Raw genomic sequence first — 50,729 nt, forward strand, 5'->3', positions numbered from 1 at the left:
GGCAGAGCTTGGCCAGATCGCGGCTGGCACTTCATTCATCTCGGCGGCCAGGCGATGCCCCGGTGCGTCCAACCGGGGCATCGCTTGGCCGCAATGCTCTTGACGGACGCCGTCCGCTAGCCGGCCAAGCTCTGCCCCAGCCACCGCTTTTCCTCGCGGCAAAACCTGTCACGCCAGTTCCACCCTACGGCGCGATCGTCACTTTCAGCGGTTCGCTGGCGTAGGTGTACTTCATCACGAAGTTGATCGAGACGTTGGCCATGATCGCGAACTGCTGGCTCTCCACCGGCTTGGCGTCGGCCGCGGCGACGAGCGTGATGTGGCCCTGCGATTGCTCGCCCGATAACAGCGTCTGACTCTGCTTGTCGTCGATCTTCACGCCCGGCGGCAGGCTGTCGCCGTAGATCGAACCCAGGTGCTGGTAGAGCACGTCGAGCGTCACGTTGCCTTTGAATCCCTCGCGGCGCTCGATCGTGACGTCGATCTTCTGCGAGCCGCCCGGCTTGAGATTCACCGTGTTCGTGCTGATCTTCACGCTCTTCAGGTCCATCACGTCGCCCACCGAAACCGTGTGCATGTCGACCGGATAGTGATGCCTTCCGCCGCCCGGCATGTAAATCTCTTGCAGCGGCTGGGCGACCGCCACAAGCTGGCGCGGTGGCTGCGCGGGATCGGCCGAGGCCAGCGACGCCGTGCCGGTGATCTTGATGTTGGCGGCGCCGCGCGCGGCGTCGGCCGCCGCTTGCAGAACGATACAGCCGTCTTTGCCGGCTTCGAGAATGCGGCCACAGCTTGCCGTCACGCCGGGCGGCAGGCCCTCTACGCCCAACTGCACTTCGCCCGTGAAGCCGTTCTTGCGGTAGGCACGCACGAAGATCGCGGCGGACGTGCCGGGGGCCAGCAGCGTTTTGTCGGTGTCGGTGTCGAGCACGAAGAACGGCCCGCTACGGGTCGCGCTCAGGAAGTAAACGAACTGCGGCCCGCCGCGCAAGTGCAGGTCGCGCACCTCAACTACGTATTTGCCGTCGGCCGGAGCGGTCCAGTTTTCCAAGAGCGAGTCGGCGTGGGTGAAGCGGCCCGTGTTCAGGTCGTCGTTCTCCAACAAGGCGCCGCCTTGGGCGTTGAGCACGCGCAGCACGGGGTCGAGCATCGACTGGTTGCGGCGGGCCACGATCTCGAACGAGAAGCGGTCGCCCTTCTTGCACTCGAACTGATAGCAGTCGATGTCTCCCTCCTGCGATATGCGGCCGCTCACGCCGAGAGGCACGGCGATTGGCTGGGCCTCCGCCGCCGTGTTGTTCTCGGCGTCCGACTCGACCGCTTCGGGCAGGCGGCTGACGACCACCGGGGCCGCGTTGGCCGCCGTGCCCGCCAACGGCAGGTTGACCGAGTCGAGACCATCCGGCGTGTCGGGCGGCAGCGTGACCAGCGCCGTCGGGTCGGCCGGCAGATTGAAGCCGATAAGCTGCAAGCGCATGGCTGTACCCGGCGTGACGCGCGAAGGGAAGACGTTGGTCACGAACGGCCGATTGTTCGCTTCGATGACGTATTGCCAGTCGCCGTTTCCCTGATAGCGAACGTCGCGGATTTCGAGAAAGTATTCACCGGCCGCCGCGAAATGGTAATGAAGCAGCGGGTCGGCGAAGAAGTAGTTGTCGCTGGCGGCCAGCACGGTGCCGCTGGCGTTGCGCAGCATGACGATTGGGTCGGAGTGAGTTTGCAGGTCGTGAATCTTGTTCTCGCAGCGCGACGACCAGACGTGGAACGTCCAGTCGCTGTTATCGGGCACCGTGAACTTATAGTAATCGACGTCTTCGGCCTTTTCGAACGCCCCGCACAGCGTGGCTGGCAACGTCACGGCCTGGGCGGCCGATTGCACGTCGTTGGCGGCTTGTTCATAGACGATGGTATCGCGGACCAGCACCAGCGTGCCGACGGTCGAGGCGCCTTGCGGAGTGGCCAGCCGGAAGGTGCGCATGCCCGGCACCGCGTCGGCTGCCGCCGTGAAGCGGACCTTGATCTTCGGCATCTCCGGCTTCTTTTCCATCGGCTTATCATCGGGCTTGGCCTCCGGCGGGACGACTTCGCCCGTCACGCCCGAACCGCTGATAAACACCTGGTAGGCGCCGAACAAGTTGTAGCGTGCCGCGACTTCGCACTCGGTCATGGCCCCGACCTGCACCGCCAGCGGCTTCAGGCCCATCAGCATCGGGTAGGACGTTTGGGCGACGGCGCGCGAGGGAACGAGAGAGACGAAAAGGAGAAGGAGTAGGGTGGGACCAGCGAGCTTGCGAGCGCCGGCCCACCAAAGGCGACGTTGTTTACGGTGGGCCGGCGCTCGCAAGCTCGCTTTTTCCACCCTACACGCCGATGCATAACCGCCAATACCTTTGCTCATCCCTTCACCTCACATACAAAAACTGTTTCGAGTTCAGCAGCGTCCAGAGCAGGTCTTCATAAAATGTCTTGGCGTCGGGACTCTGATCCAAAAACGACTTGCAGGTCGCCAACTCTTCCGGCGTCGGCCGCCGCGAAAACGTCGCCAGATACAACTCGGCGACGTTCTCTTCGAACGGCTTGTTCTCCTTCAACAGCTTCGCCAACCGGCCGTTGCCGTCGGCGATTTTTTGCGAAAGCGTGTCGCCGTTGAGCGTGTGCAACGCCTGCGCGAGATTGGCCTCGCTCGACCGCTCGCACTCGCAAATGCTCACCCGTCGCGGCTTGCCGAACGTCTTGAGAAAATAATCAGGATAGTCGCCGTCGGGCAACTCGATCGCCCGTGAACCGAGCGGCATGTTCTTGAACTTCGTGGTGGTGCCGGTGGCGGCGTTGATGGCGTCCAACATCGGCTCGGCCGCCAAATGCTTCACGTGGAAGTGGCTGTAGAAGCGGTGATCGCTGGCGTTGGCAGGCAACGGCTGCGAATCGAGTTGATACAGCCGCGAGGTCATGATCGTGCGCAGCAATCGCTTGACGTCGAAGCAGCTCTTGGCGAACTCCGCGGCCAAAGCGTCGAGCAGCTCGGCGTTGCTGGCCGGGTTCGTGGCCCGCATGTCGTCGATCGGCTCGACCAGCCCGCGGCCCAAGAGATAGGCCACGTAGCGGTTGACGATATTGCGGCTGAAGAACGGGTTGTCGGGGCTGGTGAGCCATTGGGCCAGCGGCTGGCGGCGATCGGGCGCTTCGGGCACCGGCTGGCCTTCCAGCGGCGTGGGCTTCATGATTTGTCCGGTGCGCGGGTGGCCGATCTCGCCGCCCGAACTGACCAGCACCACCTGCTCGCCGCCGAACAGGCCGAACTCCTGGCTCCCCTTCACGCCCACGCGGGCAAAGAACGCCGCGAAGCTGTAGTAGTCTTCCTGGCCGTACTTCTCGAACGGGTGATGATGGCACTTGGCACACGCCAGCCGCACGCCGAGAAAGAGCTGGCTGGCGGCTTCGGCCCGGTCTTGCGGATTGTTGGCCACGCGAAAGAAATTGGCCGGGCCGCTGGAGTAAACCGAACCCTTGGCCGTGATAATCTCGCGCACGAACAGGTCGAAGGGCTTGTTCTGCCGCAACGAATCGGCGATCCAGTTGTGCAAGGCCCACATGCCCTGCTCGCCGATGCTGGCCGAGTTGCACCGCAGCAGGTCGGCCCACTTCAGCGTCCAGAACGCGGCGTACTGATTGTTGTAAATGTCCTGGGCCGGGTCGCCGGTCAGTCCCAGCAAGCGATCGACCAGCCGCGTGCGCTTATCGGCATCGGTCGCGTCGAGAAACGCCTTGGCTTCTTCGGGCGTGGGCAGCGTGCCGATGGCGTCAAGAAAGGCCCGGCGCAAGAACGCGGCATCGTCGCACAAAGGCGACGGCGGAATGCCCAACTCGCGGAATTTTTGGGCGGCCAGCGCGTCGATGAAGTTATTCTCCGTCCAACCGGCCAGCTCGATGTTCTCGGCGAAAGGCACGATGACCGTACACAAGCCGGCCTGTCCGGCGAACCGCACCATGACGTGCGACTGGCCCTTGCCGCCCGCCGTAAAAAAGCCTTCGGGCGTGACCTTGACCACGCTGTCGTCGAGGCTGTCGAAGCGGCTCCAGCAGGTGACGTCGCGGGTCCTGCCGTCGCTGTAGTCGGCCAGCACTCGAAGCTGCTGGGTCATGCCCGGCTGGCCGAGGCGGCGGGGCGGATAAACCCGCAGCGACTTGACCTGCGGTTCATCCGCCCGCGGCGCGGGCGCTCCGGTCGCCAGCCAGGTTTTCAGCAGTTCATAATCGACGCTGCCGACCGCGAGCCGCTGTCCGCCGCCATGCGGCACGGCCAGTGTCGGCTTCAGCAGAAACAGGCTTCGTTCGGGGTTGAGCATATCGACGCGGCGGGCCTGCCGGTCGCGAGTGATGGCCACGTGGTCTTCGTTCGGGGCGAAGCTGAACACCGAGAGCTTGAAGCCGCCTTTGCCGTATTGGCTGGCGTGGCAGGCCCCGGCATTGCAGCCCGCCTTGTTCAACACCGCCAACACCTGCGACGTGAAGCCGAGCTGCGGTTGGGCCGAAACGCCGCTCACTTTGACGGGCACGGCCACCGTTTCGCCGCCGATGGACACCTGGATGGCCGCCTCGCCGTCGCCCACGGCCAGCAGAAAGCCGGGCCGAAGCACCGAGACCACTTGCGGATTGGTAGACGTATAGCTGGCCTGCGGCGTCACATCGGCGGAGCGTTCGCTCTTGGTGCCGTCGGAATTTCGGGCGGTAAGCACGAGCTGGGCACGGGCGAAGTTGCCTTCGAGCTGGATGCTGGCCGGTTCGACGTCAAACGTAGCGGCCGCGGCGACCTGAGCGGCGGTGATCGGCCCCAACATCAGGCAAGCCAGCAACGCTGGGCCGCGAAGCGGCCGGACTCCATGCGGCAGCACGTGTTCGATTCTCCTTGCTCGGAATGTTCGGCGGCCGTCAGGTGGGAACAGGCGCGGCCGCCAGGCGGGAACGCATCAAGGAGTCATTATGTACTTTGGGCGCCGCTTTGCCAAGCGATTCTTGGCATGCCGGCGCCGACACCTACACTCGCCACCGCGCAGCCAAGTCGGCCACGAAACGCTCATGCTCGGCGGACCGCAAGCCATCCTGCAAGCGGTCGAGAACCTGTCGCAGATTGCCGGCGAGAAGTGCTTTGCCGTCCAGCCAGAGGCCGGGAAATACCCGCGAGCGCCATAGCCCGTCGGCGTCGGGCGGAAAAACGCGGTAGCGGCCGTCAACCAACTCGTGCCAGCGAATCTCTTCCTCGAACAACAGCACGACGAGCTACTCCTGAACGCCCGCAGACTGGTACAGGTCGTATTTGTCGTGCAGGTCATTCGACGCGCTGCTGGCGGAAACCTCGGCCAGAAATTCCAAAGCACCCTGGAAGTAAAGACCTTCGACCCGCGAGCTCCCACCATATTCAGGCAGAATGAGCAGGCTCAGGTCCGGCTGCGGCGCGTCTTCCAGCATCAGCGACGTCGCGTTATTCGCCCCGTCAACGCCCGGCGTCGCCGCTTGATAGACGGCCAGCCAGCCACCGATTCGGCGGTCCATCTTGCCATGATCACCCGACACCGGCGAAGGTATGTAGACTCTCCCGGCTATCAACTCGGCGCGCTTGACCTCGGGTTGGGCTTCCCAACGGCGCAGGAATTCGTCACGCGTCAGATGATCACCGGCCGCCAGGGGGGGGGAACACGCTGTTCGGTTACAATCGCCATAGTGCCATCTCAGATATCATTCTAGTCGCCGGTCCGTGGCCCGACAACGTACACCGATCACCTCAGCCGGTTTCACGCGGCGCGCAAACTCTTGACAGTTTTCGGCGTCGGCCTATAACCCAGTCAGGCGCGCTTCCGGCCACGCTGGCCACGCTTTTTGGTGACGATCGGCATTCAGTTCGCGCGCCCGATACTCACGTTTGCTGGCCGAATCGTTGCCGCTGTACTCACCCACTGGAACCGCTGGTATGCTCCCGCCGGGCCTCAAGCTCGAACAACTTCTTGCGCCCATCGACACCGACTGCTTCTTCCGCGACCGCTGGGAGAAGGAGCCGCTCGTCGTCCGCCGCGGGGATCAGGCCTACTATCGACGACTTTTTTCCCGGCAAGACCTCGATGCCATGATCTACTTCAGCCGTCCGCACTTTGCCGACCTGAGCGCGCTGGAGCCGGTCGCGCCGCGGCCGGCCACCTACCTGCGCGGCGGTCTTGACGATCGACCCACTCCGTCCTTCCACGAGCAGCCCGGCCTGGCCGAGCTGCGGCAGCTCTACGAGCAAGGCAAGAGCGTGGTGATTATGGCCATGCAGCACCGCTGGCCGGCGGTGGCCGAGTTGTGCCGCCAACTCGAAGCGGTGTTTCACTGTCCGGTGCATGCCAACCTTTACCTGACGCCGCCCGGCTCGCAAGGCTTTGCCGCGCATTTCGACACGCACGAGGTGTTCGTCTTGCAACTCGATGGCACGAAGCAATGGCGATTGTTCGGCGCCGCCGAAGAGTTGCCGCTGGCTTCGGACAGCGTCCCGCTCTCGCGCAGGCCGACGAAGCCGACGCAGGAAGTCACGCTCATTGCCGGGGATTTGCTGTATCTTCCGCGCGGTCACATCCACGAGGCCTCGACCTCGGAGGTGGCGAGCTTGCACTTGACGGTGGGCGTCAACGTCTACCGCTGGGCCGATTTGTTGCGGCACGCCCTGCTGTGCCTCAGCCGGCAGGACGTGGAGTTTCGCCGATCGATTCCCGGCGGCGCATTGCCGGACGATCGCAATGAGTTCCAGCGGCAGTTTCGAGCGCTTGTCGAGCGGCTGGCGAGCGAGGCCACGGCCGACGGCCTGTTCGAGCAGGCCAGCGACTCGCTCGCCGATCAGTTCTTCAGACAATTGAAAATGCTCCCTGGCGGTCAACTCGGCGGCCCAGGCGAAGGCGATGAAATCGGTCTCGATACGGTCGTGGAACGAGATGTGCTGGCGATCTGCCGCGTCGTCGAAAATGGCCAGGGAGTCGCCATCGAGTTTCCGGGCAACCGCGTAGGCGGGCCATCTCGCATTGCGTCGGCCCTGAAATTTATGGCCGGCGCCACGCAATTTGCTGTGCGTGAGCTTCCCGACGATCTGGGCGGCGAAGGCAAGCTGGTGCTGGTCCGCCGCCTTGTTCGTGAGGGGCTACTGAAAGTTGTGGGGCGACCTATTTCACCGTCTTTCTTGTCAGGGGCCACTTTTTCGGAGGAGATCCATGCAAGCGACGCTGCAACAAGGAAACTGGCAGAAACAGTGGGGCATGCTCGTGGCCCGGGCCTGGTCTGACGATGAGTTCAAACAACGACTTAAGGACGACCCGGCCGCCGTCTTGGAGCAAGAGGGCATCGACGTCCCGCTTGGCGTGCGGTTGAATGTGGTCGAAGACACCGACGAAGTTTGCCACTTGGTTCTGCCGCCCAGTCCCGCGGGCGATTTGATCGACGAAGAGCTGACCGCGTCGATCGGATTCGATTCTTTCTCGGGCGGGTGCGGATTGTGCGGCTGCGGCGGTTGTGGGTGTGGTTGCCGCCGTTGCGGTTGCTTCGGTGACGACTCGTAACATGCTTACTCGACCGAGCTTCAAGCCCCACTTGCGCGTCGCGGTTGTGCCGGAGGAAGGCGTGTTCGTCTTGTCCGGCGCCAACGAGACACTGCTGCGCGGGCGGCTCTATGAGCTCGTCGCGCCGCATCTCGACGGCCGCTCGGCGGACGAAATCTGCGATCGGGTCGCGCCGCGCGCGTCGGCCGCGCAGGTCTATTTCACCGTCGCGCAATTGGAGAAGAAGGGATTCCTGGCAGAAGCCTGCGACGAGTTGCCGCGCGAAGAGGCCGCCTGGTGGTCGATGCAGCAGATCGACCCGCTTGCGGCCTCGCGCCGGCTGGCGGCGGTCGGCGTGAGCATCGAAGGGGCCGGCACGGAGGTCGGCCCGCTCGCAAGCGCGCTTGCGGCGGCAGGCGTGCGGGTGCAAGAGGGAGGCGATTTGGACGTAGTGCTGGCCGATCATTATATGCAGCCGCAACTCGCGGCGCGCAACGAAGCGGCTTTGGCCAGCGGCCGGCCGTGGCTGCTGGTCAAACCCGTCGGCCGGCAACTCTGGCTTGGTCCGCTCATTCGGCCTGGCGTCACCGGCTGTTGGAAGTGCCTGGCCGAACGATTGCGCTCCAACCGGGCGGTGGAAAGTTACGTTTTCCAACGGTTCGCTGACGAGCAAGCGGCACCAGCAGCGGGCGATGCGAACTTGATCGAGCAGGCCGGCACAGCGGGCAGCCGGCAGGTGGCTTGCGCGCTGGTGGCCGAAACCATCGCCTCGTGGGTTGTGCGGGGCGAGCTGCCGGAGTGCGAGGGGAAAATCCGCACGTTCGATCTGGTTTCGTGGCAAGTCGAGACGCACACGCTGACGCGCTTGCCCTACTGCCCGGCCTGCGGCAAGCCGGCCAACGGCGACGTGAGCCACTTTCAACCACCGCGGCTTGAAAGCCGCCAAAAGCGGTTCGTGCGCGACGGCGGACATCGCGCCGTCGGTCCCGACGTCACGCTTGAGCGCTTTCGGCATCACATCAGCCCGATCACCGGGGCGGTGTCGATGCTCGAGCGGAGCAGTCCCAGCGACGATGGAGTGATGCACGTGTATCTCTCGGGGCACAATCTGGCCCGCCGGCACCACAGCCTGGGGCAGCTTCGCGGCGACCTGCGCAACATGAGTGCGGGCAAAGGGACGACCGACGTCCAAGCCAAGGCCAGCGGACTTTGCGAGGGGCTGGAGCGCCATTCGGGCGTCTTTCGCGGCGACGAGCCGCGCCGACTTGCCCGGTTGAGCGACTTGGGCGAATCGGGCATCGACCCGCGCACGTGCCTGCTGTTCAGCCCGCGGCAATATGGCCGGCGCGACGAGTGGAACCGGAACAGCACGCCGTACAACTTCGTGCCGCTGCCGTTTGATGCCGAGGCCGAATGGGAATGGTCGCCCGTCTGGTCGCTGAGCCGCCAAGAGGTGTGCTGGCTGCCGACGGCCTTCTGTTATTACGACTACCCGCTGCCGAAAGACAAGCAATTCTGCCTGGCCTGCTCCAACGGCAATGCCGCCGGCAACACGCTGGAAGAAGCGGTGCTGCAAGGTTTTTTGGAGCTGGTCGAGCGCGACAGTGTGGCCTTGTGGTGGTACAGCCGTGTCCAGCGGCCCGGCGTCGATCTGGCAAGCTTCCACGAGCCCTATCTCAGCGAGCTCGGCGACTACCTCGCCACGCGCGGCCGGGAGATGGCGGCGCTCGATCTGACGGCGGACTTGCAGATACCGGTCTTCGCGGCCTGGTCGCGGCGGACCGACGGCCCGCCTGAAGAGATCGTGATCGGCTTCGGCGCTCATCTCGATGCGCGGATCGCCTTGCTCCGCGCGGTGACGGAGATGAACCAGATGCTGAGTTACGTTTTGCAGGTCCCGCGGGAGCAAGTCTACAACGAACGCCTCACCGACGAAGAGACGGTGCGCTGGCTGAAGACGGCGACGATGGAGAACCAGCCGTATTTGATGCCGGCCGAGCAGTCTCGGCCGCGGAGGCTCGACGATTACCGGGCGGTGACGAACGACGATCTTCTGGACGACGTTCGCCATTGCCAGTCGCTGGTCGAGCGGCGGGGACTGCAAATGCTGGTGCTGGACCAGACCCGGCCGGAGATTGGCCTGCCGGTGGTCAAGGTGGTCGTACCGGGGCTGCGCCACTTTTGGGCCCGTTTTGCGCCCGGCCGGCTGTTCGAGGTTCCCGTGGAGCTTGGTTGGCTGGAGCGCCGGCTGGGCGAAGAAGAGCTGAATCCGGTCCCCATGTTCTTGTGATCGATCGAGGCGCGCCTTGCCTGCAACTATGAAATTATCGTGGCACGAGCGGGTTTCGCTCTCGGCGAACGACGGAGAGGTCGTCGTGTCGGGTCCGCGATCGCGGCTGGCGTTGCGACGCCTCAGTGCGGAAGTGGTCGATGCCATGCGGCGATTGACGCCGCCGGGCGAAGACGCCGACCTGTTGAGCGAGACCGTGATGACGAGCGGTGGTTCCGGCTCATTGGCGCACTGGCTGTATTGCCTCGAAGAGTTGGACCAACGAGGCCTGGTGCGGAAGACGCTTTTTGCCGGCGATCGGCCGTTGGCGACCGTCGTTCCGCTCGGCCGGCCGGTGACGGTTCCGAATGGACGTGCCACATCGCATGGCTTACACACACGCTACCACCTTTCCCGCTTCGCCTATCTTCGCCGCGACGAAGACCAAATGGTGCTCGAATCGCCATTGGCGCACGCCAAAATCGTGATGCACGATGCGCGGGGCGTGGCGCTGGTTGCGGCTCTGGCGGCGAAATCGTCGCTTGCCGATTTAGAGCATCTGGAACTGCTGCCCTCGGACGCCCTGCGGCGACTTGTTGCGCTGCTGGCAGAGACACAAATCATCGACCGGGCCGACGAGGATCCCAATCGCACGGACAGCTCGCCGCTGGACACATGGGAGTTCCACGACCTGCTGTTCCACAGCCGCAGCCGTCGAGGCCGCAGCGACGCGCCGTTTGGCGCCACCTTTCGCTTCGCGCAGCGACCACCGCCGCCAGCGATAAAGAGCGTTGTCGGGCCGCCCTTACGCCAGCCTTCTCCCGGAGGGAGCGGCAGATCAGACGCGCTGTTCCGTCCCGACCTGCGGCAGCTCGAGCGCGACGACCCGCCGCTGGCCCTGGTGCAAGAGCGGCGACGCTCGGTCCGCGAATATGCGACGCAGCCCGTCACCGACCGGCAACTTGGCGAGTTCCTGTATCGCGTGGCGCGAGTCAAGGAGCGGCGGCAGGTGCAGATGCCGACGGCGTCGGGCAACGTCGCCGTCGAGTTGGCCACGCGTCCCTATCCTGCCGGCGGCGCTCTCTATGAGTTGGAGTTTTACGTGGCGGTCCGAAATTGCCGCGGACTGGAAAGCGGGCTGCACTACTACGACCCACTCGAACATCGCCTGCTGGCGATGGATGCGGACCGCCGCGCCACCCACGCGTTGCTGGACGAAGCCGCCGCCTCGGCCGGCATCGAACCGGCGACGGTGCAGGTGCTGATCGTCTTGGCGGCGCGCTTCGAGCGCCTGGCCTGGAAATATCAGTCGATCGCCTACGCCTTGACGCTCAAGCACGTGGGCGTGGTTTATCAAACGATGTACCTGGCCGCCACGGCCATGGGGCTTGCGCCGTGTGCTCTGGGCTGCGGCGACTCGGAGGTCTTTGCCCGCGCGTCGGGCAATGCTTACTGCACGGAGACGTCGGTGGGCGAGTTTCTTTTAGGGAGCAGAGCGAGTTGATTTCAAAAACCCCTGTTTCAAAGTGAGGAGGTATCGAATGCGGTGGTTCATTACTTCGTTGGCGAGTGTGATGTTGTTTGCCGCCTGGGTGGCTGCCGCGCCGGCCGCCGACAAACTGGTGCCCGAAGAGGGCGCCACTGAAGTCATGCTGCTCTTGCAGCCGGCGGTCTGCGACGACTTGAAGCTCTCGAAAGACGAGCGTGACAAGATCCACAAGTTCGCCTCGGCGCAATGGGAGAAGGCCCAGAAAGTAAGCAAGCTGGGCGAAAACGAGCGCGATCGTGAATTCAAGGAAATGACGAAAGACAACGAGCGGTTTTTGAAAGACACGCTGACCGCGGACCAGCGCAAGCGGTTCGATCAGATTCTGTTGCAGGTGGCGGGCCTGCTCTGGGTGACGCGGCCCGAAATCGCCTCGAAGCTCAACCTTTCGGCCGACCAGAAGAAACGGGCCAAAGAGCTGCAACAGGAGGCCCGCCACGAAATGGAAGAGCTGATCCATTCGACCAGCGACGAAAAAAAGGAGCAAGAGCTGCAAGAGCTGCGAGCGACGAGCCGCAAGCGGCTGATGTCGCTGCTTTCCGACGAGCAGAAGTCGAAGTGGAAAGAAATGCGCGGCGAGCCGCTGAAGGGCGAGATTTACTTCGCCGCGGGCGGCCGGTAGCCGCAGTAGATGCAAAGGGTGGGAGCGAGCCAGTCTGCCATGACTGACGGCACCGGTGTATCCTTTAGGTGAAGGAAACCTACATGCCTGCTCTCCGAATGGCACTGCGAAAGCACTCCTGGAAACATCGGCTGGCGGCGCTGGCCCTGGGTTGCTGCCTGGCCTTGCTGTTGGCCGAGGTGGTGGGCATCAACGACGTCGGCAACCTGGAAGCGAACCACTGGGACCAGGACCTGCTCGCTCACGGGGGTGCCGACGACGCCTGGCCGACGCGAATCGTGCGAAAGTTGGCCGATTACAGCGCGGTCGTCGCCTTGGGAGTGAACCTTCGCCGGCATCGCGCCGCACGAACGTTGGGGCTCGTACACGCCACCATGCTGCACGATCCGATTTCGTCGGAAACCGCCCAGCCGCCCAGCGACGAAGAGCGGCGCAAGGAGCTCGACCGGCATCGCTCCGAGTTTCTGCCGGGCTACGAATCGCGGCTGCGCCAGCTCGTGAACATGACGCGCGAGTTTGGCAGCGAGCCGGTGCTGTTGACGCAACCGCTGCTCTGCGGGACCGGTCGCGATGACGTGACCGGCGCCGATTTAGCGACGATCCAGGCAGGCGATTTCGACGGGGCGACCAAGTGGGATGTGCTCGAACTCTATAATGACGTTACGCGACAGGTCGCCGAGCAGGAATCCGTCCTGATGATCGACCTGGCGGGGCGGTTGCCGAAAAGTTCCCGCTATTTCTACGACTGGCTGCACTACACCAACGCCGGCGCCGAGGCGGTGGCGGCGTTGATCGACGACGAGCTTGCGCCCTGGCTGGCCGAGCGGTATTCCAAAAAATAACGATCACCCCCGGTTGACAGACGGCGGCTGAAATTCTAGGATCATCGGTTCGCCCATAAACTGGGCGAATTAGTGATGGTTTGAAGTCGAGGGTCTCAAGGAGTCAGCGTGGCCGGGCATTCGAACGAGGTAATTCGCATCCGCATGGAAGCCTACGACCATTCCGTGCTGGACCAAAGCGCCGCCGAAATCGTCGATACGGCCAAGCGAACCGGTTCGGAAGTCCACGGTCCGATTCCCTTGCCGACCCGCATCGAACGCTACACCGTGCTTTCCAGTCCCCACGTCGACAAGAAAGCCCGGCAGCAGTTCGAGATTCGCACGCACAAACGGCTGATCGACATCGTGCAGTCGACGGCCAAGACAATCGAGGCTTTGAACAAGCTGAGCTTGCCGGCGGGCGTCGACATCAAGATCAAGGCTTCCAGCCGTCACTAAGTGTTGTCCGGACAACGGACCACAGACCACGGACCAACGAATGAAACGGACGCCGCACGGGTAACTTGCGGTTTTGACTGCAAACTCCCGGTTGGGCAACGAGATCACAGGCATAGCGATGGCAATTGGATTACTCGGCCGCAAGGTCGGGATGACGCAGATATTTGATGATTCGGGAGCCATGATTCCCGTCACGGTCATCCAGGCTGGCCCCTGCCATGTGTTGCAGCTTCGTACCGCCGACCGCGACGGCTATGAAGCGATCCAGTTGGGCTTAGGCGACAAGCCGCGCCGACTCGCCAGTCGCAGCCAACGTGGTCATGTTGCCAAGCTCGACAGCAAGCGTGCCCGCCGCCGCACCACAGGCGGAGTCGAGTTGCCCGAACGGGCCAATTGCGAGCCGAAACGTTTTGTCCGCGAGTTGCTCGAGCCGGCCACGGCCTACACGGTCGGCCAGGAATTGTCGGTGGCCGTGTTCGAGGGCGTGGGCGCCGTCGACGTGACCGGCATCTCCAAGGGACGCGGAACGTCGGGCGTCATCAAGCGGCACAAGTTTCGCGGCCAGCGCGCCACTCACGGCGTGAAGAAGGTGCATCGCCATTCCGGCTCGACCGGCTGCAACACCTTTCCGCACCGCGTGTTCAAGGGCCGCCGCATGGCCGGCCGCTACGGCAACGAACAGAGCACGATGCGGAATTTGAAGGTCGTGCGCCTGGAGGCCGAGAATCACCTGTTGCTGGTCCGCGGCGCGGTGCCGGGTCCGAACGGCGGATATGTCGTGATCCGGCAAACCAATAGCATTTAACGACGGGGTCGTAACCAATGGCTACTTTGCCCATTTACAATCGCAGCGGTGAGCAGGTCGGAAGCTACGAGCTCGACCCGGCGGTGCTTGCGCCGCACATCAACAAGCAGTTGCTGCACGACGTGGTGGTGATGTACCAGTCGAACCTTCGCCTCGGCACCGCCAAGTCGAAGAGCCGTGGCGAAGTGGCCGGCACGACGAAGAAGATGTACCGGCAGAAAGGGACCGGCAACGCTCGTGCCGGCTCTCGGCGCAGCGGCATCCGCCGTGGCGGAGGGCACATTTTCGCCAAGCGGCCGCGAGATTGGACCTATCGGCTTCCGCGCAAGGCGCTGCAAGTTGCCACGCGCATGGCCTTGGCCGCCAAAATTCGCGATGACGAGCTGGTGGTGATCGACGACCTGGCCTTCACGGCGCCCAAGACCAAGGAGATGGCGGGCATCTTGAAGGCCCTGAATTGCCATAACACGAGCCTGTTGGTGGCCACCGCCGCCTACGACGCCAATGTTTACAAGAGTGCCCGAAACATCGATCGAGTGTCGGTGTCGCCGGTCTCCGACTTGAACGCTCTGGCGCTGTTGACGCCGCGCAAAGTGCTGGTCACCAAGGCGGCCCTCGATGCCATCCGGCGAAAGGCCGAAGGTCAAGGCGGTGCCGAAGGTCGAGGGGGGGCCGAAGGTCGAGGGGGGGCCGAAACCGCCAGCAACCAGCCGGTCGAGAGTCCATGAGGTGTGAATCATGAGTACCGCAGCAGACAATCAGACCGCCGGGCAAACGACCGGCGAGGGAATACTTCTCGATCCGCACCAGGTGATTCTACGGCCGCTGGTGACGGAAAAGGGAATGCACCGTTCCACGCGCTACAACGCTTATTCATTCGAGGTGAATCGCCTGGCGACGAAGGACGACATTCGCCATGCGGTGGAATCGCTGTTCAACGTGAAAGTGATCCACGTGCGCACGATCAACCGCAAAGGCAAGCCGCGACGCACGCGGTATCGCAACGCTCACACGAAGGACTGGAAGAAGGCCATCGTGAAGCTCGACCCCGAACACCGGATTGACTTCTTCTAATCACCCTGCGACTGGCCTGCAAACAACGATCAAATGGGAATTCGCCGATACAAGCCGACCACGCCGGGACGCCGCGGAGCGAGCGTGAGCGATTTTGCCGAGTTGACGCCGGGCGTCAAGCCGGAAAAAACGTTGCTCGTGCCGAAGAGGCGCAAAGGCGGCCGCAACAACCAGGGCTGCATTACCGCCCGGCATCGGGGCGGCGGCCACAAGCGGGCCTACCGACTGATCGACTTCCGCCGCAACAAGGACGGCGTGCCCGCACGGGTCCATTCGATCGAATACGATCCCAACCGCAGCGCGCGGATTGCGCTGTTGCACTATGTCGACGGTGAGAAGCGATACATCCTCGCCCCCAACGGCCTGAAGCCGGGGGCGGAAGTGATGAGCGGCCCCGAAGCGCCGCCGGCCGTCGGCAACTGCTTGCCGCTGAGGAACATTCCGATGGGCATGACGATCCACAACATCGAATTGCAACCTGGGCGGGGCGGCGTGCTTTGCCGGTCGGCGGGCACGGCGGCCGTGCTGGCCGCCCGCGACGCCAATTGGGCGCAGATCACGTTGCCCAGTGGGGAGATTCGCCGCGTGCCGGCGGCCTGCCGGGCGACCGTGGGCAGCACCGGCAACTCCGACCACATGAACATTGTGTTGGGCAAAGCGGGGCGCAAGCGGTGGATGGGGCGGCGGCCTCACGTGCGCGGCACGTGCATGAACCCCATCGACCACCCGCACGGCGGAGGCGAGGGGCGCACCAAGGGCGGACGCCATCCCGTCAGCCCGACGGGCAAACTCGCGAAGGGCGGCCGCACGCGAAAGCGACGCAAGCCATCCAACTCGGCAATCGTCCGCCGCCGTCGCTCGCGTCGTTATGGACAACTAAAGATATAAGAGGGTTCAGGGTTCAGGGTTCAGAGTCCCTGGCCCCGCTGAACCCTGAACCCTGAACCCTGAACCCTGAACCCTGCCTAAATGGGACGCTCACTAAAAAAAGGCCCCTTCATCAACCCCAAATTGTTCTTGAAGGTGCAAAAGCTCAACGATGCGGGAAATAAGCTGCCGGTGAAGACCTGGGCGCGTGCGTGTACGATCGTGCCTGAATTCGTCGGACACACGTTCATGGTTCACAACGGCAAGATACACATGAAGGTGTTTGTGACCGAAGACATGGTGGGTCACAAGCTGGGCGAGTTTGCCCCCACGCGCACGTTTCGCGGACACGGCGGCAAGGGACAAAAGAAGTAATTGGTCAGTTGTCCGTGGTGCGTGGCATGCGGACCGCGAATTACGAACCAACTGGCAACGGACGACGGACCACGGACAACGGACAACATGGCATACGAAGCAACACACCGGTTCGCTCGGATCAGTGCCCGAAAGGTGCGCCCGCTGGCCGATTTGATTCGCGGAAAGCACGCCGACGAAGCACTTGAGATTTTGCGCTATCAGCCGCAGCGCGGCGCGCGGCTGTTGGAAAAGGTGCTCAAGAGCGCCTTGGGGAACGCGGAGGACCGCCGGGCACAGAACCTTCAGAACCTGGTTGTCGTCGACGTGCGGATCGACGGTGGCCCGATGTTCAAGCGCATCCGGCCGCGGGCGCGCGGCATGGCGTTTATGATCAAAAAGCGAATGAGCCACATCCGCGTGGCCGTGGACGACGTCAAATGGTGAGTCACTGTGGCCGGCGCGAACTCCTGAACCCTGAACCCCGAACCCCGAACCCCGAACCCTCACATGGGCCAAAAAGTACATCCCACCGGCTTTCGCGTCGGCATCATGACCGGCTGGAAGAGCCGCTGGTACGCCTCCAAGCAGGAGTTCAGCGAGCTGTTGCTCGAAGACTTCAAGCTGCGGAAATTCATCAAAGAGAAATACCGGTTTGCGGGCATTCCGCGGATCGATATCGAGCGGACGCGCGACGAAGTGAAGGTGGTGCTGCACGCCGCCCGGCCCGGCATCATCATCGGCCGCAAAGGGCAGGAGGTCGAACGCCTGCAGGGCGAGATGCAGAACCTGGTGGGGCGGCGGATCAACATCAAGATCGAGGAGATCAACCGGCCGGAAATTATGGCCCAGCTTGTGGCCGAAGACATTGCCGAGCAGCTTTCCAAGCGGGCCAGCTTCCGGCGCACCATGAAGCGGGCCATCGAGCAGACGATGGAAGCGGGCGCCAAGGGAATCAAGATTCAATTGGCCGGCCGCCTGGGCGGTTCGGAAATGGCCCGCCGCGAAAAGCAAATCTCCGGCGCGATGCCGCTTTCGACATTGCGGGCGAAAATCGACTACGGGTTTACCGAAGCCAAGACCGCGCAGGGGCACATCGGAGTGCAGGTCTGGGTCAATCAAGGCATGTATCAAGAGGAAGATATCCATGGCGCTGATGCCCAAGAGGGTCAAGCACCGAAAAAGCCAAAGAGGACGTATAAGAGGTGAGGCCACGCGCGGCAACCGCGTCGTGTTCGGCGATTTCGGCCTGCAAGCCATGCAGGCCGGCTGGATCAGCGCCAACACGATCGAGGCCGGCCGCATCAGCGCGCAGCAATATCTGCGCACCGAGGGCCGACTCTATATCCGCATCTTTCCCCATAAGCCCATCACCTCCATTCCCTTGGAAACCCGCATGGGCAAGGGAAAAGGCGAGCCGGAGTATTGGGCCGCGGTGGTCAAGCCGGGCACGGTGCTGTATGAAATCGCGGGCGTATCGGAAGAGGCCGCGCGGATTTGCTTCCGCCGCCTGGCCCACAAGATGCCCGTGAAGGTGCGGTTTATTCGAAGAAGGACAATGTAGGAGACTAGGCGTCAGGCATCAGGTGTCAGGCGTCAGGAATAATCTGCTTTCCTGACGCCCGACGCCCGACGCCTGACGCCTGCAAAACCATGACCAAGGCCACTGAACTACGCGAAATGAGCGACGAACAGTTGCGGCTCACGCTCAATGAAACCGCCGAGAACCTGTTCCGGCTGCGCATCAGGTCGCAGACCGAACGGCTCGATGCGCCGAGCGAGCTGCGCAAGCAACGCCGGTTGATCGCCCGGATCAAGACGATTCAGACCGAGCGCGCTCGAAAAGGGACCCTCTGATGCCCAAGCGAATCGAAACCGGAATTGTGACCAGCGACAAGGCGCGCAAAAGCCGCCGCGTGGAGATTCCACGCCTGGTGAAACATAAGAAGTACGGCAAATATCTCCGTCGCCGCACGGTGTGCCACGTTCACGACGACAAGGAAGAGTCGCACGCCGGCGACACCGTCGAAATCGTCGAATGCGCGCCGAAGTCGAAGCTCAAACGTTGGGAGTTGGTACGGGTGGTGAAAAAGAGCCAGGCCGTCGACGTGGCGGCCCTGCGGGCTGCCAGCCGCCGCAAAGCAGCCGAAGAGCTTCTGGCCGAAGAGAGCGCGGTCAAGCCCGCTTCGGAAGCTCAGCCAAGGCCGGAAGGCCAACCCCCATCAGAAAGCACGTAAAGCCATGATTCAAATGCAAACTCGACTGACCGTCGCCGATAACACCGGCGCCAAGGAAGTCATGTGTATCAAAGTGCTCGGCGGCAGCCGGCGGCGCACGGCCGGCCTGGGCGACGTGATCATTTGCAGCGTGAAGACCGTCATACCGGGCAGCGACATCAAGAAGAAGGCCATCGTGCGGGGCGTGATCGTGCGTTGCAAGCAGCCCACGCGCCGCACCGATGGAAGCTATGTGCGGTTCGACAGCAATGCCTTGGTGCTCGTCGACAACGACGGCAATCCTCGCGGCACTCGCATCTTCGGCGCCGTTGCCCGTGAGTTGCGCGAGAAGAATTTCATGAAGATCGTCAGTCTGGCGTCGGAGGTGGTGTGATGCACATTCGAGGTGGTGACACGGTAAAGGTGATTTGCGGCGACGACAAGGGCGTCACCGGCAAGGTGCTCAAGATCGACCGCGGCGCCGGCAAGCTGGTGGTGGAAGGCGTCAACCGCGTGTACAAGCACGTGCGCCGCAGCCAGCGGAATCCGCAGGGCGGACGGCTGTCGAAGGAGATGCCGGTGCGGATTTCGAACGTGTTGTTGGTTTGCCCGTCGTGCAATCAGGCGGTGCGCACCGGCAGCCGCGTGGCGGCCGACGGCAGCAAAGAGCGCGTTTGCCGCAAGTGCAACAAGGCGATCGGCGCGCTCGGTCCGGCCAGGTCGCGGGCCGGGGCTGGAGCGAACAAACAGTAAAACAACGGATGAATTGACGCACAACCATGGCTCCACGTTTACTCGAACGCTACGAACAGCAGGTCTTGCCGTCGCTCAAGGAGCGACTGGGGCGCAAGAACCTGCTCTCCTTGCCGCGATTGGATAAGATCGTCGTCAACATGGGTGTCGGCAGCGCCATTTCGGAGAAGAAGCACCTGGAAGAGGCGGTCGGCGCTTTGACGCAGATTTCCGGACAAAAGCCGGCGATCACACGCAGTCGCAAGTCGATCGCCAACTTCAAGCTTCGCGAGGGAATGGAGATCGGGGTCAAGGTCACGCTCCGTGGAACGCGGATGTATGAGTTTCTGGACCGCCTGATTGCCATTGCCCTGCCGCGGGTGCGCGACTTCCGCGGACTTAGTCCCACGGCGTTCGACGGTCACGGCAATTACAGCCTGGGATTGTCGGAGCAATTGGTGTTTCCGGAGATCAATCCCGACAAGTACAGCCGCGTGCAAGGCATGAACATCACCTTTGTGACTTCGACCGACAGCAACGATGAAGCGCGCGAGTTGCTTCGCGGGCTGGGTCTGCCGTTCAAGGTGGAAGAAGTGAAAACAGCGAAAGGGAAAGTAACCGGTTAAAGGTCTATGGCAAGTAAATCAAAAATAGCCAAGGCGAGCCGCACGCCGAAGTTTTCGAGCCGGCGCGAGTCGCGCTGCAAGTTGTGCGGCCGGCCTCGCGCCGTGTATCGGAAGTTTCGCATCTGCCGCATCTGTCTGCGCAAGCTGGCCGACAACGGCCTGATACCGGGCATGAAGAAGGCGAGTTGGTAAAGGGAACTATAAGAAGATGATGACCGACCCCATCGCCGACATGTTGACCCGCATTCGCAATGCGGTGCGTGTCGAGCGCGCCAGTGTGGAAATGCCGTTGTCGAAGGTCAAGCGCGGCATGGCCGAAGTCCTCAAGCGCGAGGGCTACATCTGGGACTTCGAAGAGGTCGACGCCAAGCCAAGTCCGCAGCTTCGCATCCACCTGAAGTACGGCCCCAACGGCGAGCGCGTGATCCGGCACATCAAACGCGTGAGCAAGCCGGGCCGCCGCATTTACAGCGGCGCCGACAACCTGCGGCCCGTGCTCAACGGACTGGGAATTTCCATCATCAGTACCAGCCGCGGCGTGATCAGCGACCGCGAAGCGCGACAGCGGCATCTCGGCGGCGAGGTGCTGTGCGAGTTGTGGTAAAGGGAGGATGGCCTTCCTGGGCCGTCCGGTAACAAGCGCATGATACAGAAGTCATTTGCGATGCTGAAAGAACGAAAAGCACAATGTCACGCATAGGAAAAAAACCGGTCTTGATTCCCAAGGGCGCCAAAGTGGCCGTCAGCGGCAACACCGTGGCGGTCGAGGGACCGCTGGGCAAGCTCGAATGGGGCTTTCGGCGCGAGGTGCGCGTGGCGGTCGACGACGAGGCCAAGCAGGTCAAAATCGATCGCGAGGGCGAGTCGCGCTCGGCCCGCGCCCTGCAAGGGCTGACGCGCGCCCTGATTCAGAACATGCTCAAGGGGGTCACCGACGGCTACGAGAAAAAGCTGGAGATCGTGGGCGTCGGCTATCTGGCGGCCGTGCAAGGCACCACGCTGCAGCTTCGCGTCGGTTTCGCCAACGAAGTTCAGATGCCGATTCCCAGTGGACTGAAAGTGACCTGCCCCGACCAGACGCACATCGTCGTCAAGGGGACCGATAAGCAACAAGTCGGCCAGTTTGCCGCCGAGGTGCGCTCCGTCCGCAAGCCCGAACCGTACAAGGGGAAGGGCATTCGCTACGACGGCGAGCAAGTGCGGCGCAAGGCCGGCAAGGCGATGACGAAGTAAAGCCGGCAGAAAGTAACGAAGTATGAATCACGAACGAACCATTGCCCGACAGAGGCAGCGACGAGGCTTTCGCGTCCGCAATCGCGTCAAGCGCGATTCGAGGCGTCCGCGGCTGAGCATCTTTCGCAGCCACAAGCACATGTACGCGCAGATCATCGACGACGACGCGGGCAAGACGCTGGTCTACGCCAGCACGCGCGACAAAGACCTTTCGGGCAGCTACGGCGGCAACAAGGCCGCGGCCCAAACGGTCGGTCGCGTGCTTGCCGAGCGGGCGCTGGCGGCCGGAATCAAAGCGGTGGCCTTTGACCGCCGCGAATACAAGTATCATGGCCGGGTGGCGGCGTTGGCCGAAGCCGCCCGCGAAGCCGGTCTGAGTCTCTGAGTGAAAAGTGATGAGGTAAAACCCGTAGGGTGGGACCAGCGAGCTTGCGAGCGCCGGCCCACCATTGAGTCGCCCCGCTGGTGGGCCGGCGCTCGCAAGCTCGCTGGTCCCACCCTACACCCCAACCCTGAACCCTGAACCCAATGTCAACCGGCACGAGCAGTAATCGCGGAGAGTTAATCGACAAAGTCGTCAAGATTCGGCGTTGCGCCGCCGTCGTCAAAGGCGGCCGCCGCTTCAGCTTTTCGGCCATGGTGGTGGTCGGCAACGGCAAGGGCAAGGTCGGCTGGGGGCATGGCAAAGCCAACGAAGTGCCGCCGGCGGTCGAGAAGGCAGTCAAAGAGGGCACGCGGAACATGGTCGAGTTGGCGCTCGATGGCCCGACCATCCCCCACACGGTCCACGGCCATTTTGGTGCGGCCCAAGTGGTGCTGGTGCCCGCGACGCCCGGCACCGGCGTCAAGGCCGGCGCCAGCGTGCGCGCCGTCTGTGAGGCGGCGGGCATCCATGATATTCTCACCAAGAGCTTCGGCTCGACGAATCCGGCCAACCTGGTGAAGGCCACGATTGAAGCCCTGTTGAGTCTCCGCACGAAACCAGAGGTTGAACGACTGAGGGGAGTGACACTGTAATGAATCTGCACGACATCCATCGCGGCATCAAAAAGAACACCAAGCGGCTGCGCATCGGTCGCGGACTCGGTTCGGGCCGCGGCAAAACAGCCGGACGCGGCCACAAGGGCCAGGGTCAGTTGGCCGGTTGGACCGCCCATCCCGCGTTCGAAGGCGGGCAGATGCCGCTGGTGCGCCGCGTGCCCAAGCGCGGTTTCAACAATCGCTGGGCCCTGACGGTCAAGGCCGTCAACGTCGGCGATCTCGACCGCTGGTTTGAGGATGGCGCCGAAGTCACGGTGGAGTCGCTCAAGGCGGCCGGTAAAATCAAGGGCCGGTTCGACGTCTTGAAGGTGCTTGGCGACGGCGAGCTTAAAAGGAAACTCAAGGTTTCCGCCCACCGCTTCAGCGCTTCGGCGCTGGAAAAGATCAAGGCCGCCGGCGGCGAAGCGGTGACCTTGCCGGGCAAAGCGCCCGTCGTCAAGGGAAAGAAGAAGGTCAAGGTCGAATGACGAATGACGAATGACTAACCGTGGCGCTGAGCCATTCGTCATTCCGTGATTCGTCATTACTGCGAAACAGGACGGACCCAATATGTGGGAAAAAATTCGCATCGTCTTCACGATCCCTGAGCTGCGCAGAAAAATCTTTCTGACGCTCGGGCTGCTGGCGATCTACCGGGTCGGCTTCTGGATTCCGCTGCCGATCATCGACCAGTCGAAGGCCGGCACGCTCTTTTCGCAGCAGGGCGGCTTTGGCGACATTCTCAAGAGCGTCGCCACCTTCAGCGCGTCGCGGCTCGACGAGGCCACGATTTTCGGCCTGGGAATCATGCCGTACATCTCGGCCTCGATTATCTTCCAGTTGCTGGGCAGCGTCTGGAAACCGTTGGAAGAGTTGCAAAAAGAAGGCGAAAGCGGCCGCAAGAAGATCAACGAATATACGCGCTATGCGACCGTTGTGCTGTGTCTCTTCCAAAGCTGGTTCTACCTGCGGTTCCTGGTTGGCAGCGGCATGATCCAGCAGCAGTTCTTGAACGACAACGGCTCGCTGCAGCTTTCCTGGACCATTGTCTCGGTGATGATCATGACCGCCGGCACCATCTTTCTGATGTGGCTCGGCGAGCAGATCGACGAATTCGGCATCGGCAACGGCATCAGCCTGTTGATTATGGCGGGCATTCTGGCCCGCATGCCGAAGGCGGGCATCGACCTGCTGCGGCCGATCTTTCGCGGCGAGCTGCAGTTGGAAGCCGCCCCCGGCGAAATGGGCGTCGCCAAGCTCATCGTGCTGGCCTCGCTGTTTGTGGCCGTGGTGTTTGGAGTGGTGTTCATCACCCAGGGCCAGCGGCGCATCCCGATGCAAAGCGCCAAGCACGTCCGCGGGCGGCGGGTGTTCGGCGGCGGCACGCGGCAGTACCTTCCGTTGCGGGTCAATCAGGCCGGCGTGATGCCGATCATTTTTGCCAGCAGCCTGCTGATGTTTCCCGGCGTCGGTTTTGATTTTCTCGGCAAAGCGCTCCCCACCGACGCGGAGAAGTACCCCATCGGAACGGCGTTCTCGCAGTTCTTTGCCGACGCCGGCCACGCGTTCATGTCGCCCTCGGCCTACACGCACAACGTGCTCTACGTGGTCCTGATCTACTTCTTCTGCTATTTCTGGACGGCGATCACGTTCAATCCCAAAGACATGTCGGAGAATCTGAAGAACTTCGGCTCGTTCATTCCCGGATACCGCCCCGGCAAGCGCACCGCCGATTACCTGGAAAAGGTCATGGTCCGCATCACCTACGTGGGTGCCGGCTTTTTGGCCCTGGTGGCGATCATGCCGACCTTGGTGGCGAATACCGCCGAAATCGAGTACAACTTGGCAAGCTTCTACGGCGGCACGGGCTTGTTGATCGCCGTGAGCGTGGCCTTCGACCTGGTGCAAAAAATCGACAGCCACCTGGTGATGAGAAACTACAAGGGGCTTTTGGAGTAAACAATCCGTTTGCGGCTCCTCAAGTAGCGGCTTCGTGGCCCCCTGCGGTGGCGGAGCGGTGGTTGCTGTTGCGCCGGGCGGCGAAACCGGCCCTGTAAGGCGCGGGGTGACCGATGCGACTGATTTTTATTGGTCCCCCTGGGGCCGGCAAGGGGACGCAATCTCAGCGGCTGTTGGAATACCTCGGTATTCCGCACCTTTCCACCGGCGACATGCTGCGCCAGGCGGTGCGCGAGCAGACCGACGCCGGACTGATGGCCGCTCCCTATATGGACGCCGGACAGCTTGTGCCCGACGACATCATTCTTAAGCTGATGGATGAGCGTCTGAGCCGTAGCGACTGCCACCAAGGGGCCTTGTTCGACGGCTTTCCGCGCACCTTGGCCCAGGCCCGCGGGCTCGACCAAATGCTCCAGCGGGCGGGCCTCCCGCTGGACATCGTATTGGAATTGAACGTCGACGACGCCGAAGTCATCCGTCGGCTGGCGGGCCGTGGCCGCCACGACGACAAGCCCGCCGTGCTCGCCGAGCGCCTGAAAGCCTATTGGAAGACTACCCGGCCGTTGCTCGATTATTATCGCAAGAAGGGTCTCCTGCGCGTCATCGACGGCCTGGGAACGACCGACCAGGTTTTCGAGCGCATTCGGGCGGTGCTGGACGCTGCCGGCCATCGCCGACAAGAGGAGCTGAAAGCGGAGTGATCAACCTTCGTTCGCCTAGAGAGATCGCCCTGATGCGCCGAGCGGGCTTGCTCGTTTGGCAGGCCCACCAGGCGGCCGGCGCGCTGGTGAAGCCGGGCGCCACCACGGCGGAGATCGACCTGGCCATCGAACGCCACTTCGCCGAGCACAACGCGGTTCCCTTGTTCAAGGGCGTGCAGGGCACGGTCCCCTTCCCGGCCGTGACCTGCATCTCGATCAACGAAGAGGTGGTCCACGGCATTCCCGGCCCGCGGCGTCTGGTCGAGGGCGACGTGGTGAGCATCGACACCGGCTGCAAGCTCGACGGCTGGTGCGGCGACGCGGCCGTGACCCGCGCGGTGGGCCAGGTACGGCCGGAAATGCGGCGGCTGCTCGACGTCACCAAGGGAACGCTCGATCTGGCGATCGACCTGATGAAGGTCAAAACGCGCTGGAGCCAGGTTGCGGCCGAAATGGAGCTGTACGTTCGCGACGCGGGTTTCTACGTGGTCGAGACGTTCGTCGGCCACGGCATCGGCCGCGAGATGCACGAAGAACCGCAAGTGCCCAACTTCTGCAGCAAACAGTTCCGCAAAAGCGGCGATTTCGACTTGCGGCCCGGCCTGGTGATCGCCATCGAACCGATGGTCAACATGGGCACGGGCAAGGTGAAGGGCATGCCCGACCATTGGACGCAGGTCACCAAAGACGGCAAGCCGAGCGCTCATTTCGAGCACACGGTGGCCATGACGAAGGAGGGCCCCGTCAAACTCACGGCGGGGCCGAATGGGGAAGACGTGTAGCCGCATGTAACTGGGCGTGCGCAGCGCCTGGCCGAGGCGCGGAGTTCAACCCGATCGCTCACCGAAACGTCGCCGCCATTCCTCCAGCTCTTTCCGCAAGCGAGCCGGAGAGGAGCGGCAGGACGACGGTGTAGCGATAGGCGTGCCCGGCGAGCTCGTTGCGAGCCAAGCTTGGCAACCACAGATTTCCTGGCGGCTTGTCAACGAGCGCCGCCAGCCTTGGGTTTCGAGGGCGAACGGGTCTTTTTGCCACCTGCGCGATTCACTTTTGGCCTCGGTTCGCGAATGATTTGCGCGTCCAGGAGGGCTTTGTAATCCTCCGATCGAACCACGAGTTGTTGCGGCGGACGCGTGTGAAATCCGATGCCTCGCCTTGCGAGGAATTCGATGGCGGCGCCGTATTCGTCGAAGTCTTCAAAGTCAATTACAGGCATGATTGAACCTTCCCAATGCAATCCTGCTCGTGTCCTCACGTAGCAACGCAGTTGCGGAACGGACCCATTACCTATTATCATCGCATTTTCGGCGGATGCAAGGCCACGGAGTTTCCGGCTACGGGCCCGGCTATAGATAGCCATGCCTCCGGCCCCAGGCCAGCCAGGCGTCTGTCATGTCAGCCACGTTCCCCTCTGCGTCTGGCGCGGCTGGATCCCGTGGCGGAATCTGTCGTAAAACGATGATTGTTAGAACGAAGCTTCTCAGAAACGAGTTCTATCGATTAAACAAGAACGCCGGGCTGTTCAGCAATGCCCAGGCTAAATCCTGGGCGCCGAGCAGGCGATACGCATCGGGCTGCTTGGCAGACTCGGCCGCGGCGCGCTGCAACTGGGCCAGCTCCGCGTCGATCGAGCGGAAGTAGTTCGCTAGCTCAGTCTTTTGCTCGGCCGTCCGCGTCTCGGCGGGCACCGCCAAGAGCGCGGCGATCGGCGCCGGCGGACCTTGCAAGCTCACGGGCCGCTTGGCACTGGTCACGGAAATACGGAAGCGGCCGATCGTGTGTTGCCCGCCGAACTGCTGCTCGAGGGTAAACGTTAGCAGCGTCCCTCCGGCGTTGACGAGGTCTTGCGTCGTTTCGAAGATCGCCGTGTGGGTCTCGCCAAACTTGGGCGAGACCGCCCAGCCGCTCGACCCTTGAGCGTTGCCGTCGACGGCCAACGTGGCCGGAAAGCCGTCCTGGGCGAAATCAGACTGGGCGCTTTGCAAAGTCAGCGGCTTCGCTTGGGCGGCGTCGCCGACCGGAGCCGCTGTGACCTTCAACTCATTGAGCACCAGGTTGCCGTTGGGTGCCCGGCCCGGACCCTTGGCCGGCAAGCTGTCGTCGGGCAAAAGCTCGATGCGAACGGCCGTGACCGCCGGCAGATCGGTCTGGGCGGTGATGTTGTAGGTGTCGGTCGGCGGATGGTTGCCCGTGACCAGCACCGAGTTGTCGGGCTGCCGCGTCAGCGTGGCGCCGCCGGCCGAGGCCAGCGAGGCCGGTTCCAGCACCACCCAGTTCACGGCCGTCTGGCTTTGTTCCCACTCCGCTTGCTTCTTGGGCAACAGGTCGCGTTCGTAGGCGGCCAGGGCCGCGGCGTGCTTTTCTTGCTCTTCTTTCTCAGCCCGAACGGCATCCAGCGCCGACGCCACTTCCTGTTCGCTGGGCGGCCGGCAGAGAATCGACATGAAGATCTCTTCGATGACCTTGCGGTCGTCTTTCTCGCCCGCCACCAATTTGGTAATGCGGTTGTTCGGATCGCTGATGGCCCGCGCAATGGTCGGGCCGTTCACCAGATTCAAGGCCTGGCCCAGCATCACGCCGGTCGAGCGTTCGCACTCGCATGCGCTCTCGCGAGGCGGTTTGCCAAAAAGGTCCAAAAAGCCGTCTTCAAGCTGCACGCTGCTGTCGGGCAACTGCGTGGCCAGAAAGTTGGCCGGCACGCCCGGCAGCCGAATCTCGCTGCCGGTCGCACGGTGGATCGCATCATACAGCGTCTCGGCCGGCAGACGGCGGGCCAGGGCGTGCGAATAATTCGTCTCGTCGTCCTGGTTCCACTCGTTGGTCGCCAACGAATGCTGATAGACCCGCGACTTGCAAATCGTGCGAAACAGAGTCCGGGCGTCGAAGCCGCCGGCGATAAAGTCGTCGGTCAGCCGCTGCAACAGCTCGGGATTCGTCGGCGGATTGCCTGCCCGAATGTCGTCCAGCGGTTCGATGATGCCCACGCCCAGCAAGTATCCCCAGATGCGGTTCACGTAGCTCTTGGCAAAGTAAGGATTCTCTTTGGCGGTGATCCAACGGGCAAGCTGCTCGCGTCGGGCGGCGTGGTCGGGCACCTGCCCCGCGTGCGTGTACGGGAAGAGTGGTGCGGAAACCTGCCCCGTGCGGACGTGCGTCACGTCGCCGCCCGCCTGGTCATACACCACCTCGACCAGCGGCAACGGTCGCTCCACGGCGGTGCCGCCGATGTTGCGGCCGGCGTACTCCGGCGCCGGCTTGCGCCCGACCTGCGCGAAGTAGGCCGCCAGGTGATAATACTGGTCTTGCGTCCAACGCTCGAAGGGATGGTCGTGGCACTTGTTGCAGTTGAACCGCACGGCCAAGAAAAGCTGCGTCGTGTTCTCCATCACGTCGCCCGGCTCGCGCAGCACCTTGTAGTAGGCCGCCGGGGGATTGTCGAGCGTCGAGCCGCTGGCGGTCAGCACGCTGTAAACAAACTTGTCGTAGGGCATGTTGCTGGCCACCGCCTGCTCGATCCAATTGCGGAAGGCCCAGGCCCCCTCTTCGCCCAGGAACTTGCGGTTCACCTGCAGCAGGTCGGCCCATTTGTTGGTCCAGTTCTCGACAAACTCCGGGCTGCCGATCAGCCGATCGATCAGCTCGTCGCGCTTCGTCTTGGTGTCGCGCGTGTCGGCCAGAAACGCCCGCACTTGCTCGGCCGTGGGCGAAAGGCCCAACAGGTCGAGATCGACGCGGCGGAGAAACTCAGCGTCGGTGCAGAGCTCGCTCGGCAGAATGCGCATGCTCTTGAGCTTGTCGTAGACCAACTCGTCGACGTGACTGTTGACCGGCGTGTCGCGCCAGGCGAATCCGCCGCGGTCGCCCATGACGATCACGGTGGTCGCCGCGTAGGCGCCTTCGTAGCGGGCCAGCATCGCCGCTTCGCCGCGGCGCGCGGCCGTGGCCAGGCCCTGCTTGTCGACTTCGATCTTTTCGGCCAGGCTGCTCTCGATAAACGCCTCGGCGGTCACGTCGCGCACCTGGCCGTCGCTGTAGGTGGCCACGACCGCCATCTGCTGCCGCATGCCCGGCAAGGGAATCACCGAATTCTTGGGAAAGATGTCGATGCTGGCCACGCGTGGGCTGTCGAGATCGAGCTTCACGCCGTCGGCGATCCAGGCCCTGAGCAGCTCATAGTAGCGCTCGCCGCGGTGCGTGAGCACGCCGCCCACGTGCGGCACGGCGCCGGTCGGCTTGAGCAGCATCAGGCTCTGATCGGGCGCCGCGCGGTTGAAGCGCCGGCCCGCCAGGTCGTCGGTCAAGGCCCGGTGGTCGAAGAGCGGATCGTAGCCCCGCAGCGACAGCTTAAAGCCGTTCTTGCCTTGGGCCGCGCCGTGGCACGTGCCCGCATTGCAGCCCAGCTTCGAGAGCGTCGGCTGCACATCGCGAACGAAGCTCACCGCATAGGGCTGGCTTTGCCCGCTCACGGTCACGGGCACCACCACCGTTTGCCCGCTGAGCGAGAACTTCAGCTCGCCGACGCCATCGGCTTTGGGCCGCACCTGACCGGCCGGTGAAAGCGAAACGACCGCCTCGGGAACTTCGGGCTGCACCAACCGCGTGACATCGACCCGCTCGCCCGAATCGAGCTGGCCGGTGAGCAGCAACTGCCGATAGGCGTAAGGATACTTCAATTCGACCGAGGGCGGCGTGGCTTCAATCCGCACCAGCGAGCGGCCTTCCGGCAGTTTTTCCGGTGGTCGGCCGGCGGCTTCTTCAGCACGTGTCGTCGAGATGATGGCAAGATAAAGCACGCCCATCCACAAGATGCCGGATAATTTCATCGTTTGGTCCTTTGAAGCCATTAACTAACCACTAACCACTAACCACCATCCACTAACCACTACTGCACCGCCGCGACCGTCGCGGGCGCGAGCGGCACGGGGACAAACTCTTTGACCATCATGCCCGCTTCGGGATCGAAAAACCGCACTTTGCCGTCGAAGCCGCCGACCGCCAGCAGCTTGCCGTCGGGCCGCCAGGCCAACGAATAAACGGCACCGAACTGGTCGGCAAACTTGCGGACCGTTTTGCCGTCGGCCTCGTTCAAGAGCCGCACTTCGCCCCTGCCGTCGCTTGAGGAGCCGATGGCCACCTTGGTCATGTCGGGGCTGAATTCCGCCGCGAAGATGCGGCCCGACACCGGTTCGGCGTTGAATCGCGTAATGCGGTTGAAGTCGTCGCCGATCTGCCGGGCCCGCGTGCGATACATCTGGTAAATCTTCGGCACACCGTCCGATCCGCCGATCAGCAACTCGTCGCTTTTGGCGTTGCGGCGGACGACCATCAGCCCGCCCTTCAACGCGCCGGGGGTGATGCTGGTTATGTTGTCTTCGAAACGCTGCGTGGCCACGTCGGTGAGTTTCATCGAGCCGTCGCGGCTGACGGAAATGACGTGCGAGTTGTCGGTCGAGAAGCAGGTGTCGAGCACCCAGTCGCTATGGGCGCCTTGATAGAGCACTTGTTTGCCGGTGGCGGCGTCGATGGCCCGCAAGGTGTTGTCGCCGCAGCCGAAGGCCACTTTCGTGCCGTCCGACGACCAGCTCGCGCCGTAAACCGTGTCATACGTGACGGGCGTCGAAACGAGCAGCGCGCGTTTTTCAATGTCCCAGATTTCCACTTCGCCGAAGCGGCCGGGCGAGCCGCCCGTCACCGCCAGCCGCTTGCCGTCGGGCGAAAAGCGGGCCGATTCGATCCGCTCCGAGATGCCGACCAGCCGCGCGGCCAGCTCGCTGCCGTCGGCCTTATGCAGCAGCACTTCGTGATAGCCCGACACGGCCAGCAGCGAGCCGTCGGGCGAAAACTCCAGCGACGTGATCACCGGCGGCAGCGAATAGGTGGGCGGATGCTCCATATCGACCACCGTATCGGGCATCGAGGGAGTATCGTCGGCGGCCCCTTCCATGACCCATTTTCGGATCAGCTCGACCTCTTCAGGCTTGAGCGGTTCTTGGCCTTTCGGCATTTCGGGCGGCTCATTGCCGTTGGGAACGATTTGGGCGACGAGCGTGCTCTTGTCGGAGTTGCCGGGCACCAAGGCGGGCTCGCCGCTGTCGCCGCCTTTCTGCATATCGGCCACGGTCATCATCACGAATCCGCCCGATCGCTTGGCCGGCTGATGGCAACCCTGGCAATGTTCCTGAAAGATCGGCCGGATCTGCTTGAAATAGCTGACCTTGGCATCGTCGGCCGACGCGATGTTGGCGAACACAAGCAGGGCAGGCACGGCCCACCAGAGAGGGTTCAGGGGGCCCAAGGGGCGCCCCGGTTCAGGTTTCAAGACGACTGTGTCGCGGCTTTGCCGAACAGACGCCGACGAACCGAATACCAACGAAACGCCGCGCATGCGGGCACCCTTTGGCTAGCAGTAAAATAAGGCGGGACCCAGAGTCATGCCTTGCTGGAAAGGTCGAGCAGACATGCCTCCGGGCAAACTCAGGCGGGGGCCGACGACCGTTGGCCATCGACCCAAACATCAATATAGGCAAAGCGTAGGCTGGCCGCAATCGGCGCAAAGAGAAAGGGACCAAGTCGGAAACTCGGTCCCTTCCCTCTAACCCGCCTGCGTCTTGCGCTAGAGTAAGCCGGTCAGCGACGGCAGGCTTACGCTCACGCCGCTGAAGCTGACACTGTCATTGGCCATGACGCCCACGCTCACGCTGCCGAGACCCAGCGGCAGGCCCACCGCGACACCGTCGGTGCCGGCCACTCCCAGGCTAAAGCCGCTCACCCCGATGGTGCTCGGGGCAATCCGTTCCTCAAGCTGGTCGATTTCGAACTTCGTCGACATGGTACATACCTCCTCGTATCCAAGATTACGTGTTCCTGTTGCCCTGTTCCGTTTGTTTGTCGCGGTCACGCCCCGCAACTCGTCGGGCAACGAAAAACTCTGCTTTGCAGGGAGCGTGCCGAAGTGTGGCCATATCGCCGTTCACACCGTGAAGGTGACTCTTTCTTTCCCCCACGAATCCAATCGCAGGGTGCAAAAGCTCGGTGGTTCCGCGCGGAACAGCAACGAATTGCGTCCGAGGGCACGTCTAAGACGATCGAATCAACCGTTGGCTGGTTCCTTGCGAATCAGGACCGGTCGCTGTTTGTCCAAGCGGATGTTGTCCACTCGCCCAGTCGTTGTCTGGACAACCGTTGTTGCGACGACATATACTGCCTCAAAGCAGTGAGGGTAGTAATGGAGGCATTAGGCGATGGGCATTAGGCTTTAGGCACGATTCTCTAATCGTAACCTAACGCCCAACGCCTATTGCCTAACGCCTTGGTTGGTGGGCCGGCGCTCGCAAGCTCGCTGGTCCCACCCTACGTTTAATCCCGTCCAGCCACGAGCCTACGAACCAATATGGAGCCACTGCCGAAGGAAGTGCCCGCCATCGTGATTGGCGGCGGACCCGCGGGTTCGACCGCCAGCACTTTGCTGGCCCAGCAAGGGCACCGTGTGGTGCTGTTCGAGCGCGATCGTTTTCCCCGGTTCCACATCGGCGAGTCGCTCATCCCTGAAACGTACTGGGTGCTCCGGCGGCTGGGCATGCTGGAGAAGATGAAGCAAAGCCACTTCGTCAAGAAATACAGCGTGCAGTTCGTCAACGAGCGAGGAAGGCTTTCGGAGCCGTTCTACTTTGTCGAGCACAAGCCGCACGAGTGCTCGCAGACCTGGCAGGTGCTGCGCAGCGAGTTCGACAAGATGATGCTCGACAATGCCCGCGAGCACGGCGTGTCGGTCTACGAGGGTGCCCGCGTGCTGGAAGTACTCTTCGAGGGCGAGCGGGCGGTGGGCGTGCGCGTTCAGCTTGAAGATGGGACCGAGCACACGTTGCGGTCGCAAGTGGTGATCGACGCCAGCGGGCAAAGCTCGATGATCATGAGCCGGCTGGGGCTGCGAGAGTGGGACGCGGCACTGAAGAAAGCGGCGCTCTGGACCTACTGGGAAGGCGCCTACCGCGATGGCGGCCGCGACGAAGGCGGCACGATCGTGCTGCGCACCGAAGGCAAGCAGGGCTGGTTCTGGTACATCCCGCTGCACAACAACATCGTCAGCGTGGGCGTGGTCGCGGGCCACCAATATCTGTTCAAAGACCGCGCCGATCGCGACCATGAGACCATTTACAACGAAGAGGTTGCCCGCTGCCCCGGCTTGCAGCCGCGGCTGGCGGGAGCCAGGCGGACGGCCCCGTTCTACGCGGCCAAGGAATACTCTTATCGCTCGCGACAGGCGGCCGGCGACGGTTGGGTGCTGGTCGGCGACGCCTTCGGCTTTCTCGATCCGCTGTATTCGTCGGGCGTGTTGCTGGCGCTGAAATCGGGGGAGCTTGCGGCCGACGCCGTGGCCCAAGGGCTGGTCAAAGGCGACACTTCGGCCGCGCAGCTTGGCCGGTGGGAAGCGGAGTTCGTCCGCGGCATGGACCGCATGCGGCGGCTGGTCTGCGAGTTTTACGACGGCTTCAGCTTCGGGCGGTTCGTAAAACAGTATCCTCACCTCAAGGGCCATTTGACCGACCTCTTGATCGGCGATCTCTTCAAAGACAGCGTCGATGAAGTCAACGGCCCCATGGACGCCGTGCGGGCGGAGATGCAATTGACCGCCGCGCCTTCTTCCTCCTGACATGTCACGGGCGTTCGTTCGGAAGTGGCACATCGATTGGTTGCGGAAAACGCGAAGGCGCCTTCACGGCCATCCGACGATTGTCTTGGCCCCTCGCCGCCGTCTTGGCATTCACGATCGCCATGTGGGCGGGTGGAACGAAGCCCGAACGCCCACGGATATCGTTCGGTGCAGCCGTGACGATCCAGGTGCGGAGGACGGCCGCCTCCTTGGTCAACCCAGTCTTTGGGTGCCGGCCTGGCGGGTTCTTGTACGGCAGCTTCACATAGTCGGCGGTAAGTGGATTCGGCAATGTGCCGGTCACCCCAAGGGCTGGTCATGGTAGACCAGCTTCACGAGACTCGCAAGGAGTGGCGGCTGGAGCCTGAAAACATCCAAAAGGTCGTCCAGATCGGCCTCGAACTTGCCGAGCAGCCGCCGCTCATCGAAACCAAGGTCAATGGGATATGGCCCAATCCTCAAAGCACTTCATGCCCCGTGTTTCAACTTCCGGCACTGGGCGGCAGTTGGGAGAGTTGCTGCGACGGCCTGATCCACAAGCACACGCAAGCTGTTCGGCCCATTGTCTTCGACCACAATTTGTCGAAGGGGCGAGACGACGTGGTGCTGGCGCATTTGAACCACAAACTGGTGCAAATGTGTTTGCGCCTCTTGCGGGCGGAGGTCTGGTCTCGTGAAGGCCGCCAAAAGCTCAACCGCATCACCGCTCGCATCGTACCCGATCGAGTGTTGGATGCGCCGGCCATGATCGCTCACGCTCGCCTCGTGGTGATCGGCGGCGATCAGCACCGGCTGCATGAAGAGATCGTCACTGCCGGCGGACTTCTGCGTGAAGGCCGCTTTGCCCGATTCCGCACCTTGAAGGAAATGGATGAAGCGCTCACGGCCGCCACCGATCGAGAGCCGCCCAAAGCGGTGAAGAAAAAACTGCTCGACCTGTGGAAGCAGACCGCTGATCCGCTGCGCCAAGCGCTCGAAAGCCGGATGGAAGATCGCACGTCTGGCTTGACCAAGACGCTGACCGATCGTGGAAACAAGGAAGCCAGCGACATCGAGGCAATCCTAAAGGAGCTCAAGAAGTCGATCGAGGACGAGCTTCAAGACCCTGAGTATCAGCAGAAGGAATTGTTCAGCACCCCGGAGCGAGAGCAGTTCGGGCGCAACGTGGATGCGCTGCGGCGTCGCGCGCTGGAAATCCCCAGTGAAATCGAGAAGGAAAAGGCTGCCATTAAGGCCCGCTTTGCCGATCCGCAGTCACGGCTGTTTCCGGTGGCGGTGACGTATCTTGTGCCAGAGAAGTTTGTGTAGTGGTGGGTGTGGGGAGTGGGGTGTGGGGAGTGGGGTGTGGGGTGTGGGGTGTGGGGAGTGGGGAGAAAGAATTGATGGCGCTGCAGAACTACCGAGACCTCGAAGTGTGGCAGAAGGCGATGACGCTGGCAGAAGAGTGTTATCGGGTCACGAAGATGTTTCCGAAGGAAGAACTGTTCGGGATGACAAGTCAGATTCGCCGCGCGGCGGCTTCGATTCCGGCGAACATCGCCGAAGGTCAGGGACGACAGCACACGAAAGAATTCCTGAATTTTCTCAGCGTAGCACGGGGATCGCTCAAGGAGATCGAAACGCACCTGATCCTATCTCAACGAGTCGGCCTGATGACAGCCCAACAACTCGAGCCTCTGCTGAAACTCACCGACGACATCAGCCGCATGATGTCCGGCCTTCGCAAGACGCTCGAAAAGCGCCTCTAACTCTCTCCACACTCCACACCCCACGCCCCGCTCCGCATGTCCAACAAAAAACACCACGCTGAATGGCTTTCGCTGCTCGAAATCTCTGGGCCGTTTGTCAGCCTGCCGGTGCTGGAGAAGGTTTTTCCACATGGACTCGATGCACATGATCCCGACCATGCCCGCAGGATGCGACTGGCATTCGACGAGTGGGAAACGAATCAAACCGGGCACAAGCCGAACCCGGCGATCCATAACGCCTGGATCGAGTTCGTTCTGAAAGAAACGCTGCGACTGCCCGCAGAGGTCGTCGCTAGCGGCCAGTCAATACCGCAAACACTCAAGGCGATCCACGCCGAGGCCGGCGAGGTCATTCGGCCCGATTTCGTGGTCCGCAATCCCGGCGACATCGCTGAACCAGGCAAACCTCGTCTGCTGCTGGCGGTTTATCCAGCCGAGCAGCGTCTTGAAAAGCATGTGTACGGTCTGCGCTGGAAAGCGTCTCCGGCCGAACGCATGGCCGAACTGCTCAAGCAGACGAAATGCCAGCTTGGCTTGGTCACGAACGGCGAGCATTGGATTCTGACGAACAAGACTGAGGAATTGCCCACTGGCTTCGCCTCCTTCTATTCCAGCCTTTGGCTGGAAGAGCCGATCACGCTGCGTGCCTTCCGCAGTCTGCTTTCGACGACTCGCTTCTTTGGCGCACTCTCAGGCCAGACGCTTGAAGAGATGCTCCGCGAGAGCGCCGCGAATCAACAAGAAGTCACCGACCAACTTGGTTTCCAGGTTCGCAAGGCCGTCGAAGTTCTCATCCAGTCGCTCGATCGGGCAGATCAGGACCACGGCCGCAAACTGCTCGGCAGCATCCCGGAAACGGTGCTCTATGAAGCCGCCCTCACCGTGATGATGCGGCTCGTTTTTCTGTTCTGTGCCGAAGAACGAGAACTTTTGCTGTTGGGTGACCCTCTCTACGACCAGCACTATGCCGTTTCAACCCTTGTGGCCCAACTGCAGGAAACCGCCGACAACCACGGTGAAGAAATTCTTGAGCGCCGCTTCGATGCCTAGTCGCGGCTGCTCTCCACCTTCCGGGCCGTGTTCGGCGGCGTGCAGCATGAGCGGATGAAGCTGCCCGCCTACGCCGGCAACTTGTTCGACCCCGACCGCTTTGCGTATCTGGAAGGCCGCAAGGCCAAGACGAGCTGGCAGAGCGCGCCGGCCGATCCACTGCCGGTCAACAACCGCACGGTGCTGCACCTGCTGCGGTCGCTGCAATACCTGCGCATTCACGGCGAAGCGCAGCGCGTCAGCTTTCGCGCGCTGGGCATCGAACAGATCGGGCACGTCTACGAAGGTCTCTTGGACCACACGGCCAAGCGTGCCACAGAGCCGGTGCTCGGCCTGTCGGGCGGCAAGGGCAAGGAACCGGAGATCGTTCTGTCGGAACTCGAAAAGCGGCGGGGTGTGGAGAGTGGGGAGCGGCGAGTGGGGAGTGGAGTGTGGGGAGTGGAGTGTGGGGAGTGGAGAGTGGAGAAAGCTCGACGGAAGACGAAAAGCCATCCGCTCCCCACACCCCGCTCCGCACACCCCATTCACACCCCACACCCCACACTCCACACCCCGCTATCCTCAAGTTTCTCCAAGACGAAACGGGCCGCTCCATCAGCGCCCTCAAAAACGCGCTCGCCGCCGAACTCGATTTCGACGCGGCCTCGAAACTCCGGGCGGCGTGTGGCAACGACGCCAGCCTGTTTGAACGAGTGGTTCCCTTCGCCGGCCTGATCGCCAAAGATTCGTTCGATCGACCCGTCGTGATTCGCAAGGGGAGCGTTTACGTCACCGCCGGCACCGACCGCCGCACGAGCGGCACCCATTACACGCCCACCAGCCTGACCGAACCGATCGTGCAGTATACGCTGGAACCGCTGGTGTACGTTGGCCCGGCCGAAGGGCTGCCGAACGAGCACTGGAAGCTTCGCCCGGCCAGGGAACTGCTCGAATTGAAGATCTGCGACATGGCTTGTGGCTCGGGGGCGTTTCTGGTTCAGGCCTGCCGCTATATGGCGCAGCGACTCGTCGAAAGCTGGGAGCAAGTGGAACGTGGGGCGGACGGCGTGGACCGTGGACCGTGGATCGTGGACCGGGGCATGGGAGAAATCAGCGATGGCACTGCAAACTTTTCGGGACTTGGAACTTTGGAAGGTGGCAATGGATCTGGCGGAGGAATGCTACAAGGCGACGAAGAGGTTTCCCAAGGAGGAAATGTTCGGGATGACCAGCCAGATACGTCGCGCGGCGGCGTCGATCCCAGCCAACATCGCGGAAGGTCAGGGGCGGCAGTCGACGAAGGAGTTTCTCAATTTTCTCAGCATAGCCCGGGGTTCGCTCATGGAGGTGCAAACGCATCTGCTGCTGGCGCAACGAGTCGGTCTGCTGAGCGCGGCGGACCTGGATCCGCTCCTGTCGCTGTGCGAGAGGATAAGCCAAATGATCTCTCGCCTTCGCCAAGCCCTCGAAAAGAAGCTCTGACACCGTCCCCCGCCCCACGGACCACGGCCCACGGTCCACGACCCACGGTCCACGGTCCACGACCCACGGTCCACGCTCCCCCCCGTATCACTCCCCACGGCGAGCCATCGACCGGCGCTGCCGACGAGCAATTGATTCCACTCGATACTGAGGAGCGGCTCGTTTACGCCCGGCGCTTGGTAGCCCAGCGCTGCTTGTACGGCGTCGACAAAAATCCGCTGGCCGTGGAAATGGCGAAGCTTTCACTCTGGCTCTTGACGCTGGCCAAGGACAAGCCGTTCACGTTCCTCGACCACTGCGTGCGCTCGGGCGATTCGCTGGTCGGTATCAGCAGCATCGAACAGCTTCTGCGTTTCTCGCTCGACGAGCGGGTCAGCACCGGGCCGCTTTTGGAACAGCAGCGCAAGCAGATCGAAAACCGGCTCAATGCCGTAAAGATGCTCCGCAAGCAAATCGAAGAGCAGCCCTCCAACACACCTGAAGACATTGAGCGCAAATCACTGATGCTCAAAAACGCCGATGAGCAGACCCGCCGCCTGACCTACGCCGCCGATATGCTGCTGGCTGAAAGCTGGCAGCCGATGAGTGCCGCCGAGCGGGAATCGGCGTTGAACTCGGCCCTCGTGCAGGTCGAGTACAAATTCAAGGACTTGCCGGTCGAGGAGCTGGATGCCGACGCCAAGAAACGGTTGCACAAGGCAGGCGTCGATGGCCGTTTTCACTGGCCGCTGGAGTTTCCAGAAGTCTTCCAGAACGGAGGATTGGAGGCCTTCGTCTGCAATCCGCCGTTCATGGGCGGGCAGAAGATCACCGGCGCGCTAGGCGAGGCTTTTCGAGAATTCCTGGTCGCTCGGCTGGCCGCCGGCAGGCGCGGCAGCGCCGATCTCTGCTCGTACTTTTTCCTCCGCGCCCGGCAACTGCTGCGCGAAGGCGGCCAGCTTGGGTTCTTGGCCACAAACACCATTGCCCAGGGCGATACAAGAGAAGTTGGCCTGGAGCAACTAACCGCCGATGGCTGCGTGATTCCGCGCGCGGTGGCGAGTTGTCCCTGGCCCGGCGCTGCCAACCTCGAGGTGGCTCAGGTGTGGGTGCGGCGAGGTGCCTGGCGCGGGCCGTTTGTGCTCGACGACAAGCCCGCCAGTGGCATCACCGCCTTTCTTTCCGCACCCGGCACGATTACCGGCAACCCGCATCGTCTAAAAGCGAACGAAGGTAAATCGTTTCAGGGCTCGATCGTCCTCGGCATGGGCTTCGTGCTTGAGCCCGAGGAGGCTCGGCGGCTCATCGATAAAGACCCGCGCAACAAGGATGTGCTTTTTCCGTATCTGAACGGAGAAGACCTCAACTCGCGGCCCGACCAATCGCCGAGCCGCTGGGTCATTAACTTCTTTGACTGGTCGATGGAAAAAGCAAAGAGTGCTCGAGACTGCTTTCATATTGTCGAGGAGAAAGTAAAGTCGGAACGACTCGCAAACAAGTACAGCAAAACGGCAAGAGAGCGGTGGTGGCTCTACGAGCGCTGGAGACCTGAACTTTACCAATCTATCTCGGGGATGCAGCGAGCGCTTGCGATCTCCTTAGTCTCGAAGCACATGATCGCAGCCTGGGAGCCCGTTGCGTTTGTGTTTTCTCATGCGCTCGGTGTAATTGCTTCGGACGAGGACCGGCTTTTTGCGTTAGTGCAGTCCACACCGCACGAAGAATGGGCAAGACATTGCGGATCAACACTGGAAACCCGAATGCGGTATACGCCATCTGACTGCTTTGAGACGTTCCCATTTCCTTCGCGGTTCTCGACACTCGGTTGGATTGGTAGCCGCTATGACGAGCGTCGTCACCGAGTTACAGACGAACGACAAGAGGGACTTACCAAGACCTACAATCGTTTTCACGATCCAGACGAAGCCAGCGCCGACATCCAAGAACTCCGACAACTTCACGTTGAAATGGATCACGCCGTCGCCGCCGCCTACGGCTGGACCGATCTTGACCTTGGCCACGGCTTCCACGAGACGAAGCAAGGCATCCGTTTCACGATCCGCGAATTAGCCCGGCGTGAGGTCTTGCAGCGGCTCCTCAAGCTCAACCACGAGCGCTACGCCGAAGAAGTCAAGCAGGGCTTGCACGAGAAGAAGAAGCCGAAAGCCACGAAGGGCCGCAAAAAAACCGCCGCCAACCCCGCCACGGCCCCGCTCTTCGACGCCGCGGCTGATGTCGAACCAAGCGATCAGGAAACGGCGGACGCAAACGGCGACGTATGGTACTTTGCCTACGGCAGCAATTTATGGATCGACCAAAAGCAAGACCGCACCGGCGCGATCCGCCAGGGAAGCGAGCGGCCACGCATCGCGACGCTCGCCGATCACCGGTTGGCCTTCAACAAACAGGGCGCAGGCGGCGAGGTGTTTGCCAACATCATCGCGGCCGCGCACGAAACGGTTGTCGGCGTGATTTACCGCTGTAACCCCGACGCCATGCTGAAAATGGTTGTGAAAGAGGGCGGCTACGAGCGGCGCGCCGTGCGAGTGGTGACCGACGACGGAGAGGCCGTCGAGGCGATCACCTATATCGCGCCGCCGAGCAGCACCACCGACGAGCGGCCGCCGACCAGCGGGTATTTGACCAAAATCATCACCGGCGCCCGACAGCACGGCCTGCCGGAAGAGTACATTCAACAGATCGAGCTTTGGGCGACGCGGGGCGCGTGATTTGGAGGGCAGTGCGGCCGATCCCAACGTGGCTGTATTCGGTAGCCCAAGGTGCAGCGCAGCGGAATCCTGGGTCATCGGGCGAAATAATCCGTGGTAGCGGTTTTGTTGTCCATCGTGAGCCGGCTTCAGCCGGGCTTCTTAAACGTCTGCCACCAGCTTTAGCTGGTGGATTTTGGAAGATCACCATCGCGAGGAGCCGGCTTTAGCCGGGCTTCTCGACATGGCTTTAGCCATCTGAGCGGCCGGCAAGGCCTAAAGCCACATCAGAAGCCCGGCTAAAGCCGGCTCAATAGGAGCTTGAGGTGCGGCCGGAAACCACCAGCTAAAGCTGGTGGCAAAGACGCAAAGCCCGGCTAAAGCCGGCTCAATGAAATCGAGTCGAGCGGTTCGCGGCGACGTCCTATCGAACGGCGCCGCCAGTTCGGCTACAACATGCATTGCCAGGTCGAACGCCCGAGAAATCCGGGCGGCGCGGAGGCGGCGCAAGCCCGCCTGTGTTCGAGTAAAATGCTGGAAAGTCATTCACGAAAGGGAGAAGAACCAGTGCTGGCGTAAAAACCGTCTCCGCCGGGCTTGCCCCGGTGGAACGACGACTGACAGGCTAGAAACGAATGACCACCAAGCCGTTTTTCCTTTCCGCGAAGCGTCCGCCGCCAGAGGCGGCGGACGCTTCGCGGAAAGGCAGGGGCCGTCGTGGCGAGCGCTTCTAGCCAGCCAGTCAGCGCTCGACGGGGGCAAGCCCCGTCGTGGCGGTAGAATACAACGCGAGGCACAGACGGCCAATGACCAACTCGATGAAAGGAGGAGCGCCATGAGTACGGTCCAGCCGGGTGTTAGCCAGCAGCCAGACGCGGCAGCCAATGGCCGCGAGAACTGGTGGGACTTTCTGCAACGGGCCCGCAAGGAACTGGAGGCAGCGGGGGCGACCTTCCGCCGTGGGTCGGATATTGCCGCCGAGATCGACCAGCTTCGCGGCGAACATGAGCGCGCCGATGCCGTTTACTGGGAGATGGAATGGCAGAAACACCATCCGCAGAGTTGACCCATGCTCGTTTATTTGGACAGCGTGATCGTCATCTATTACCTGGACGCCGTCGACCAGTTTCACCAGTTGGCCGTGCCGCCGGAATGACGCCCTTTCAGGGCTGAATTTACGTGACGGGGCATATACCCAGGTTCCGTTGCGCTACACCCTGGGGCTATCGAATGACGCCCGCACCGGGCTACCAACGCGCCGCCTCGGGCGAACCGACGTTCATTGTACCACCGCGCCAACCCCGCCGCCGCCGTGCGCCAACGCCGGCCCACCGCGTCGGCGTGCAACCATGTGTGACGCGCGGCGCGGAATCGTCGTCGGGGGAATAACGGACCGCCTGTTTTCGAGTAAAATGCTGGAAAGTCATTCGCGAAAGGGAGGAGAACCATGAACCTGACCGAGACGGTCGTCGAGGGGACAATCCAAGCTGACGGGACATTGCTGCTGGACCAGCCGACCAAGCTGCCAGCCGGCCGAGTGCAAGTCATCGTCCAATCCCTGCCCGAGTTGCCGGAAGGCGATCCGTTTTGGGACATGATGAAGTCGATCTGGGCCGGTCAGAAGGCACGCGGTCACGTTCCACGCAGTGCCGAGGAAGTCGAAGCCGAACGGCGGGAAACGAGGGAAAGCTGGGAACAGAGACAAGAGGCGATTGAACGGCTGCAGGCAGAATCGCGCCGGCTCCGGGAGCGGCTGCCATGATGCTATGTCTGGACGCGAATTGCGTGATTTATCTGGTGGAAAAGAATCCGCATTGGGGACCGAAGATCGTGGCTCGCTTGGCGGCGGCGAAAGCCGCCGGGGACACGGTTGCCGTGTGTGACCTTGCGCGTGCCGAGTGTCTCATCGGGCCGCTAAAATCCCAAGACGCACTTGTGTTGGCGGATTACCAGCGATTTTTCTCGAGTTCGGTGGTGCAGATGCTGGCTGTAACGCCCGCGGTCTGCGAGCGAGCCGCCGAGGTTCGCGTGGCGTCCGTCATGAAAATCAAGCTACCCGACGCGTTGCATCTCGCTGCTGCAATCGTCCACGGCTGCGGGTTGTTCCTGACGAACGACGATCAATTGAAGGCATGCGGCGGCATTACCGTGGAAGTGTTGGCATAAAGGTTAAAACAGATGACCGCAGAAGAAAAAGTCCTCCCCGAAGTTCTCTCCCCGACACAAATCCGGGCAAAACTCGAAGAAATGGTCGTCAACGACCTGCTTGGCCCCGCCGAGAGCGCCGAGGAGGAGCTTGACGAACGCTCGGTGCGAGATCGCTACCTGGTCGGCGTGCTGGCCCCACGGAAGCCATCAACACAACCCAAACCGGCTGGCAGCGATGAGGACGACGAGTTCCCGCCCGTGCTGCTTGACGAGCTTGAGGAAGATGGGGCCGAAGGCGAAGAGGACGGCCCGCAAGAATTCTCCGCTCCGTTGCCGAAGGCGACCTTTCCAGTGTCATTCGGAATGACGTTTTGCGTGAGCGGCCAGGTCCAGAAGATCGAGGCCATCGCCCGCTGGGGGCAGTATCTCAAGGTCGAGAGCCAGCATTTGGTGAACGAAAAGTCGGGCAACCCAAAACGTGTCTGGAAGCGGCACCCACGAGGCGGGACAAAGACGATCACGCTGAAGGTTGGCCCCGTAGGGCAATTTGCCGTCGATGCCGAGTGCCCGCAGGTCTTCGTGCAAGGAGGTGGTCCGCCAACGAAACGGCAATTGGATTGTGACGCTGTTCCTGGTCAACGGTCAGGAGGAGCCGAGGATCAACAAGGACTCGATGTGGCTCTTTCAGCCGGAACTGATCGTTCAGGCCACCGATGGCTCGGCCATCTTTTGCAAGAAGGTGAACCGGCAAAACGCCGCCAAGCTCGACCCGCTGACCGCGGCGGAAAACGCAGCGATGGAGATGCTCTATCGAAACTATGTCGAGTTCGCTGTAGGGCATGGGGTGAGCGTGCATGCGGAAACACCGCCCGGCGTGACCGACAAGGCAATTCGCATCAAAACACGAGTCATTCCGGCTTACGAGGTCTGCCGCACGACTCCGCCGACAACCGCCGATGCCAACCGCAACTCGGCATTCGGAAAGCTGGCCGGGTTAGTGATCGACATGAAGGAGTTGGCAGAGGCCGATCCGGCGAACTTGCCGGGGATGCTGGAGCCACTGGTGATCGCCTATGACGACTGGATCACGAACGAGGCGAAGCGGGTGCCCGGTTTGGGGCACCATAAGAATGCCGCCAATGCGGCCCTCGATCGCTGCCGCAACTCACTCAAACGAATCAAAGAAGGCATTGCGCTCCTCGACCCAAAATCGAAAACCTACGATGCCCAGGCGGTCGATGCCTTTCAATTTATGAACCGGGCCATGTGGTGGCAGCGGACGCACTCGATTTACTCCGAGATCATTCGCAGAGACGAACAGGTAAAATTCCAAGACATCGACATCCCCAAAAACCGCTCCTGGTTCCCCTTCCAGATCGCCTTCATCCTGCTGAACATGCCGGGGGTGACGGACCTCAACCATCCCGACCGCAGCGAGCAGCCTGATGCCACCGCCGACTTGCTTTGGTTCCCAACTGGCGGAGGCAAAACCGAAAGCTACTTGGGGCTGGCCGCCTACACGATGGGGCTGAGGCGGCTGCAAGGCGTGGTTGAAGGCCGGTCGGGCGAAGATGGCATTACTGTGTTGATGCGGTACACCTTACGGTTGCTGACCATCCAGCAGTTCCAGCGAGCGACGGCGCTGATGTGCGCCTGCGAGATGATTCGTCGTAGCGAAGCCAAATGGGGAAAGTCGCCCTTTCGGATTGGTCTGTGGGTCGGCCGTCGCACGACGCCCAACACCACCAAGCAAAGCGCCGAGGCAGTCAAGCTCGCCCACGGCCAACGAGACGGTGCGAGTTCCGTTGCCGGTATTGGCACGCCCTTTCAACTGACGTTCTGTCCCTGGTGCGGCAGCAAGATCGAGCGGGGAAAGCAAGACGTGATCGTAGAGGAATTCGCCCAGGGTGCGGGCCGCACCTTCATCTACTGTGGCAACCCAATGGGGCAGCGTTGCCCATTCACAGCCACGGGCGCCCCCAAAGAAGGTCTGCCGGTCTTAGTCGTCGATGAAGAGATTTACCGTCGCCTGCCGACGATGCTGATTGCCACCGTCGATAAGTTCGCCCAGATGCCGTGGAACGGGGCGGTGCAGATGCTCTTTGGCCAGGTGACAGGCCAGTGCGACCGGCACGGCTACATTTCTCCTGAGATCGACGACATCTCTCCGGGCGGCAGCGGCCATCCAAAAACGAAAACCGGTTACGGCCCTGCGAAAGCACTGCCGCACAACCCGCTGCGCCCGCCTGATCTCATCATCCAGGACGAACTTCATCTCATCAGCGGGCCGCTGGGCACGCTTGTGGGTCTATACGAGACGGCCATCGACAAACTCTGCACCTGGGAAGTACACGGCAAGAAGGTTCGACCCAAGGTTATCGCTTCAACGGCAACGATTCGCCGCTCGATGGATCAAGTTCATGCGTTGTTTCTGCGAAAGGTCGATGTGTTTCCGGCGCATGGCCTCGATGTCGAAGACAGTTTCTTTTCGATCCAACGAGCACCGAGCGACCAGATTCCGGGGCGGCGTTACATCGGCATCTGCGCCCCCGGCCGCCGGCTGAAGGCAGCCCTCATTCGTGTTTATGTCGCCTTCCTCTCGTCGGGTCAGGCCCTTTACGAAAAATATGGCTTGGCCGCCGATCCGTGGATGACGCTCGTGGGCTACTTCAATTCGATGCGTGAGCTAGGCGGAATGCGCCGCTTAGTGGATGACGATGTGGCAAGCCGACTGCGAAAGATGGATCGGCGAGGCTTGGCGAAAAGGTTTTTTTCCGGCACCGATTATCTCCAGGAACTCACTTCCCGCATGGCGTCGTCACAGATTCCTCTCACGCTCGATCGGCTCGAAATTCCGTTCGATCCCGTGATGCAGGCCAAGCGAAAGGCGATGGCAAAGAAACAGCAGTTCAGTGGAATGCCGGCCAAGCCGCTCGATGTATTGCTGGCGACAAGCATGATTTCCGTCGGTGTCGATGTGAAGCGGCTGGGCCTGATGGTTGTCGGCGGTCAGCCAAAGACAACTGCTGAATACATCCAGGCAACTAGCCGTGTGGGCCGCAGCCATCCGGGCATCGTCTGCACGGTTTTCAATTGGGCCAGGCCCCGTGATCTGTCGCACTACGAAACCTTCGAGCATTATCACGCCACCTTTTACCAGCACGTCGAGGCTCTTTCGGTGACGCCGTTCTCACCAGGGGCGTTGAGCCGTGGGTTGGCGGCGCTGCTCGTCGCTTGCGTGCGGCTGGAAGGAACCGAATTCAACGGCAATGATAAGGCAACGCTGCTCGCCACGCAGGCCAACCACCAATACGTGCAGGAGGCGATCAAAGTCATCTCCGACCGAGCGCATCTCGTGGGCAAGGACAACAAGGTTGCCAAGTTCGTAAAAGACGAACTGAAGAGGAAGGTTGATTGCTGGCAAGCCGAAGCACAGCGGACGGCGGGTGGCCGTGTGCTTGGCTACCGTGACGTGCGAGACGGCGTGACCGTGAACCTTCTTCATCATCCCGGCTTGAAGCGCTGGGAGGAGTTTACCTGCTTGAACTCGTTGCGGGAGGTTGAGCCAACCGTGAAGCTGATCCTGGACGACCACCATTTGGATGACGACGCCAGCGCAATGGCCGCTCCCATGCCGGAACCTTCGACCGAGGATGAAGAGGGGAGCGACGAGTGAACCCACCGATCACGAAACATGATGTCGGCGATCTGCGCCCCAGCCAAATCCTCACGACATTTGGCGTCGGCTCGATCATCGACCTACCTAACATTGCGGCGATGGTGATGGGGCTGGACGACTGGCCAATCCACTATTCGTCGGAGATCAATGAAGAACGGCTGTTGGTGTCGGTTCAAAATGCCTTGGGCGGCCAGGTGAAGCGGTTGCTAACGCCCCCTCGCACGGAAGAAACAACCGGCGCTCCCAACGCTTTCGATGAGCGTGCCTACATCGGCGTGCCGGTAGCTCCCTTTCCACGTTGGATGGTCTGCCCGGCGTGCCAGTTGCTTGCGCCGCTGAGTTCCGATCTTTTCTCACTCAAGACGGAACCCTATCACCCGGAACGAGCGAGGTACGTCCACACCAGATGCCAAAAGAAACCTGGGAAACCGCCGACCGTGGTGCCGGCTCGTTTTGTCGTTGCCTGCCCTCACGGACATCTCGACGATTTTCCGTGGGTGGAGTTCGTGCATCAGGGCCGCTCGAATTGCCGCTACCGGCTACGGTTGCGTGAAGGCATTTCCGGCGAGGCTGCCGATGTGCTCGTTGTCTGTGAGGTGTGCAATAGCATCCGCAGCATGGCTCATGCCTTTGGCCCCGGTAACGAGCAGAACCTTCCTCCATGCCGTGGTCGCCGACCTCACTTGCGAGACTTCGAGCCGGAAGGCTGCGAGGTCGAACACGTCCGGGCCATGCTCCAAGGCGCATCGAATAGCTGGTTCTCGGTAATCCTATCGGCGCTGTCGATACCAACCTCGGTCGATCAACTTTCACAGTTGGTGGACGATCAATGGGTCACGTTGGAGAAGGCCCAAAGCCAACAGAACATCGAGTTGTTGAGGCAGGTGGGGCAGTTGAACGACTTTGCCAAATTCAGTGACCAGCAGATTTGGGAGGCAGTGCAAAAGAAGCGTTCAGGCGGAGCGCAACAGGCGGGCGAGCCGACCGACCTTAAATCGCCCGAATGGGAAATCTTCTCGAATCCCGCAGCCGCTCCACCAAGCCGCTACTTCAAATTGCGAGTCGTACAACCGCCGCTCGGTTATCGAAAGATTTTCGACAAAATCGTGCTGGTCGAGCGGCTGCGTGAGGTGCGTGCGTTGATTGGCTTCACTCGCATAGAGTCGCCCGGCGATTACGATACGCCGTTTCAAGTGCCCAAGGGGCAACTCGCCCCTCTCTCCCGCACTGAGCCTAAATTCGTGCCTTCGAATGAGATCAACGGTGAAGGCATCTTCTTTGAGTTCTCCGAGGAGACGATGGTCGCTTGGGAGAAAAACCTGGCCGCCCACGACCGTCTCTTTTACGAAGCTCATCAGCGATGGCGGGAGTCTCGCAATCATCCCCTACCGAAAGCGGGCTACCCGTCGATTCGGTACATCCTTCTGCATTCGTTTGCTCATGCGGTGATTCGACAATTGGCCGTCGAGTGCGGCTACACGGCGGCCAGCATTCGAGAACGCATTTATTCCCGAATCGCAGACGAAGGGTCGCCAATGGCTGGCGTGTTACTTTACACGGCGGCACCAGATAGCGAGGGCACGCTTGGTGGACTCGTGAGCCTGGGCGAAACCGACACATTAGGCAGGCATCTCAACCAGGCCCTTGAAGCGATGCGGCTATGTGCATCCGATCCGCTATGCGCCGAACATCATCCCTATCGGGATGGAACTCTTCACGGGGCAGCCTGCCACGCTTGCTTGTTTCTGCCGGAGACCTCTTGCGAGCGTGGCAACAAGTACCTCGATCGTTCGGTTCTCGTGAAGACGCTCGACAAGGAACACTTGGCGTTCTTCGATTGCAACGTGGAGGAAGACGAGCAACAGGATGAGATCGGCTAATGGAACGAGGGCAACAAGTCATCGCCGTTGAAGCGAGCAGCCTGGCGAAGGCATTGCCCTATTCGCTCATGCAAGTCGTAAGCGATGCGGTTGAATCGTGCGACGTTTCGGATTGGCCCGGCTCACGACATCGACTGACCAGCGGAATTGGGCACGCACATTACCGCTGTCTCGTGGGCAACTTTCTCGATTGTTGGAAGTTGCACGCCGCTGAAAGTTCATGCGAAGCCGTGGCGTCGGCACTACGAACCGCTGCTTACGCAGAGAAGTCTCATCAAGACAGCCAAGGGGTCGAGCTAGTTTGGACTGGCCCGGAGGCGGGAGCCGTTCCATGTCGCCGCACTGAGCAGGCATTGCTCCAGTTGATTGACGGTGCGAGCGAGCGGGTAGTGGTGGTGAGCTACGCCGTTTACAACATTCCACGGATTTGCGATTCTCTTGTTCGTGCCGCAGGTCGGGGAGCCAAAATCAACGTGGTCGTAGAGACGCCCGATCGCTTAGAAGGCCAAAACACCTACAGCACGCTCCAGGCCCTTGGTGCCGAGGTCGCAGCGAATTCGAGCGTTTACTATTGGCCGCTCGATAATCGAGCGAAGGACGCAAACGGCAAGAGAGGCATTCTCCATGTCAAGTGCGCCGTTTCCGATGGAGAAACGCTCTTCCTCACGAGCGCCAACCTCACGGAGTACGCATTCACGGTCAACATGGAACTAGGCGTGCTTATCACCGGCGGCGAATTACCGAAGCAGGTCGAGCAGCACTTCGACCGCTTGATTCAGACCGGCGTATTGGCGAGGCCATAAAGAAATTAAGCGATCATCATGCCCGCCGACCTCCCCATCCGTGAACCCAACAAATATGGTTAGTGGTTAGTGGTTAGTGGTTAGTGGTCGGTGGTCGGTGGTTGGTGGTTGGTGGTTGGTGGTTGGTGGTTGGTGGTTGGTGGTTGGTGGTTGGTGATTGGCAGAGTGTCAGCCGTGCCTAAGAATTGAGCAGCGCCGCCGGGCGGCTGTCGCGACCCGCTCGCCAGCGCACGGTCGGTGTAAATTTGCACCGACCGATGGAACACGGCGTTTTTGCCAATCGCTTACACTGACAGAGGGGTTTTTTGGCGGCTGCTCAAATGATGTGCATGGTGGTCATCTGGCTGCATGTTCTTTGAGCAATTCTTTTGTCGTGCGGCGAACCAGCCGCCGGCGTTCGTCGAGCCGCGGTGAGAAGTCGAAAAGATCCGGTCCCAAGCCAACGGCGCGGTAGAACATAGGGAGCCAAGCAGGCGGACGACTGCAACCGGTCCAACCCAAGCCAGTCGCGAGAGAACAAAGGATGTCTTGGTGCCGAGCGGATGCCGCCGGCTTGCCCGGCGGGGGTTCGCGTTGGCAGCCTACGGAACGACGCGCCCGACAGCCGCTTCCGCCAGCAGGCCGCCGCTTCCCGGTCAGCCTCCCCGCTTGCGGAGCAAGCGGGCTACGTAGCCCGCTCGCTCCGCGAGCGGATCGGCGATCGGGAGGCGAACGGTGGTGGTTGGCAAAGCTTCAGCCGTGCCTAAGAATTGAGCAGCGGCCTAGCGTGGACGCCGGTGCCGATCGGCTGGCGCAAATTTGCGACAGCCGACGAAACACGAGGTTTTTGCCCATCGATTAAACGGACAGAGGGGTTTTTGCGGCTGCTTAAATGATGGGCATAGTGGTCATCTGGCTGCATGTTCTTTGAGCACTTCTTTTGTCGTGCGGCGAAGCAGCGTCGCCGGCGTTCGTCGAGCCGCGGTGAGAAGTCGAAAAGATCCGGTCCCAAGCCAACGGCGCGGTAGAACAACGGAAACGATGCGGAGCAAGCTCGCCGCAGATCCATGCCAAGCCAGCCGCGCGGTAGAACGAGAGGAATGACAGTGCAACATGCCAAGCCAGCGGCGCGGTAGAACGAAAGGAACGACAGAAAGATTACCAGACAGAAAAATGAGCGATGGCGACCGCCAATCCAAAATCCCGAAATCGAAAATCCAAAATCAGCCGCACCCCCCAGATTTACCGTTGCGGCCACGGTTTCGAAGGCTGAGTTGGCCTTGCCGCAACCTGGGTGGCGCAATGGCTTTAGGGCAAGGATTCTGCTGAGACGATTTTTGTTTTTGACAACGGTCATTGTTTTTCCGCAACGGTAATTCGCCGACGGCAAGGCGGCCGCACCGCCCGCCGTTCGGCTGCTGAGAACACATCGCCTGGCGATGATGAGCACGAGGGCGGCGGTCCGACGCCGGCCCCTTCGTGACGAGTTGGGCAGCGCGACGCTCAAGCGTCGCCGCGGGTCTTTGACAACTTACTGCGGGCTTAAAAGCTTTTATAAGCGAACGTTGATGCGTTCGCGCGTGGCCGTAAAGGCATGTCGCGATTGGTGTTGCCGCTAGGCCATGACGCTGAATGCTTTTGTTTTTCGGCGTGGTTCAAAGCAGGGTAACACTTCCCGTTGGAGTTCTGCCAGCACCTCCTGCCGGAAGTACCTGCCGCTGCGTTGGTTACGTCCTGACGCGGCCCACGCAGGGCGGCGAAAGCTGTTACCCTGAGATTCCTTGATT

General features: G+C 61.8%; 50 protein-coding genes and 1 pseudogene. 42 read left to right on the forward strand and 9 right to left on the reverse strand.

The genetic code is table 11. The features are described 5' to 3' along the window. Positions 1-184: 184 nt before the first annotated feature. The 4 genes from VNH11_09405 to VNH11_09420 form a co-directional block, all read right to left on the reverse strand. Positions 185-2,203, reverse strand: a complete 2,019-nt coding sequence (locus tag VNH11_09405; protein ID HVA46577.1) for a hypothetical protein — start codon at positions 2,201-2,203, stop codon at positions 185-187. Between the two features lie 199 nt (positions 2,204-2,402). Further along, on the reverse strand, positions 2,403-4,892 hold the full coding sequence (locus VNH11_09410; GenBank protein HVA46578.1) for a DUF1549 and DUF1553 domain-containing protein: 2,490 nt from the start codon (positions 4,890-4,892) through the stop codon (positions 2,403-2,405). Positions 4,893-5,034: 142 nt separating this feature from the next. After that, entirely contained in the window at positions 5,035-5,271 is a 237-nt protein-coding gene (locus VNH11_09415) for a hypothetical protein (GenBank protein HVA46579.1), read from the reverse strand. A 6-nt stretch (positions 5,272-5,277) separates the two neighbouring features. After that, the gene (locus tag VNH11_09420; protein ID HVA46580.1) at positions 5,278-5,730 is read right to left on the reverse strand and encodes a Uma2 family endonuclease; all 453 of its coding nucleotides are present in this window, start codon (positions 5,728-5,730) and stop codon (positions 5,278-5,280) included. A gap of 235 nt (positions 5,731-5,965) precedes the next feature. On the opposite strand from VNH11_09420, the gene VNH11_09425 reads away from it, so the two are divergent. From VNH11_09425 to map, 29 genes and pseudogenes are all read left to right on the forward strand, one after another. Next, positions 5,966-7,300 (forward strand): cupin domain-containing protein, encoded by a 1,335-nt coding sequence (locus VNH11_09425; GenBank protein HVA46581.1) that lies wholly within the window; start codon positions 5,966-5,968, stop codon positions 7,298-7,300. Next, positions 7,230-7,574: an NHLP leader peptide family RiPP precursor gene (locus VNH11_09430; protein ID HVA46582.1), complete on the forward strand. Its 345-nt coding sequence runs from the start codon at positions 7,230-7,232 to the stop codon at positions 7,572-7,574. The genes VNH11_09425 and VNH11_09430 overlap by 71 nt, the downstream gene beginning before the upstream one ends. 1 nt (position 7,575) lies before the next feature. Next, positions 7,576-9,843, forward strand: a complete 2,268-nt coding sequence (locus tag VNH11_09435) for a TOMM precursor leader peptide-binding protein (protein HVA46583.1) — start codon at positions 7,576-7,578, stop codon at positions 9,841-9,843. Between the two features lie 28 nt (positions 9,844-9,871). After that, positions 9,872-11,326 (forward strand): SagB family peptide dehydrogenase, encoded by a 1,455-nt coding sequence (locus VNH11_09440; GenBank protein ID HVA46584.1) that lies wholly within the window; start codon positions 9,872-9,874, stop codon positions 11,324-11,326. 37 nt (positions 11,327-11,363) lie between these two features. Then, a complete protein-coding gene (locus tag VNH11_09445; GenBank protein HVA46585.1) occupies positions 11,364-11,990 on the forward strand; it encodes a hypothetical protein in 627 nt (208 codons plus the stop codon). A gap of 83 nt (positions 11,991-12,073) precedes the next feature. Beyond that, positions 12,074-12,832 carry a hypothetical protein gene (locus VNH11_09450; GenBank protein ID HVA46586.1) on the forward strand — a complete coding sequence of 253 codons (759 nt, stop codon included), beginning with the start codon at positions 12,074-12,076 and terminating at the stop codon, positions 12,830-12,832. A 108-nt stretch (positions 12,833-12,940) separates the two neighbouring features. Further along, positions 12,941-13,270 carry a 30S ribosomal protein S10 gene (gene rpsJ / locus VNH11_09455; protein HVA46587.1) on the forward strand — a complete coding sequence of 110 codons (330 nt, stop codon included), beginning with the start codon at positions 12,941-12,943 and terminating at the stop codon, positions 13,268-13,270. A gap of 151 nt (positions 13,271-13,421) precedes the next feature. After that, positions 13,422-14,075 carry a 50S ribosomal protein L3 gene (gene rplC, locus VNH11_09460; GenBank protein ID HVA46588.1) on the forward strand — a complete coding sequence of 218 codons (654 nt, stop codon included), beginning with the start codon at positions 13,422-13,424 and terminating at the stop codon, positions 14,073-14,075. Between the two features lie 17 nt (positions 14,076-14,092). After that, a complete protein-coding gene (rplD, locus tag VNH11_09465) occupies positions 14,093-14,803 on the forward strand; it encodes a 50S ribosomal protein L4 (GenBank protein ID HVA46589.1) in 711 nt (236 codons plus the stop codon). Positions 14,804-14,813: 10 nt separating this feature from the next. Then, entirely contained in the window at positions 14,814-15,149 is a 336-nt protein-coding gene (rplW, locus tag VNH11_09470) for a 50S ribosomal protein L23 (GenBank protein ID HVA46590.1), read from the forward strand. A gap of 33 nt (positions 15,150-15,182) precedes the next feature. Beyond that, entirely contained in the window at positions 15,183-16,037 is an 855-nt protein-coding gene (gene rplB, locus VNH11_09475; GenBank protein ID HVA46591.1) for a 50S ribosomal protein L2, read from the forward strand. Between the two features lie 81 nt (positions 16,038-16,118). Continuing rightward, on the forward strand, positions 16,119-16,391 hold the full coding sequence (gene rpsS / locus VNH11_09480) for a 30S ribosomal protein S19 (protein ID HVA46592.1): 273 nt from the start codon (positions 16,119-16,121) through the stop codon (positions 16,389-16,391). Between the two features lie 87 nt (positions 16,392-16,478). After that, positions 16,479-16,817 (forward strand): 50S ribosomal protein L22, encoded by a 339-nt coding sequence (rplV, locus tag VNH11_09485; protein HVA46593.1) that lies wholly within the window; start codon positions 16,479-16,481, stop codon positions 16,815-16,817. Positions 16,818-16,880: 63 nt separating this feature from the next. Further along, positions 16,881-17,579 carry a 30S ribosomal protein S3 gene (gene rpsC, locus VNH11_09490; GenBank protein ID HVA46594.1) on the forward strand — a complete coding sequence of 233 codons (699 nt, stop codon included), beginning with the start codon at positions 16,881-16,883 and terminating at the stop codon, positions 17,577-17,579. Next, a complete protein-coding gene (gene rplP / locus VNH11_09495; protein ID HVA46595.1) occupies positions 17,518-17,934 on the forward strand; it encodes a 50S ribosomal protein L16 in 417 nt (138 codons plus the stop codon). Before rpsC ends, rplP begins: the two co-directional genes overlap by 62 nt. Before the next feature lie 89 nt (positions 17,935-18,023). Continuing rightward, positions 18,024-18,227, forward strand: coding sequence for a 50S ribosomal protein L29 (rpmC, locus tag VNH11_09500; protein HVA46596.1), 204 nt, complete (start codon positions 18,024-18,026; stop codon positions 18,225-18,227). Then, positions 18,227-18,466 (forward strand): annotated as a pseudogene (gene rpsQ / locus VNH11_09505) (30S ribosomal protein S17). The gene rpmC and the pseudogene rpsQ overlap by 1 nt, the downstream one beginning before the upstream one ends. Before the next feature lie 145 nt (positions 18,467-18,611). Next, positions 18,612-18,980, forward strand: coding sequence for a 50S ribosomal protein L14 (gene rplN, locus VNH11_09510; GenBank protein HVA46597.1), 369 nt, complete (start codon positions 18,612-18,614; stop codon positions 18,978-18,980). Beyond that, entirely contained in the window at positions 18,980-19,339 is a 360-nt protein-coding gene (rplX, locus tag VNH11_09515) for a 50S ribosomal protein L24 (protein ID HVA46598.1), read from the forward strand. Before rplN ends, rplX begins: the two co-directional genes overlap by 1 nt. A 26-nt stretch (positions 19,340-19,365) precedes the next feature. Further along, complete coding sequence (gene rplE, locus VNH11_09520) at positions 19,366-19,944, forward strand: 50S ribosomal protein L5 (GenBank protein ID HVA46599.1); 579 nt, start codon at positions 19,366-19,368, stop codon at positions 19,942-19,944. Positions 19,945-19,950: 6 nt separating this feature from the next. Then, positions 19,951-20,136 carry a type Z 30S ribosomal protein S14 gene (locus VNH11_09525; GenBank protein HVA46600.1) on the forward strand — a complete coding sequence of 62 codons (186 nt, stop codon included), beginning with the start codon at positions 19,951-19,953 and terminating at the stop codon, positions 20,134-20,136. Between the two features lie 16 nt (positions 20,137-20,152). Then, on the forward strand, positions 20,153-20,548 hold the full coding sequence (rpsH, locus tag VNH11_09530; GenBank protein HVA46601.1) for a 30S ribosomal protein S8: 396 nt from the start codon (positions 20,153-20,155) through the stop codon (positions 20,546-20,548). An 83-nt stretch (positions 20,549-20,631) separates the two neighbouring features. Then, entirely contained in the window at positions 20,632-21,177 is a 546-nt protein-coding gene (gene rplF, locus VNH11_09535; GenBank protein ID HVA46602.1) for a 50S ribosomal protein L6, read from the forward strand. 22 nt (positions 21,178-21,199) lie between these two features. Continuing rightward, positions 21,200-21,562 carry a 50S ribosomal protein L18 gene (rplR, locus tag VNH11_09540; GenBank protein ID HVA46603.1) on the forward strand — a complete coding sequence of 121 codons (363 nt, stop codon included), beginning with the start codon at positions 21,200-21,202 and terminating at the stop codon, positions 21,560-21,562. A gap of 143 nt (positions 21,563-21,705) precedes the next feature. Next, positions 21,706-22,194, forward strand: a complete 489-nt coding sequence (gene rpsE / locus VNH11_09545; protein HVA46604.1) for a 30S ribosomal protein S5 — start codon at positions 21,706-21,708, stop codon at positions 22,192-22,194. Continuing rightward, positions 22,194-22,685 carry a 50S ribosomal protein L15 gene (gene rplO, locus VNH11_09550; protein ID HVA46605.1) on the forward strand — a complete coding sequence of 164 codons (492 nt, stop codon included), beginning with the start codon at positions 22,194-22,196 and terminating at the stop codon, positions 22,683-22,685. Before rpsE ends, rplO begins: the two co-directional genes overlap by 1 nt. A gap of 82 nt (positions 22,686-22,767) precedes the next feature. Then, entirely contained in the window at positions 22,768-24,156 is a 1,389-nt protein-coding gene (gene secY / locus VNH11_09555; GenBank protein ID HVA46606.1) for a preprotein translocase subunit SecY, read from the forward strand. Between the two features lie 113 nt (positions 24,157-24,269). Continuing rightward, positions 24,270-24,857: an adenylate kinase gene (locus VNH11_09560; GenBank protein HVA46607.1), complete on the forward strand. Its 588-nt coding sequence runs from the start codon at positions 24,270-24,272 to the stop codon at positions 24,855-24,857. Further along, on the forward strand, positions 24,854-25,639 hold the full coding sequence (gene map / locus VNH11_09565) for a type I methionyl aminopeptidase (protein ID HVA46608.1): 786 nt from the start codon (positions 24,854-24,856) through the stop codon (positions 25,637-25,639). Before VNH11_09560 ends, map begins: the two co-directional genes overlap by 4 nt. 711 nt (positions 25,640-26,350) lie before the next feature. On the opposite strand, the gene VNH11_09570 is transcribed toward map, so the two are convergent. From VNH11_09570 to VNH11_09580, 3 genes are all read right to left on the reverse strand, one after another. Further along, on the reverse strand, positions 26,351-29,680 hold the full coding sequence (locus tag VNH11_09570; GenBank protein ID HVA46609.1) for a DUF1549 and DUF1553 domain-containing protein: 3,330 nt from the start codon (positions 29,678-29,680) through the stop codon (positions 26,351-26,353). 59 nt (positions 29,681-29,739) lie between these two features. After that, positions 29,740-31,122, reverse strand: a complete 1,383-nt coding sequence (locus VNH11_09575) for a c-type cytochrome domain-containing protein (GenBank protein HVA46610.1) — start codon at positions 31,120-31,122, stop codon at positions 29,740-29,742. A gap of 348 nt (positions 31,123-31,470) precedes the next feature. Then, positions 31,471-31,686, reverse strand: coding sequence for a hypothetical protein (locus VNH11_09580; protein HVA46611.1), 216 nt, complete (start codon positions 31,684-31,686; stop codon positions 31,471-31,473). 561 nt (positions 31,687-32,247) lie between these two features. On the opposite strand from VNH11_09580, the gene VNH11_09585 reads away from it, so the two are divergent. From VNH11_09585 to VNH11_09605, 5 genes are all read left to right on the forward strand, one after another. After that, positions 32,248-33,507 (forward strand): NAD(P)/FAD-dependent oxidoreductase, encoded by a 1,260-nt coding sequence (locus tag VNH11_09585; GenBank protein ID HVA46612.1) that lies wholly within the window; start codon positions 32,248-32,250, stop codon positions 33,505-33,507. 318 nt (positions 33,508-33,825) lie between these two features. After that, a complete protein-coding gene (locus VNH11_09590) occupies positions 33,826-34,815 on the forward strand; it encodes a hypothetical protein (protein ID HVA46613.1) in 990 nt (329 codons plus the stop codon). A 74-nt stretch (positions 34,816-34,889) separates the two neighbouring features. Further along, the gene (locus tag VNH11_09595) at positions 34,890-35,255 is read left to right on the forward strand and encodes a four helix bundle protein (protein HVA46614.1); all 366 of its coding nucleotides are present in this window, start codon (positions 34,890-34,892) and stop codon (positions 35,253-35,255) included. A gap of 36 nt (positions 35,256-35,291) precedes the next feature. Continuing rightward, positions 35,292-36,305 (forward strand): hypothetical protein, encoded by a 1,014-nt coding sequence (locus tag VNH11_09600; GenBank protein HVA46615.1) that lies wholly within the window; start codon positions 35,292-35,294, stop codon positions 36,303-36,305. A gap of 54 nt (positions 36,306-36,359) precedes the next feature. Next, positions 36,360-37,019, forward strand: coding sequence for a hypothetical protein (locus tag VNH11_09605; protein HVA46616.1), 660 nt, complete (start codon positions 36,360-36,362; stop codon positions 37,017-37,019). 91 nt (positions 37,020-37,110) lie between these two features. Here the strand turns inward: VNH11_09605 and VNH11_09610 are convergent, their stop codons facing one another. Further along, on the reverse strand, positions 37,111-37,254 hold the full coding sequence (locus tag VNH11_09610) for a hypothetical protein (GenBank protein ID HVA46617.1): 144 nt from the start codon (positions 37,252-37,254) through the stop codon (positions 37,111-37,113). A 146-nt stretch (positions 37,255-37,400) separates the two neighbouring features. On the opposite strand from VNH11_09610, the gene VNH11_09615 reads away from it, so the two are divergent. The 8 genes from VNH11_09615 to drmC all read left to right on the forward strand — a co-directional run bounded on the left by VNH11_09615 (position 37,401) and on the right by drmC (position 48,963). After that, the gene (locus tag VNH11_09615) at positions 37,401-37,766 is read left to right on the forward strand and encodes a four helix bundle protein (GenBank protein HVA46618.1); all 366 of its coding nucleotides are present in this window, start codon (positions 37,401-37,403) and stop codon (positions 37,764-37,766) included. A gap of 194 nt (positions 37,767-37,960) precedes the next feature. Further along, entirely contained in the window at positions 37,961-40,474 is a 2,514-nt protein-coding gene (locus tag VNH11_09620; GenBank protein HVA46619.1) for a gamma-glutamylcyclotransferase family protein, read from the forward strand. Between the two features lie 814 nt (positions 40,475-41,288). Then, positions 41,289-41,519: a hypothetical protein gene (locus tag VNH11_09625; GenBank protein ID HVA46620.1), complete on the forward strand. Its 231-nt coding sequence runs from the start codon at positions 41,289-41,291 to the stop codon at positions 41,517-41,519. Between the two features lie 381 nt (positions 41,520-41,900). After that, the gene (locus VNH11_09630; protein ID HVA46621.1) at positions 41,901-42,215 is read left to right on the forward strand and encodes a hypothetical protein; all 315 of its coding nucleotides are present in this window, start codon (positions 41,901-41,903) and stop codon (positions 42,213-42,215) included. Further along, positions 42,215-42,619 (forward strand): PIN domain-containing protein, encoded by a 405-nt coding sequence (locus tag VNH11_09635; protein HVA46622.1) that lies wholly within the window; start codon positions 42,215-42,217, stop codon positions 42,617-42,619. The genes VNH11_09630 and VNH11_09635 overlap by 1 nt, the downstream gene beginning before the upstream one ends. Before the next feature lie 571 nt (positions 42,620-43,190). After that, positions 43,191-46,277, forward strand: coding sequence for a DISARM system helicase DrmA (gene drmA, locus VNH11_09640; protein ID HVA46623.1), 3,087 nt, complete (start codon positions 43,191-43,193; stop codon positions 46,275-46,277). Further along, positions 46,274-48,160, forward strand: coding sequence for a DUF1998 domain-containing protein (locus VNH11_09645; GenBank protein HVA46624.1), 1,887 nt, complete (start codon positions 46,274-46,276; stop codon positions 48,158-48,160). Before drmA ends, VNH11_09645 begins: the two co-directional genes overlap by 4 nt. 68 nt (positions 48,161-48,228) lie before the next feature. Beyond that, a complete protein-coding gene (drmC, locus tag VNH11_09650) occupies positions 48,229-48,963 on the forward strand; it encodes a DISARM system phospholipase D-like protein DrmC (protein HVA46625.1) in 735 nt (244 codons plus the stop codon). Between the two features lie 742 nt (positions 48,964-49,705). Here drmC and VNH11_09655 read toward each other — a convergent pair. Beyond that, positions 49,706-50,392 (reverse strand): hypothetical protein, encoded by a 687-nt coding sequence (locus VNH11_09655; GenBank protein HVA46626.1) that lies wholly within the window; start codon positions 50,390-50,392, stop codon positions 49,706-49,708. Between the last annotated feature and the right edge of the window lie 337 nt (positions 50,393-50,729).

The organism is Pirellulales bacterium, from assembly GCA_035533075.1.
Taxonomy (GTDB): domain Bacteria; phylum Planctomycetota; class Planctomycetia; order Pirellulales; family JAICIG01; genus DASSFG01.

Bases quoted from the DNA above. Each gene is read 5' to 3' on its own strand.
- rplB (HVA46591.1), top strand. From the start codon at position 15,183: ATGGGAATTCGCCGATACAAGCCGACCACGCCGGGACGCCGCGGAGCG.
- rplV (HVA46593.1), top strand. From the start codon at position 16,479: ATGGCATACGAAGCAACACACCGGTTCGCTCGGATCAGTGCCCGAAAG.
- VNH11_09445 (HVA46585.1), top strand. From the start codon at position 11,364: ATGCGGTGGTTCATTACTTCGTTGGCGAGTGTGATGTTGTTTGCCGCC.
- rplX (HVA46598.1), top strand. From the start codon at position 18,980: ATGCACATTCGAGGTGGTGACACGGTAAAGGTGATTTGCGGCGACGAC.
- VNH11_09600 (HVA46615.1), top strand. From the start codon at position 35,292: ATGTCCAACAAAAAACACCACGCTGAATGGCTTTCGCTGCTCGAAATC.
- rpsH (HVA46601.1), top strand. From the start codon at position 20,153: ATGATGACCGACCCCATCGCCGACATGTTGACCCGCATTCGCAATGCG.
- VNH11_09570 (HVA46609.1), bottom strand. From the start codon at position 29,680: ATGAAATTATCCGGCATCTTGTGGATGGGCGTGCTTTATCTTGCCATC.
- VNH11_09625 (HVA46620.1), top strand. From the start codon at position 41,289: ATGAGTACGGTCCAGCCGGGTGTTAGCCAGCAGCCAGACGCGGCAGCC.
- rplF (HVA46602.1), top strand. From the start codon at position 20,632: ATGTCACGCATAGGAAAAAAACCGGTCTTGATTCCCAAGGGCGCCAAA.
- rplP (HVA46595.1), top strand. From the start codon at position 17,518: ATGGCGCTGATGCCCAAGAGGGTCAAGCACCGAAAAAGCCAAAGAGGA.
- VNH11_09595 (HVA46614.1), top strand. From the start codon at position 34,890: ATGGCGCTGCAGAACTACCGAGACCTCGAAGTGTGGCAGAAGGCGATG.
- VNH11_09605 (HVA46616.1), top strand. From the start codon at position 36,360: ATGAAGCTGCCCGCCTACGCCGGCAACTTGTTCGACCCCGACCGCTTT.
- VNH11_09430 (HVA46582.1), top strand. From the start codon at position 7,230: ATGCAAGCGACGCTGCAACAAGGAAACTGGCAGAAACAGTGGGGCATG.
- VNH11_09635 (HVA46622.1), top strand. From the start codon at position 42,215: ATGCTATGTCTGGACGCGAATTGCGTGATTTATCTGGTGGAAAAGAAT.
- VNH11_09405 (HVA46577.1), bottom strand. From the start codon at position 2,203: ATGGGCCTGAAGCCGCTGGCGGTGCAGGTCGGGGCCATGACCGAGTGC.
- VNH11_09525 (HVA46600.1), top strand. From the start codon at position 19,951: ATGGCAAGTAAATCAAAAATAGCCAAGGCGAGCCGCACGCCGAAGTTT.
- VNH11_09630 (HVA46621.1), top strand. From the start codon at position 41,901: ATGAACCTGACCGAGACGGTCGTCGAGGGGACAATCCAAGCTGACGGG.
- rpsC (HVA46594.1), top strand. From the start codon at position 16,881: ATGGGCCAAAAAGTACATCCCACCGGCTTTCGCGTCGGCATCATGACC.
- rplD (HVA46589.1), top strand. From the start codon at position 14,093: ATGGCTACTTTGCCCATTTACAATCGCAGCGGTGAGCAGGTCGGAAGC.
- rplC (HVA46588.1), top strand. From the start codon at position 13,422: ATGACGCAGATATTTGATGATTCGGGAGCCATGATTCCCGTCACGGTC.
- rplE (HVA46599.1), top strand. From the start codon at position 19,366: ATGGCTCCACGTTTACTCGAACGCTACGAACAGCAGGTCTTGCCGTCG.
- rpsS (HVA46592.1), top strand. From the start codon at position 16,119: ATGGGACGCTCACTAAAAAAAGGCCCCTTCATCAACCCCAAATTGTTC.
- rplO (HVA46605.1), top strand. From the start codon at position 22,194: ATGAATCTGCACGACATCCATCGCGGCATCAAAAAGAACACCAAGCGG.
- VNH11_09440 (HVA46584.1), top strand. From the start codon at position 9,872: ATGAAATTATCGTGGCACGAGCGGGTTTCGCTCTCGGCGAACGACGGA.
- VNH11_09560 (HVA46607.1), top strand. From the start codon at position 24,270: ATGCGACTGATTTTTATTGGTCCCCCTGGGGCCGGCAAGGGGACGCAA.
- VNH11_09615 (HVA46618.1), top strand. From the start codon at position 37,401: ATGGCACTGCAAACTTTTCGGGACTTGGAACTTTGGAAGGTGGCAATG.
- rplN (HVA46597.1), top strand. From the start codon at position 18,612: ATGATTCAAATGCAAACTCGACTGACCGTCGCCGATAACACCGGCGCC.
- rpmC (HVA46596.1), top strand. From the start codon at position 18,024: ATGACCAAGGCCACTGAACTACGCGAAATGAGCGACGAACAGTTGCGG.
- VNH11_09585 (HVA46612.1), top strand. From the start codon at position 32,248: ATGGAGCCACTGCCGAAGGAAGTGCCCGCCATCGTGATTGGCGGCGGA.
- VNH11_09610 (HVA46617.1), bottom strand. From the start codon at position 37,254: ATGTCGCAGATCTTCAATTCGAGCAGTTCCCTGGCCGGGCGAAGCTTC.
- rplR (HVA46603.1), top strand. From the start codon at position 21,200: ATGAATCACGAACGAACCATTGCCCGACAGAGGCAGCGACGAGGCTTT.
- VNH11_09450 (HVA46586.1), top strand. From the start codon at position 12,074: ATGCCTGCTCTCCGAATGGCACTGCGAAAGCACTCCTGGAAACATCGG.
- secY (HVA46606.1), top strand. From the start codon at position 22,768: ATGTGGGAAAAAATTCGCATCGTCTTCACGATCCCTGAGCTGCGCAGA.
- VNH11_09590 (HVA46613.1), top strand. From the start codon at position 33,826: ATGGTAGACCAGCTTCACGAGACTCGCAAGGAGTGGCGGCTGGAGCCT.
- VNH11_09435 (HVA46583.1), top strand. From the start codon at position 7,576: ATGCTTACTCGACCGAGCTTCAAGCCCCACTTGCGCGTCGCGGTTGTG.
- drmC (HVA46625.1), top strand. From the start codon at position 48,229: ATGCAAGTCGTAAGCGATGCGGTTGAATCGTGCGACGTTTCGGATTGG.
- rpsE (HVA46604.1), top strand. From the start codon at position 21,706: ATGTCAACCGGCACGAGCAGTAATCGCGGAGAGTTAATCGACAAAGTC.
- VNH11_09425 (HVA46581.1), top strand. From the start codon at position 5,966: ATGCTCCCGCCGGGCCTCAAGCTCGAACAACTTCTTGCGCCCATCGAC.
- VNH11_09580 (HVA46611.1), bottom strand. From the start codon at position 31,686: ATGTCGACGAAGTTCGAAATCGACCAGCTTGAGGAACGGATTGCCCCG.
- rplW (HVA46590.1), top strand. From the start codon at position 14,814: ATGAGTACCGCAGCAGACAATCAGACCGCCGGGCAAACGACCGGCGAG.